The following is a 54,329-nucleotide window of genomic DNA, read 5'->3' as shown; positions in this document are numbered from 1 at the left end:
GACCCCGGCCGGTGTGACGGCTTCCCGGCGCAGCCGCAGGAAGAGGCCGAGCTCGTTGTCGCTCATCTCCCGAACGTAACACCGGCCGCCCCGGCGGATCGTGGCCCCGCCACTACCACCCTCCGCCCGGCCTCCCTCGTCCGTCGCCGGTCCGGCACCGTGGTGCGCACGCCCCGGTCCGGGGCGGCGTCCCCCAGGAGAGGTACGAGCATGTCCAGCGCACGATTGAACCTCGCAGTGATCGTCGGCAGTGTCCGGGAGGGTCGCTTCGGCCCGGTGGTGGCCGACTGGTTCGTCGAACAGGCCCAGCGCCACGGCGAGTTCACGGTCGACCTGATCGACCTGGCGGACGTCGACCTCCCGCTCGCGCTGCCGCCCACTCCGCCGGCCCTGGACCCCGACCTGCCGCGCCCCGAGGGCGTGGCCGAGCTGACCCGGCGGCTCGACGCCGCCGACGCGGTCGTCATCGTGACGCCCGACTACAACCGCAGCTTCCCGGCGTCCCTCAAGGCCGCCATCGACTGGCACTACACCCAGTGGAGGGCCAAGCCGATCGGCTTCGTCGGCTACAGCGGCCTCAGCGGCGGGCTGCTGGCGATCGAGCACCTGCGGCAGGTCTTCAACGAGTTGCACGCCCACACCGTGCGCGACTACGTCACCTTCCCCAGCTACTACCTGCTCTTCTCCCCCGACGGCACGCTCCACGACCCGGAGGGCCCCGAGAACGCCGCCGAGACCATGCTCGACCAGTTGCTCTGGTGGGGCACGGCCCTCCACGACGCCCGCCACACCCACCTGCGGCTCGCGAGCCGGTAGTGCTCCCGGGGCTCACGGGAGGAGGACAGGCGAATCGGGCCGGCCTCGCCGCCGGTACGGGTCCACGGCGACGGGCGCACCCGTGGAAGCGGAGAGGGGGCAGACGAGTCGGGCTGTACGCCGGGTTCTGTGCCCCGGGACCTCGCGGTCGTCGGGGTGACGGCCATCCATCTAGGGCCGGCGTTGCCGCCGGCCTCCTGCGGTCTACCCGCGGACTCGGGCGAGCAGCCCTCGAACATCCGCGCAGGGACACCGGGGTGTCCCCTCTTGACCTTGCTCCGAGTGGGGTTTACCTAGCCGCCTGAGTCACCTCAGGCGCTGGTGGTCTCTTACACCACCGTTTCACCCTTACCGGGGACCGAGGTCCCCGGCGGTCTGTTTTCTGTGGCACTGTCCCGCGGGTCACCCCGGGTGGCCGTTAGCCACCACCCTGCTCTGTGGAGCCCGGACGTTCCTCGGGAGGATCCGAGGATCCCCACGCGGCCGCCCGCCCGGCTCGTCTGCCGTGCCGACCATGCTACCCGCCCACCGGCCCGCGCTTGACCCTGCCGCAGCGTCAGGGTTTCTACTGGCCCCATGCGCATCGGCGAGATCGCCGCCCTGGTCGGGGTCACCCCCCGGGCCGTGCGGCACTACCACCAGTCCGGGCTGCTGCCCGAGCCCCCGCGGCGGGCCAACGGGTACCGGGAGTACGGCGTCCGGGACGCCGTCCTGCTCGCCCGGATCCGGCGGCTCACCGAGCTGGGACTCGGCCTCGACGAGGTGCGGGACGTGCTCGCGGGCGACGAGGGGCGCGGGCTCGTGGAGGTCCTCCAGGAACTGGCCGACGACCTCGCCCGGCAGGAGGCCGTCCTGCGGGAGCGGCGGGAGCGCCTCGCCGTCCTGCTCGCCGAGGCGCGGGCCGGGCACCTGCCCGCCGACGGGCCCGTCTCGCCGGAGTTCGCCGCGCTCCTGGCGGGCCTGGGCGAGCTGCCCGCCTCCCCCATGGCCGCGAAGGACCGGGAGGTCCTCGCCCTGCTCGACGCCGTCGTACCGGCGGAGGACCGGGCGCGCCTGATGGAGACCCTGCGCGGCACGGCCTCGTCCGCGCACGAGGTGTACGCGCTCTTCGACGCCCTGGAGGACGCCGCGCCGGACGATCCCCGTGTGGAGGGGGCCGCCCGGGTGCTCGCCGGCTGCCTGCCGGACGCGGCCGGAGCCGGACTGCCGGAGCGGGCCGTGGGCGGGCGCCTGCCCGGGGCCCTCCTCGCCGACGCCGTCTTCGCGGACCTCTTCCCCGCCCAGGAGGCGGCCCTGCGCCTCGCGATACGGATCGTCCAAGAGCGGCAGGAGGGAGCTTCGTGATGGTTCTCCTCCGGCGCCTCTCCTGGGTCCTCCTTCCCCTCGAAGTCGTCCTCGTCCTCTGTCTCGTCGGGGGCGTGCGGGTGCCCGGTGTCGTTCTCGGCGTCGCCGAGGCCCTCGTCGGCTCGCTCCTCCTCGCCGAAGGCCTCGTCTACCTGCGGTTGCGGCGGCGCGGGCTCTCGCGGCGGGAGGCCGTCGCGGAGCTGGTGCCCGGGCCCGTGCTGCGGCTCCTCGGGCACGAGCTGCGGCTGCTCGCGAGCCTGGGGCGGTGGGTCGCGCGCCGGCCGCACGGGACCGACGGCGCGGACGGGGTGTTCCCGCACGCCCGCGACCAGGCGGCGCTGATGTACGGCTTCGCCTTCGTCTGCGTGGTCGAGACCGTCGGCCTGTCGTACCTGCTCGCCCGCCGACCCCTCGTCCACGGGATCGTCCTCGTCCTGGACGTCTACACCGTGCTCTTCGTCCTCGGCCTGCACGCCGCCTCCGCGACCCGCCCGCACGTCCTCGCCGGGGGCGTCCTGCGGCTGCGGCAGGCCGCCCACGTCGACCTGCGGATCCCGCTCGACCGGATCGCGTCCGTGCGACGGGAGACGCTGTTCTCCCACGAGAGGGCCGACGGCGAGCTGAACCTCGCCGTCGGCGCGCAGACCTCCGTCACCGTCGAGCTGACCGATCCGGTCGACGCGCCCCGGCTGTTCGGCGCGCCCCGGCCCGTACGGGTCGTCAGGGTCCACGCCGACGACCCGCAAGCCCTGTACGGAGCCCTCACGCGGGCGCGAACAGCACCTTCGCCCGCCCCGGGTCCGCCTCCGCGAGCCTGACCCGCAGCCACTCCCCCAGCGGCAGCGCGGACTCGCCGCCCGCGATCCGGGCGACCACCGCCGGGTCGTCCAGGTGGACGGTGCCGGTGGACGGCTCGCGCTCCTTGACGTCGATCACGTACGCGTCGAAGAGCTCCCCGACCCGGTCCTTCAGGAGCGCCGCCTCGACGATGTCGACGCTCTCGCGCTCGACGGCGCCGGCGCGGCGCGAGCCCGTGGCCATCTCGTCGGGGAGGGCGGGCAGGGCGGCCCGTACCCACTCGGGCGGCTCGTCCCCGGCGACCGCCGCCACGCACAGCTCGCTCGCGTACCGGTCGACGAGCCGGCGCAGAGGAGCCGTGCAGTGGGTGTACTCGTCGGCGACGGCGGCGTGCACGGCCGGGACGGGGACGTGGCCGTCGGTGAAGACGGTGTACCCGGCGCCGCGCAGGAGGGTGGTGCACTCCTGGAGGAAGGCGGCGTGGCGCGGGTTCGAGGGGTCGGCGGAGCGGACGACGTCGGCGTACGGGACGTGGTGCGGCCATTCGACGCCGAGGGCCTGCGCGGAGCGGCGCAGCCGGGCCACGGCGCCGTCGGGCGCGGTGGGGAGGGTGCGCAGGATGCCGGTGCCGGCGGCGGTCATCAGGTCGGCGGCGGCCATGCCGGTGAGCAGGGAGATCTGCGCGTTCCAGCTCTCGGAGGGGAGCGGGGCCCGGTAGACGAGGTCGTAGCCGTGGTCGCGCTCGACGATCTCCTGCTCGGGGACGTCGAGGGAGATCCCGCCGCGCTCGATCTCGATGTTCTCGCGCAGGCGTCCGATCTCGCGGAGCAGGGCGACGGGCTCCTCGGCGGTGCCGGAGTCGATCTGCCGCTGCACGCCCGCGTAGTCGAGTTTGGCGCGGCTGCGGACGAGGGCGCGGCGGACGTCGGTGGCGACCCTGCGCCCCTCGGCGTCGAGGTCGATCCGCCACAGCACGGCCGGGCGTGGCTCGCCGGGGAGGAGGCTGGCGGCGCCCTCGGAGAGGACGGCGGGGTGGAGGGGGACCTTGCCGTCGGGGAAGTAGAGGGTGAGGACCCGGCGGTGCGCCTCCGCGTCGAGCGCGGAGCCGGGCGCGACGAAGGCGGCGACGTCGGCGATGGCGTAGTGGACGCGGTAGCCGCCGTCGGCCCTGCGGGCCAGGTGCACGGCCTGGTCGAGGTCGGTGGAGGCGGGCGGGTCGACGGTGAAGAAGGGCAGGTCGGTGGCGTCGTGCGCCGGGAGCCGGGGCGCCTTCGCGGCGGCCTCGGCCTCGGCGAGGACGGCGGGCGGGAACTCCTCGGGGACCGCGAGTTCGGTCCGGAGCGCGCGCAGGGCGGCCCGCAACGGAGCCTCGGCTGCGCCGGTCACGTGTATGGGGCGGCGGGGCATGGACCGAGCGTAGGGGGCGGGGGCGGGTACGTCATGTCGGGGCGGGTGCGTAGGGCGGGACGGGTGCGTAAGGGTGCGGGTGCGTAAGTCGGCGCGGGTACGCAGGGCGGGGCGGGTCCGTCATGTCGGGGGGGGCGGGTACGCAGGGCGGTGCGGGTCCCTCATGTCAGGGGCGGGCCCGTATGTCGGTGCGGGTCCCCCCATGCCGTGCGGGCCCCCATGCCGTGCGGGCCCCCCATGCCGTGCGGGCCCCCCATGCCGTGCGGGTCCCCCATGCCGACGCGGGCGCCTCACGCGCCGGCGGCTCCATGAACCGGCGGCGCCCTGCGCACCGGCCGCGCTTTGTAGGCTGGGCCGCCGGGGCCGCACCCCCACCCCCGTACGGACGAAGGAGAACCACCGTGCTCGTGCTGCTGCCGCCCTCCGAAGGCAAGGCTCCGTCGGGGAGCGGGGCGCCCCTCAAGCCGGAGTCGCTGTCCCTGCCGGGGCTCGCGGAGGCGCGGGCGGCGGTCCTGGACGAGCTGGTCGAGCTGTGCGCCGCCGACGAGGAGAAGGCCCGCGAGGTGCTCGGCCTGAGCGAGGGGCTGCGCGGCGAGGTCGCGAAGAACGTCGAGCTGCGGACGGCCGGCGCGCGTCCGGCCGGGGAGGTCTACACCGGCGTCCTGTACGACGCGCTCGGCCTGGCGACCCTGGACGCGGCGGCCCGGGAGCGGGCCGGGGACGCGCTCCTGGTCTTCTCCGGTCTGTGGGGCGCCGTGAAGGTGACCGACCGCATCCCGTCGTACCGCTGCTCGATGGGGATCAAGCTGCCGGGCCTCGGCGCGCTCGGCGCGTACTGGCGGGGCCCGATGGCCTCCGTCCTTCCCGAGGCGGCCGGGGACGGCCTGGTCCTGGACCTGCGCTCGTCGGCGTACGCGACGGCGTGGCGGCCGAAGGGGGAGGTGGCGGCGCGGACGGCGACGGTACGGGTGCTGCACGCGCCGACCCGGAAGGTGGTCAGCCACTTCAACAAGGCGACGAAGGGCCGGATCGTACGGAGCCTCCTGGAGGCGGGCGCGGATCCGGCGACCCCGGCGGAGCTGGTGGAGGCGCTGCGGGACCTGCAGTACGTGGTGGAGGAGGGCGGCAAGGCGGGGGCGCTCGACGTCCTGGTGGACGAGATCCACTGAGGCCTCGTTGCGTCCTGCGCAACGCTCGTTGCGGGTGACGCTCCACCTCGTCAGGATGAGGCCATGACGAGCGTGTTCGACCTTGCCCCGGAAGCCCCCGTCGTCCCCGTGGTGGTGATCGAGGACGCCGCCGACGCGGTCCCCCTGGCCCGCGCCCTGGTGGCCGGCGGGCTGCCGCTGATCGAGGTCACCCTGCGCACCCCGGCCGCGCTCGACGCCTTGCGGGCCGTCGCGGACGGGGTGCCGGAGGCGGTCGTCGGCGCCGGGACCGTCGTCTCGGCAGCCGGGGTCGCGGACGCGGTCGGCGCCGGGGCCCGGTTCCTGGTCAGCCCCGGCTGGACGGGGCGGCTGCTCGGCGCGATGCGGGAGTCGGGCGTGCCCTTCCTGCCGGGGGTCTCGACGGCCTCGGAGGTCGTGGCGCTGCTCGAACAGGGCGTGGACGCCATGAAGTTCTTCCCGGCGGAGGCGGCGGGCGGCGTCCCGTACCTGAAGTCCCTCGCGGGCCCGCTCCCGCAGGCCCGTTTCTGTCCGACCGGCGGCGTCTCCGCCGCCTCCGCCCCCGCCTACCTCGCCCTGCCGAACGTCGGCTGCGTCGGCGGTACGTGGATGCTGCCGCCCGACGCCCTCGCGGCCCGCGACTGGGCCCGGGTCGAGTCCCTCGCGCGCGAGGCGGCGGCGCTGCGGACGCCCGTCAGCGGCCGGTGAACGCGACGGTCAGGTGGTCGGTCACCGGGCGGTAGCCGAGCCGCCGGTACAGGGCGTTGCTGGTGGGGTTGGCCAGGTCCGTGAAGAGCAGGACCCGCGCGGCCCCGGCGTCCCGGGCGGCGCGGGTGGCGGCGGTGGTGACCCCGGCGGCGTATCCGCGTCCGCGGGCGGCGGGCGGGGTGTAGACGAGGTGGACGCGGGAGTGGCCCTCGGCCACGGGTGAGAAGGAGGCCATGGAGACGGGCCGCCCCTGGTTCTCTTCCCCTCCCGATTCCCAGAGGAGCATCCGGCCGTCGGAGATCCGCTCCGTGACGGGCCCGGTGTAGTCCTCCGCCGGCTCCTCGCCGAGGTCCCGGACGAACTCCCGTGCCCAGGCGGCGGCGAGGAGTACGTCGGCGGCGGTGGCGACGCGGGCGCGCCCGGCGGGGGCGGGGTCCGGCGGGGTGAGCGTCCCGAGCCGGAAGAGCCGCATCCGGAAGGTGGCGGTCCAGGGGCGTCCCGTGGCCTCCGCGAACGCCTCGACGGCCGTCGTCTCGCCTCGCAGGACGGCCACCCCCTCGTCCCCGAAGGGGTCCGGCAGGGAGGCGAGCGCGCGGGCCGCCTCCGGCGTCACCGTCCCGAAGGTCGGCTGCCCCGGCGCGGCCACCACGAGCACCCCGGTGACCCGCCCGCCGGGCTCGGTCCACCAGCCGAGCCGCCCGGCGGTGTCCATGAGCGTGAACACGCCGGTGTTGCGGGCGGGCTCGGCGGACAGGAGGGCGCCGGCGGCCGCGCGGAAGACGGCGGGGTCCTCGGTGAAGTGCCAGGTCATGGATGGTGATGGTGGTACGGGGGCGGGTCTCCCCGCCACCCGTTTTCCACCGTCCTACCTGAGGTGCGAGGTGTCGTTGAGGAGGCGTACGGAGGCGTTGCCGTCGGCGTAGTAGGCGACGGCCGAGATCGAGGCGGCCGACAGCTCCATGCGGAACAGGGACTCCGGCGGGGCGCCGAGGGCGAGCCGGACCAGGGTCTTGATCGGCGTGACGTGCGTGACGAGGAGGACCGTGCGGCCCGCATGGGCGGCGGTCAGCCGGTCCCGGGCCGCGCCGACGCGCCGGGCGACGGTCGCGAAGCTCTCGCCGCCGCCGGTCGGCGCGGCCTTCGGGGAGGCGAGCCAGGCGTCGAGGTCCTCGGAGTACCGCTCGCGGACCTCGCCGAAGGTCAGCCCCTCCCAGGCTCCGAAGTCGGTCTCCCGCAGGCCCTGTTCGATCTGCACGCCGAGTCCGAGGCGGGCGGCGACGGCGGCGGCGGTCTGGCGGCAGCGGGTCAGGGGCGAGCTGACGATCTCCTGGACGGTGCCGCGGGCGGCCAGCGCGGCGGCCACGGCCTCGGCCTGCCGCAGTCCGGCCGCCGACAGCTCGGGGTCGGTCCCGCCGCTCCCGGAGAACCGCTTCTCGGGGGTGAGCGCGGTCTCCCCGTGCCGCAGCAGCACGAAGGTCGCGGGCGCGCCCATGTCGGGGGCGGCCCAGCCCTGCGGGGAGGTGCCTCGCGGCTGTACGGAGGCGGGGGCGCCGGCCCGTGCGGTTCCGGTACCGGTGGTACCGGCCGCGGTGGTCGTGGCGACCGCGCGGCCCGCCGACGCCAGGGCACCGGCCTCGGCCTCGAAGTCGCCCGAGGCGACGGGGGTGGAGGAGGTCGCCGTGGCCTCTTCGGTGCCGGGCGAGGCCGCCGTGGCTTCCGCGGGGGCGGGTGAGGCCGCCGTGGCCTCTTCGGCGGCGGACGGGGTCGCCGTACCTTCCTCGCTGCCGGGCGGGGCCGCCGTGGCCTCTTCGGCGGCGAACAGGCCGTCGTCCACGGCCGGCCAGGCGCCCGCGCCTGCGCCCGTACCCACGCCCGCACCCGCAGACGTACCCGTACGCGTCCCCGCACTCGTACCGGCGGCAGTCGTCGACAGCGCCGCCCTCGCCCGCGCGGCCCCCGCCCGCGCGTCGCCCGGCGGGCCCGACGGCGGCGGGGCGGCGGCGTTGCGGGCGGCCGAGGCGTCGAGGGACGCCGTGGAGCCGGAGGGCTCCCACTGGCGGCCGAGCCGCCCCGCGTCCATCGCCTCGTTCGCCAGCCGGTCCGCGTGCTTGTTCCGCTCGCGCGGGATCCACTCGTAGCGGACGCGGCCCGCCGGGAAGACCCGGCCGGCCTCGGCCGCGAGCGGCTTCATGTCCGGGTGCTTGATCTTCCAGCGGCCGGACATCTGCTCGACGACCAGCTTGGAGTCCATGCGGACGTGGACCGTGGCGTCCGGGAAGAGCTCCCGGGCCACCTTGAGGCCCGCGACCAGGCCCTTGTACTCGGCGACGTTGTTCGTCGCCACACCGATGTACTCGGCGGCCTCGGCGAGCGTCTCGCCCGTCGCCGCGTCCAGGACCACCGCCCCGTACCCGGCGGGTCCCGGGTTGCCCCGGGAGCCCCCGTCCGCCTCGACGACGAGCTCGCGCGCGGAGGTCATTACAGGCCGGACTCCGAGGTGCGGACGAGGATCCGGCGGCAGTTCTCGCACCGGACGACCGCGTCCTTGGCGGCGGCGCGGACCTCGTTGAGCTCGGTGATGTTGAGCTCGATGTGGCAGCCCTCGCACTTGCGCTGGTACAGGCGGGCCGCGCCCACGCCGCCCTGCTGCTCGCGCAGCTTCTCGTACAGCTTGAGCAGGTCGGCCGGGACGGAGCCCGCGACGAGCTCGCGCTCCTTGGTGACGGAGGCGGCCTCGGCGTCCAGCTCGGCCTGGGCGGCGTCGCGGCGGGTGGTGGCGTCGTCGGTCTTGGCCTGGACGGCGGAGACGCGCTCGGTCAGCTCGGCGAGGCGCTCCTGGACCGACTCGCGGCGCTCCATGACCTCCAGGACGACCTCCTCCAGGTCGCCCTGGCGCTTGGCGAGGGAGACGATCTCGCGCTGGAGGTTCTCCAGGTCCTTCGGGGAGGAGACGGCGCCGGAGTCCAGGCGCTGCTGGTCGCGCGCGGCGCGCTGGCGGACCTGGTCGACGTCCTGCTCGGCCTTGGTCTGCTCGCGGCCGCAGTCGCTCTCCTCGGTCTGCGCGGCGACGAGCAGGTCGCGCAGTTGGGTGAGGTCCTTGGTGAGCGCCTCGATCTCGGCGTGCTCGGGCAGCGAGCGGCGCTTGTGGGCGAGCTGCTGGAGGCGGACGTCCAGGGCCTGGACGTCGAGGAGGCGGATCTGGTCGGCGGGCGCGGCGTTCAGTTGGGGGCTCCAGGAGAGGTGTGGTGGGAGGACCAGGGGTCGGTGACCGTCTTCGAGACGTGGACGCGGAGGTCCCAGCCGTGACGGTCGGAGATCGCGTCGAGCTGCGCGGCGGCCTGCTCGCACCAGGGCCACTCGGTGGCCCAGTGGGCGGCGTCGACCAGGCCCAGCGGGGTCCGCTGGGTGGCCTCGGAGACGGGGTGGTGGCGCAGGTCGGAGGTGAGGAAGGCGTCCACGCCCGCGGCCCGCACGGCGTCGAAGAGGCTGTCGCCGGAGCCGCCGCTGACGGCGACGCGGCGCACGGTCATGCCGGGGTCGCCGGCGACGCGGACGCCCTGCGCGGTGGCGGGCAGCCGCGCGGCGGCGCGGGCGGCGAACTCGGCGAGGGTCTCGGGGTGGTCGAGCTCGCAGATCCGGCCGAGGCCGTTCTCGGGGACGAGCGGACCGGTGACGCGCAGGTCGAGGGCGCCGGCGAGGGCGTCGGAGACGCCGGGGTCGGCGGTGTCGGCGTTGGTGTGCGCGACGTGGAGGGCGATGTCGTTCTTGATGAGGTCGTGCACGACGCGGCCCTTGAAGTGGCCGGCCGCGACCGTCGTCGTACCGCGCAGGTAGAGCGGGTGGTGGGCGACGATCAGGTCGGCGCCGAGGGAGACGGCCTCGTCGACGATCTCCTGGACGGGGTCGACGGCGAAGAGGACGCGGCCGACCCGGGCGTCGGGGTCGCCGCAGACGGTGCCGACGGCGTCCCACTGCTCGGCCCGGTCGGGCGGCCAGAGGGCGTCGAGCTCGGCGATGACTTCAGACAGACGGGGCACGGGGGAAAGGCTACCTGTCCCGCGCGCTCCACCGCCCTGGCCTGTGGATAACCCCGGCGCCCGCCCCTTCGGCTCCGCTCCGTCGCTGGATGACCCCGACTCCGCTCCCTCGGCTTCGCCTTGTCGACGGACGACCCCGACGTCCGCCCCTTCGGCTCCGCCCCGTCGCCGGACGACCCCGACGCCCACCCCTTCGACTTCGCCCCTTCGGCTTCATCCCATCGCCGGACGACCCCGACTCCGCCCCCTCGGCTCCGCCCCGCCACCGGAGCCGCCGACTCCACTTAGGCTCCCCTTACCCCGGGTCACCGCCGGTCACTCCAGCACACCCGCCCTCCCGCGCTCAGCAGAACCGCCGGACGGCCACCCTTATGTGTGAAGTGAGCGGGCTCGTGTTGTTCGGCTGGAAGTGCGAAAACTAGCTTCGTCGCCGGAGGTGACGAGTCGATGACAGCGTGTGCCATCGAGACGACGGCCGAGGACGACGACCGCGAAGGGAAGTACGGCGGGGGCACCGGCCGGCCGGCGGGGTTCACGGCCACGGCGAACGGCGCGTACGCGGCCAGGCTCGCGGGCGCCGGGGACGCCCTGTACGTGGAGAGGTGGACCCTCGACGGCCCGGAGCCGTACGCCGTGCCGCTCCCGCTCGACCAGCCGGAGGACCCGGGCGCCCAGCTCCTGCCCCTCGCGGACGGCCGGGTCCTCGTCTGCCGCCGCGTGGACGGGCGGCGGCACTCCTTCTCCCTGCTCTACCCCACAGGACCGGCCACCGGGGAGCTCCGGCTCGGCTCGGTGGAGGCGCCCGGATCCGAGGGGCTCGTCCTGCTCCCGCCCTCGCCGGACGGCATCTGCGCGTACGCGATGTGCGTCGGCCCCGAGACCACGACGCTGTGGCTGGTGGCGGGCGGGGCGTTCGGCCCCGAGCAGGTGGCGGAGGTCCGGGGCCGGTGTTCGGGCGGGGTGTGGCTCGACCGCACGGGCCGGATGCTCGCCCTGGACCGGCGGCTCGGCGACGGGCCCGTGAAGGCGGTCGCCGTCGACCTGGAGCGGGGCGGCGAGGTGACGCCGCTGCTCCAGATCACCGAGGAGAGCGACGACCGGCTGCTGCTCGCGGACCCGGACAGCGGGCTGCTCCTGATCCGCTCCGACGCGCCGTCGCCGGGCCACCACCGGCTCGGCTGGGGCGTCCTCGGCAGCCTGCTCCCGGTGCGCTTCCCGGACTGCCTGCGGCTGGACGACGCGGCGGTGACGCCGTTCGCCGTGCAGCCGGGGCAGGTGCTCGTGCCGGAGGGCTGCGCGGTGGCACTGCGGATCGACGCGGCGGCCGGGAGCTGGGTGGGGACCTGGCGGCCCTCGTCCCGCCGGATGGACCAGTTGGCGGCTCCCCAGGGCTGGCTGGCGGGCGCGGGCCTGTGGACCGCCGGGGGCGTGCTGCGGCTGCCGTACGCGACGCCGGGGACGCCGTGCGGGCTCGCGGCCCTGGAGCCGCCGCCCGAACCGGATCCCGTGCCGGAGCCGGAGCCGGTGACGGCCTCCGAGGAGCCCCGGGTGTGCCGTCCCGTACCGCTCCAGCAGGCTCCCCTCACGGACCGGCGGCCCGCTGGCTAGACTCTCGGGCCGCACGGCAGGAACGATTTATACGGGGTGAGTTGCAGCATGTCGGAAGCGAACACGGAGGGTACGGAGCCGCACGGCTCCGGGCGGCATCGTGGTGAGGCCTCGCCGGCGGAGGACTCCTCGTCCTCCCCGCACGGCCGCCACCGCCGCGAACCCGACGCCCAGTGACCGGGGCGTCCGGTCGACCGGGCGCGTGCGACGAGTCGGAGGGCCCCGGGGACACCCCGGGGCCCTCCCGCGTTCCCGGCCGCCCTGGGTCGTGACCTGCCGGACAGGTCCTACGCGTGTTCCACGAAGGTGTCGGCGAGTACGGGGGCGTCGTCGCGCTCCGCCGCCGCGACCGTCGCCTGGGTGCCGCCCTCCACGGTCCACATCCGGACGCGCAGGGTCTCGCCGGGGAAGACGACCCCGGCGAAGCGGGTGCGGTAGGCGCGGACGCGGGTGACGTCCCCGTCGAGCAGGGTGTCCACGACGGCCTTGAGGGTCATCCCGTAGGTGCAGAGCCCGTGCAGGATGGGCCGGTCGAATCCGGCGAGGGCCGCGAACTCCGGGTCGGCGTGCAGGGGGTTCCAGTCGCCGGAGAGGCGGTAGAGCAGGGCCTGCTCCTCGCGCACGTGCCGCTCCACGGTCCGGTCGGGCTCGCGGTCGGGCAGGGGGAGCCGGTCGGAGGGGCCCCGGTCGCCGCCCCAGCCGCCCTCGCCGCGCACGAAGATCTGGGCGTCGCTCGTCCACAGCGGGCCGTCGGCGTCGGCGGTCTCGGAGCGCAGGACGAGGACGGCGGCCTTGCCCTTGTCGTGGACGGCGGCGACGCGGGAGGTGGAGACGGCGCGCCCGCCGGCGGGGAGGGGACGGTGGAGGGTGATCGACTGGGCGCCGTGCAGGACGCTCATGAGGTCGACGTCGACGCCGGGGGCGGAGAGTCCGTCGACGATCCCCATGCCGCCGCCCGCGACGGTGGCGAAGCTGGGCAGGACGTGCAGCCGGGACTCCAGGGTGTAGCGGAGTTCGGCGGGGTCGGTGGCGGGCGTGCCCGCGCCGAGGCCGAGGTGGTAGAGCTGGACGTCCTTGTGGTCCCAGGCGATCTCGGTGCTGCGGGGTTCGGCGGCGACGGCCTTGGCTGCGTCGATGGGCATCGGGCTGCTGCTCCTCACGGGGTCGCCCCGGAACGCGGTCGGTCCGCACGCGGTCGGTCCGCACGGGATCGGTTCCCACGCGGTCGGTTCGCACGCGGTCGGTCCGCACGCGATCGACATAGAACGCGTTCCAGTTTGGTGGCCCTCCTGTATAGCCGAGGCGGCAGGGCTTGGGAACCCTCGCCGACGGCACGCCGGAACCCCTGCGGGATCGACCCCCAGGACATTTGTCACCGTCGGACGCGTACATAACGGCCTACCGGAACGCCCCTCACTCTCCGTAACGTCGTGGTCATGAAGCAGCAGGAGCAGGAGAAGAAGGATCCGACCGGAGCGCCCGCGATCGCCTTCCGGGCCGTGACCAGGGCATACGGCGCCGTCCGCGCCACCGACGGGCTCGACCTCGCTGTGCGGCAGGGCGAGACCGTGGCGCTGCTCGGGCGGAACGGCGCGGGCAAGTCCACCGCCATCGGCCTGCTCCTCGGCCTCGACGAGCCCGACGACGGCCGGGTCGAGCTCTTCGGCGGGCCGCCGGCCCGGGCCGTCGCGGCCGGCCGGGTGGGGGCGATGCTCCAGGAGGGCCGGCCGGTCCCCCGGGTCACGGTCCGCGAGCTGGTCGGCTTCGTCGCCCGCACCTACCCGGCCCCGATGCCGGTCGCGGAGGCCCTGGCGCTCGCCGGTCTGACCGGCCTCTCCGACCGCCGCGTGGACCGGCTCTCCGGCGGTCAGGTCCAGCGGGTCCGGTTCGCCGTCGCCCTCGCCGGGAACCCGGAGCTGATCGTCCTGGACGAGCCGACGGCCGCCCTCGACGTCGAGGCCCGGCAGGAGTTCTGGGACGCGATGCGCGGCTACGCCCGCCGGGGCAACACCGTCCTGTTCTCCACCCACTACCTGGAGGAGGCCGACGCGTACGCGGACCGGATCGTCGTCCTCGACGCCGGCCGGGTCGCCGCCGACGGCACCAGCGAGCAGCTCAAGCGGACGGTCGGCGGCGGCCTGGTCTCCTTCGACCTGGCCGGCGGCCCGACCGACTGGCTCGACGCGCTGCCGGGCGTGACCTCGTACGAGATACGGGGCGACCGCGCCCGGCTCCGCACCGCCGACCCCGACGCGACGGTCCGGGCGCTCGCGGAGCGGGACGCGATCCGGGGCCTGGAGGTAGCCCCGGCCTCCCTGAACGACACCTTCCTCGCCCTCACCCGCAGGACCTCCGCCCCGAAGCCGCTCACGCCCCTGGAGACGACCCGATGATCACCGCGTACGTAAGCCTCGAAGTGCGCCGCACCCTGCGCGACACCGGATTCGCGATCTCGACGGTCGGCGTCCCGGTGCTGATGTACCTCCTCTTCACCAACCTCGGCGGCGCGAACGACAGCGCGTACCGGACGGCCGCGATGGTCGGCATGGCGGCGTACGGGGCGCTGGGCGCCGCGCTCTCGCTCGGCACCGGGGTCGCCGAGGACAAGTCCACCGGCTGGCTGCGGCAGTTGAGGATCACCCCGATGACGCCCCGGCAGGTGGTGACGGGCCGGGCCCTGACCGGTTCGGTGGTCGTCCTTCCCGCCCTCACGGGGGTGCTGCTCGCGGGCGGTCTCGCCAACGGGGTGCGGATGGCGGCCTGGCAGTGGGCGGCGGTCGCCGTCACGCTGTGGCTCGGCTCGCTCCCCTTCACGCTGCTCGGCATCGGCAACGGCTACCGGCTCACGGCCCAGACCACCGGCGCCGTGAACGTCGCCTGCAACCTGGGGCTCGCGGTCGTCGGCGGCCTGTGGTTCCCGGTCGCGCTCTTCCCCGACTGGCTCCGGACGCTCTCGGAGTACACGCCGACGAACCGGTTCGCGGAGCTGGGCGTGGCGGTGACGGACGGGCGGGCGCCGGGGGCGGCGGCCCTGGCGGTGCTCGCCGGGTGGGCGGCGCTGTTCGGCGCGTACGCGGCGGTCTCGTACCGTCGTTCGGCACGGACGGCGTGACGGACGCGGAAGCACGAGAGGACACGGGGGCATCCATGGAGATCTGGCGGCGGCGGAGGGAGAGGCTGCGCGAGCGGGGGCCGAGCGGGCTCAGTCTGCTCCCCTGGCTCCTCATGGGCCTGGGCGCGCTCTCGCACCTGCTCGGCGGCGAGGCCCCGAACCCGTGGATCGGCGGCCTGGGCCTGCTCGCCTTCAACTCCCTGTACATCGCGATCGTCCTGCGCGCCTTCGACCCGCGCGTCCGGGAGGCGCCGCTGACCTGGTGGCTGCTCGGCGCGCTCGCGGCGCTCACCTTCGGGCTCGCGATCGGCTACGGCCGGGAGTGGCTGCTGCTCTTCCCGCTCCTGGGCCTGGCGGTGGGGGCGGTGGTGCGGCGCGGGAGGCTGCTGTCCCGGATCACCTTCCCGCTGGTCGCCGGGGTGGCGGCGGTGACGTTCTGGCGGGACGGCTGGGACTCGTTCGGGGTCGTGTACGGGACGTTCATCTCGGTGATGGTGACGGCGGCGATCCTCGCCCTGAACGAGACGGTCCGCGAGCTCCGGGCGACCCGGGAGGAGTTGGCGCGGACGGCGGTGGAGAAGGAGCGGCTGCGGTTCTCGCGCGACCTCCACGACCTCCTGGGCCACACGCTCTCGGTGATCGTGGTGAAGTCGGAGGCCGCCAGGCGGCTCGCCCCGCGCGACCTGGACGCGGCCCTGGCGCAGGTCGCGGACATCGAGTCGGTGGGCAGACAGGCACTGACCGAGATCCGCGAGGCGGTGACCGGCTACCGGGAGGGCAGTCTGGCGGCCGAGCTGGACCGGGCGCGCGACGCGCTCTCCTCGGCGGGCATCGAGCCGGTCGTGCGCCGCTCGGGGCCGCTCCTGGAACCGGCGGCGGAGGCGCTGTTCGGCTGGGTGGTGCGGGAGTCGGTGACGAACGCGGTGCGGCACAGCGGGGCGTCCCGCTGCGTCGTCGAGGTCTCCGGCCCGGCGGCCGGCCGGGCCCGTCTGACGGTCACCGACGACGGCCGGGGCGACGGGCCCCCGGGGCCGGGGGCCGCAGCGCCGGGGCCGGACGGCCCCGGCAGCGGGCTGCGCGGCCTGCGCGAGCGGCTCGCGGCGGCGGGCGGCACGCTGGAGTCGGGACCGGCCCCGGGCGGCGGGTTCAGGGTCGTGGCGGAACTCCCCGTGGAGGCCACCGGACCGGGAACCGGACCCGTATCGGGGGCCGGCCCCGGAGAGGTGCGGACCGGCCGCTGCTGACGGGCCGGTCAGCCGACGATGGCGACCGGGGCGTCCCAGGCGTTGCGGTCGACGTTGATGGTGTGACCGCCGCGGGTCTCCTTGCTGTTGGCCTTGTACTGGTGGCCGCGGCTGTGGTCGGTGTACAGCTTCGGGTCCCAGGGCCAGTCCTTGGTGGTGGTCTCCTGGTCGTTCCACAGGGCGTACCAGAGGTTGCCCGGCAGGTCGGTGCGGTCCTTGGCGGTGGCGATCGCCTTGGCGCCGGAGGTGCTGAAGCCGTAGAGGCCGGCGCGGTAGGTCTTGGCGCGCAGGGTCTTGGTGAAGGAGCGCACGTAGGCGAGGGTGGCGTCGTTGCAGGCCTTGTCGGCGATGTCGTACGACTCCATGTTGAGGTAGATCGGGCTGCCGGGCTTCATGCCGAGCGCCGCGGCCCTGGCGATCGCGTCGTTGGCGTTGGCGGCCCCGACCGAGGCGGCGGTGGCCGCGGTGAACCGCTCCTTGTTGAGGCTCTTCTGGCAGGGCGGCTGGGCGCCGACGTACAGGGGGATGATCCGCCAGCCGAGCGTGTCGACCGACTTCACCCAGGGCTTGGTGAGGTTGGGCTGGGCGCAGCCGCGGTTCTTGCCGCCGATGTAGACGGCGACGCCGCCGTAGTAGGCGTCCTTCTTCCAGGCCGTCATCGCGGCGAGCGAGGGCGCGGTGCAGGCGTCGAACGCCCGGCCGGTGTAGGTCTTCTGCGCGGGCCACGCGGGCGCGGCCATCGAGGTCTGCGCCGCGATCCCGGCACCGGCGACGACGGCGGCGCCGGTCGTCGCCAGGGCGATGTAGCGGCCTCTTCTGGACAACCGGTGCTTCGGCATTTCCCCACCCCACACGTACGAAGTTCCACGGATTCCGGCCCCGTCCCCCCGGGGCGCGATCACCTTATCCCGGCCCGTCCGCCCTACCCTGTTCCCCGTGACCGAGATGCCGCGGGACCACCGCCCGGGAAAGTCCGTGAGAGTCCTGCTCGCCGAGGACCAGGGGATGATGCGCGGGGCGCTGGCCCTGCTGCTCGGCATGGAGCCGGACATCGAGGTGGTCGCGCAGGTCGGGCGCGGGGACGAGATCGTGGACGCGGCGCTCGGGGCGCGGCCGGACGTGGCGCTGCTCGACATCGAGCTGCCGGGGCGCTCGGGGCTCGACGCGGCGGCGGACCTGCGGGACGAGGTGCCGGACTGCCGGGTCCTCATCCTGACGACGTTCGGCCGGCCGGGCTATCTGCGGCGGGCGATGGAGGCGGGGGCGGCCGGGTTCCTGGTGAAGGACGGACCGGTGGAGGAGCTGGCCGAGGCGGTCCGCAAGGTCCTGCGGGGCGAGACGGTCGTCGACCCGGCGCTCGCGGCGGCGGCCCTCGGCGCGGGCCCGAACCCCCTGACGGCCCGCGAACGGGACGCCCTGGCGGCCTCGGTGGACGGCGCGACGATCGCGGACATCGCGGCCGCCCTGCACCTCTCGGAGTCCACGGTCCGCAACTACCTGTCCTCCGCGATCGGCAAGACGGGCACCCGCAACCGCATGGAGGCGGTGCGGGCGGCGCGCCGGCAGGGCTGGCTCTGAACCCGCGCGGTGCGACGACCGCCACGCCGGGGGTCGTACGAGCGGCGGCGGCTCCGCGCGGACACATGTGCAAGTCCGGCGGGCGGCGGTCCGCGCCTGAACGGTACGGCTCGCGGGCGGGGCCTGGACCGTACGGCTCGCGGGCCGCGCCTGAACCGTACGTACGGCTCGCAGGCCGCGGCGGCCGATACGGCCGGCTCGCGGCCCGTCTCTAGCCGACGAGGCGGCGGCGCCAGTCCAGGGGCGTGACGGTGACGGCCCGGCCGGGGTCGCCGTCCCACTCGGTGGGGAGGCCGACCGCGGCGAGGGCGGCCGGTTACCCGGCGGACACGCGGACGTGCCGCTCCCCGTTCTCCGTACGCACCACGATGTCGAGCATGCGCAGACTCTGCCACGCCCCTCTGACAGGCACCCTCAGGGATGTTCGGCGTCCCGGCGCCCGGACCTCGGCAGCCAGAGCAGCATCAGGACGGTCGCGCCGAGCAGGATCGACGCGGAGACGCGGAAGGCGGCCGCGTAGCCGGAGGTGAGGGCGGCCGGGTCGGGGGTGCCGTGGGCCGGGCCGGTGACGGCGGCGGCGACGGTGGAGAGGGTCGCGAGGCCGAGGGCGCCGCCCATGGTGCGGGAGGTGTTGACGAGGCCGGAGACGAGGCCCGCGTCGCCGGGGGCGACGCTGGAGGTGGCGAGGGTGGCCAGCGGGGTGGTGGCCAGGCCGATGCCGCCCATCATGAGGATGCCGGGGCCCAGGATCGTCGTCAGGAAGGTGCCGTCGACGCCCATCGTGGACTGCCAGGCGAAGCCGGAGGCGGCGACGAGGGCGCCGATGACGGCGAGGGTGCGGGCGCCGAGGGCGGGCATCAGGCGGGGCGCGAGCTTGGAGCCCAGGACGACGGCGAGGGAGCTGGGGACGAGGGCGAGGCCGGCCTGGAGCGGGGTGTAGCCGAGGACGTTCTGCGCGTACACCGTCATGAAGAACCACATGCCGAAGGAGCTCGAACCGAAGAGCAGGATGGCGGTGTTGGCCGCGGACACCGTGCGCGTGCGGAAGATCTTCAGGGGCATCAGCGGGGCCGCCGCGCGGGCTTCGACCAGGACGAACAGGGCGAGCAGGACGAGCGCGCCGAGGAGCGTGAGCAGGGTCCTGGGGTCGCCCCAGCCCGCCTCCTCGGTCTGGACGATGCCGTACGCGAGGGTGGCGAGCCCGCCGGTGACGAGGACCGCGCCCGGCAGGTCGAGGCGGCGGCCGGTGCCGGGGCGGCTCTCGCGGAGCCAGAGGAGGGCGCCGGTGAGGACGAGGGCGCCGATGGGGACGTTGACGAGGAGGACCCAGCGCCAGGAGAGCAGGTCGACGAGGACGCCGCCGACGAAGCCGCCCGCCGCGCCGCCGGCCGCGCCGACCGCCGTCCAGGTGCCGATGGCCCGGGTCCTGGCGGGCCCGGGGGTGACCGCGCCGGTGACCAGGGTCAGGGTGGCGGGTGACAGGACGGCGGCGCCGAGCCCCTGCACGGCCCGCCCGGCGACGAGCTGCCAGCCCTCCTGCGCGAGCCCGCCCGCGACGGACCCGGCGGTGAACACGGCGAGCCCGAGCAGGAACATCGCCTTGCGCCCGTAGAGGTCGGCGGCCCGCCCGCCGAGCAGCATGAACCCGGCGAAGGCGATCGAGTACGCGTTGAGCACCCACTGCAGACCGAGCGCCGAGAGCCCGAGGTCGGCCCGCAGCGACGGCAGCGCGACGTTCACGACGGAGACGTCGAGCACGACGAGGAACTGCCCGGCACAAGCGACCAGAACGACCGCCCAGGCGCGGGCCGCGGGAACGGGAGGGGCGGGGGACGTACGGGAGACGGAGTCGGTCTGCGACATGACGGTCATGGTCGCAGAGGCCTCCGGCCCCGTACATATGCCGGAAGCCCTACGACCGGGGACCGACGGCGCCGGGGCGTTGTGGGAGGGAGACGGCCGTCTCGGCGTCCCGGTCGCGGCGCGGCGTTCCGGCGGGGACGTCCCGAAGACGTGGAGAAGCCCCTCCGGGGCCGCCCGACGGGGCTTTCCGTGTCGCTTCTGCCCCGGCTCGGCCCCTCGGGCACCCACGAGGACCTGCTCCACCGCGTCGGGCTCATGGGCCTGACCCGCCCCGCCCGCTGGGAGGACCCGCACTGGCCCGGCTCCTACGCCTGAGCCGGCCCGCCGCGCCCCGGACGCCCGGGCCCACTCGTGACAGCATCGTCGCGGGGACCGGGCCGTACGCGGGAGGGAACATGGGCGCGAACTGGTCGGCACTGTTGATCGCGGTGGTCGGCGTGGCGGGAACGCTGGGAGCCGCGCTCCTGACGCAGGTCCGCGCGGACCGCACCAAACGCATGGAGCTCCGGGCCGCCGCCGACCAGCGGCGTGAGGAACGCGACCACGCCGAGGAACTGCTCCGGGCGGAGCGGGCCCTGCAGAAACAGCGCGAGAACCTGGAGCTCCGTCGCACCTGCTACATCAGGCTGAACACCGCCGCGCGCCAGTACCTGACGGAGATGACCAACCACCTCCACGCACTGGCGCGCGGCGAGGACGTCGTCGCGTCCCTGGAGAACCTGGAGGCGGCCAGACTGGCCTACCGGGACAGCTACGCGGAGGCCCAGATGATCGTCCCGGACGTGGTGTCGCGCCCCTCCGGCGCGGCCAAGTCGCGCTTGAACGAGGCCTACGGAAAGCTCAGGAAGTACGCGGCGGACCCCACCGCGTACGCGGCCGAACTGCGGACGACGGAGGCCGAACTCCATCAGGACGTCTGGCCCTGCGTGAGCGCGATGAAGAAGGCCATACGCGCCGACCTGGGCGTCGAGGACTGAGCGGACCACCCGTTGTCAGTGGGGCCTGCCACGATCTCCACGAGTCCGGACGACGACGGAGAGCGAGTACGCCATGGGTACCTGGGACATCGGCCCCTTCGACAACGACACCGCCGCCGACTTCTCCTACCGGGTGGACGGGGCCCCGGTGGAGAAGAAGGCGGAGGTGCTGCGCGGGACCTTCCGGGAGGTGGTAGGCACCGGCGGTGCGTACCTCGACGCGGACCTGGCGGTGGAGGCGATCGCCTCGGCGGCCCTCCTCGCGGCGCAGTGCCCCGGCGGGGAGCCGGTCACCACGTCGTACGGCCCGAAGGAGCCGCTGCCCGTGTTTCCGGCCGCACTCCGTCCGGAGGCCGTGGCGGCCCTGGACCGCGTGCTCGTCGAGCCGTCCGAGCTGCTGGAGTTGTGGGAGGAGTCGGACGGGGAGGAGTGGAAGGCGGGGACGCGGAGGCTGCGGGCGGTCCTGGCGGGAGCGTGAGAGCCGCCCGGAACGCCTCCCGACCGCGCGAAGGCGGCCCGCCGTGCCGGCCCGGAAGCGCGGCTCAGTGGTGCCGGAGCAGTTCGACCCCTTCGGAGACGTGCTCCGCGCCGTAGCCGAAGTGCTCGCACAGGGACAGGTGGCGTGCGTAGCGCTCCTCGGTGAGGTGGACCCGCCGCGTGCCGAGCAGGCGCAGGAGCAGCCGGTAGCCCAGGTCGGGGTCGACCCGTGAGACCACCTCCTCCACCGCCGCCAGCGCGGCCGTGGCGTCCGGCACGCCGGTGAGCAGTGCGGCCGCGTCCCGTACTTCGCTCAGCACCGCGTCCCGCTGCGCGGTGTCGGCCGGCGGGACGGTGTGCCGGTGATCGGGAGCGGCCTCGGCCAGGCGTGCGCGGCACGCGTCGGCGATCGTCCGGAGCCATTCCCGGGGACCGAGACGGAGGTACGCGATGTCGTGGCCCCCTCCGGTGGCCCCGCGCCACAGGGCGGCGATCGTGTCGTCGGACAGCGGCGACTCCAGGAGGCGGAGGGCGTCCACCAGCAGGACCGCTGCCGCGGACCCGGGGGTCTGGGCCGTGTCGTCGGCGGCCGCCGCCCCGCGCAGGCAGTCGTGGGCGGTGGTTCCCGGCCCGTCCCAGGGGAACCACGAGGTGAGCGCGGAGAGGCCGAAGTCGCCCTCCCCGTCCCGCCGGGCCGGGTCGACGGGCGGCCACCGCACCTTCAGACCGTCGTGGACGAGGGGACCGGGCCAACCGAGTCGTGCGCCGATCGCCGTCAGGCGGTCGTACTGGTCCTTCGCCACGGCGACGCGTCGGGTCTTGAGGACGCGCAGCAGGAGACGCAGGCCGAGTTCGGCATCGGCGTGGCGGGCGACCGCGCTCACGGCCTCCGCCAGCGTGGTGGACGCGCCCGCGCTGCTCTCCGGCTCCGTCGCGGGGTCTCCGAGGTCCGGTCTCGAGGCAACCGCCTCCGCGACCACGACCGCCGGGAGTTCCGTCTCCCGCGCCCGCGCGCGTGACCGCTCGGAGGGCGGTGGCGGGTAGGACTCGGCGAGCCGGCTCAGCAGGGCGCGCGTGCCCGCACCGGTGGCGGGCGGGCGGGGGTCGTTCGCGGTGGCGGCCGTCCAGACGGCGTCCAAGGTCTCGTCGGGCAGGCCGGACTCCAGCAGACGGGCCAGGTCCAGGCCGAGTTCCGCCGCGCCCTCGCCGTTGCCCGCCACCTCCGCCGCCAGCCGGAGGACGCGGTCCTCGTCGGGGGGTGCGGGAGAGGACGCGACCCTGCCCGCGAGTGCGCTCAGACCGAAATCGCCCTCGAACAGGAGGCCGTGGTCCTCTTGGTGTCGTGCCATGGCCGGTCTCGTCTCCTCGGTCCGTCGGAAGGGGATGAAGAAGTGGGTCCGCCCGTCGTGAGGACGGGCGGACCCACAGGGAAGTGACCGGGTGCCTCCGCTCGCGGAAGCACCCGGAGGAAACCCGTCGCGGCCGGTCAGGCTACGGCAGCGGGTACGAGGTGAAGACGATGTACCCCTTGTGCCCGCTCTTGCCCGGCAGCCTCTTCAGGACCACGCGGACCTTGTTGCCGGCCGCCGCCGAGGATCCGGACGCGTGGTACACCGTGCCGAGCGAGGCGTACTCGGTCCAGGAACCGTCGATCGGGAACGTGTCCTTGTTGCGCCACTGACCTCGCTTGTTGAGGAAGTTGTCCAGGGCGTCGAAGCTGGCACCCCGCTTCTTGCCGCGCGGGAAGAAGTACTCCGCGAGGACGCGTTCGACGGCCTGCTGCGCGATGTCCCTGTCGGTCCACACCGTGCTGATCGGGGCCAGGCCCTTCCGTTCGTTCTCCTTGGCGAAGTCGACGGCCTGCTGCGGCGTCGGGTTGACGTGCCGGCTCAGGGTGTGCGCTTCGCTGTCGGGGAAGAGCAGCTCGTCGGCGAGGTTCGCGCAGTTGTGCACCAGCAGGTCGCTTGCCCGCGCTCCCTCGGATCGCACGTAGAACGTGTGCGGTCCGTCGACCGTGAGGTCGTACACCCTCTGGCCGACCAGGCCGCCGCGGGTGCGCAGCGCGCCGACGGCGTGCAGCGCACCGTCCGGGGAGCGCAGCCGGTCCCCGGCGCGCAGCTCCGACACGAGCACCCATCCGCGTCCGGCGGTGTGGACACGGTGTCCGGCGGTGCTGGTCAGACGCTGGCCGTCCGCGAAGGAGACGTCCACGAGGCGGTCGGTGTCGTGGGCGTAGGTCGACGTGACCGTCTGCGGGCCGCGGTCGCCGCTGTCCGGGTCCTCGGCCAGGACGCGGTCGCCGCGCCGCACCTCGCTGATCGCCTTGCGGCTGCCGTCCGCCATCAGCACCCGGGTGGTGCCCGGGAAGCTGTTGAGCCTGCAGGACGTGACCATGTCCTCGTAGAGGTTGACCGTGTTCTCGATGCGGGCGAGGGTCGCCGGATCCACGTCCAGCTTCCGCAGCGCGTTGTAGGCGTCGAGGACCCCGACGCCGGTGTTCAGCGCGGCGTCCAGGACCCGGACGGCCTCGGCGACCTTGGCGAACGCCTTGCCGGGGATGAAGTTGCTCGCGGCCCACGCGCAGCCGCCGGCGCTGCCGTGCCAGCAGTCCACGAAGTCCTGGAGCAGGACCGCCTTGAGGATCTGGTACGTGAGGGTCTGCTGGATCAGGTCCCACTTGCTGAAGTAGTGGGTGACCTCCTTCGTCATGCCCTTGAAGCGCTCGGTGGTCAGCAGCAGCGTCTCCGACGACGGGCAGCCGGTGGCGGTGGCCGGGACGTCGGGGTTGAGACACAGGAAGAAGTCGACGTCCACGTCGAACGTCACCTTGAAGGTGACGGTGCAGCCCGTGAAGCCCGGCTCGATGACGCAGTCGTTCTTCTGGTCGGCCTTGGTGACCGTGACGCTCTTCTCGTCGACCACGTAGAACGTGCCGCCGATGCCGGTTCCCGCGCCGGTGGACACCTGCTGGTTGGACTGGGCGCGCTCGGCGGCCTCGGCCGCCGCCTGTGCCTCCTGCGCGTACTTCAGGGCGTCCTCGGCGGCCTTCTCCGCCTCGGCCGCGGCGGTGCCGGCGCGGTCGGCGGCGGCGCGCGCGTCCTTGGCGGACTGCTCGGCCCGGGAGGCGGCCTGGCGGGCGCCCTCGGCGTCGAGGGCGGCCTGGTCGGCGGAGTCGCGGGCCGCGCGGGCGTGGCCCTCGGCGCGGCCGGCGGCCCGGTCGGCGGCGGCCGCGTCCTCGGCGGCCCTGCGGTCGTACTCGACGGTGCGGGCCAGTGACTGCGACGCCTTCAGCGCCGCGTCGGCGGCCTCGGCGGCGTAGCCGAGGGCCTCCTTGGCGTAGCCACGGGCGTCCGCCGCGTATCCGGCGGCGTTGGCCGCGTGCACGTACGCCTGCTTGGCGTCGCCCGTGGCCTTGTCCGCGAGGCTCTTGGCGGCCACCGCCTCGGCCTGCGCGTTCTTGGCGTGGGCGTCGGCGACGGCCTTCTGCTGGTCGGCGATCGTCTTCGACGCCTGACCCGTCAGGACCACCAGGCTCGCGGCGGTGTCCGTCTCGGCGTACGGGGAACCGAGCTGGATCGCGTCGTTGGCGGGCTTGGCGACCTGGGAGGCCGCCGCACCGGCTTCCGCCGCCGCGCGGGCGGTGACGTAGGCGAACCCGGCGGCCTTCACCGACGCGGCCCGCGCGGTCGCGGCTTCCTTCGAGGCCGCGTCCGCGTGGGACTTGGCCTCCTTCGCCTTGCGCTGGGCCTCGTCGGCCAGCGCGACCGCCGTACGGGCCTCGGCGGCGGCGTGGTCGGACGCCTTGATGGCGTCGGCGGCGGCGCTGGTCGCGGTCCACACCGCGGCGTCGGCCTTCAGCTTCGCGGCCTGGGCGGCGTCCGCGTTCGCGCGGGACCGCTTGGCGGCGGCCTCGGCGCGGGTGGCCGCGGCGTCCGCCTCGGACGCCGCCCGCGTCGCCGCGTCGGCCTCGCCGCGTGCCCGTCCGGCCGCCGCCTCCGCGTCGTCGGCGTGTGCCGAAGCGGCGTCGGCCGCCTCCCTGGACGCCTTGGCCTGCTCGTCGGACTCGTGGGCCTGGGCGTAGGCCTCCTTCGCGTCGGCCTTGGCACGGGCCGCGTCGGCCTTCTGCTCGGCGTCCCAGGCGTCGTCCCGCTTGGCCTTCGCGTTGTCACGCGCCTTGACCGCGTCGTCCTTGCGCGCGACCGCGGTGGCCTCGGAGGCCTCGGCCGCCTTCCTGGCGTCCTCCGCCTTCACCGCTTCCGCGTCGGCGTTCTTCTTGTGCTGGGCCGCCTCGGACTGCTTGGCGGCGGCGGTGTCCTTCTCCGCCTTCGCCTTGGCCTCCTCGGCCTCGGCCGCGAGCCGTTTGGCGTGCGCGTCGGCCGCGGCGGCCTTGGCGTCGCCCTCGGCCTTCAGGGCGAGGCCGAGCTTGGCCTCGGCCGTCTCCTTGTCCTTCTTGGCGTTGTCCCGGTGCAGCTTGGCCCCGTCGGCCGCCGCCTTCGCCTGCAGTTCGGCGGTGTACGCGGCCTCCTTGCGGAACTCGGCGTTGGCCTGGGCGGTCTGGGCGACGGCCCGCTGGGTGATGGTGGCGCTGTCGGCCGCGGCGGCCCGGGTGGCGGCCTCGGCGGTCTCGCCGGCCTTCACCAGCGCGGTCAGTGCCGCGACGGCTCCCTTGGTGACCTGTGCCTTCTGCCGGCCGACCAGGAGACCGCGGCCGCGCGGGGCACCCGCGGCGTCCGCGATGCCGTACGCGGCCTGCAGGGCCGTGTCGGAGGCGGCGGCCGCCTTCTTGGCCTTCTCCAACTGGGCCTTGACCGCGGCCAGGTGCGTCTTCGCCGCCGCCTGGGCGTCGGTGAGGCCCTTCTTGGCCGCGTCGAACTGCGCCTTGGCCGGCTGGGTGGTGCTGCCGGGGCCCTTCTTCCCGGTCGGCTTGATCAGGTACTTCTGCGCGCTGGTGTCCTTGCAGTCCCACAGCCGCAGGTCCGTGCTCTTGGTGAAGGCGCTCAGGTCCAGGCACTTGCCCGTGGTCAGGCTCTTGAGGACGGACGGGGCGCGGACGTCGGCCTTCCACGACTGGCCCTTGGTGCTGTAGCAGTCCGTGATCTGGATCTTCGTGCCGTTGGCCGAGGCGTTCCCCGCCACGTCCAGGCACTTGAACGAGCCGGTGTTGCGGAGGTGGAGGTCCTCCTCGCTGCCCTCCAGCGTCCACTCCTGCGCGGCGCCGCCGTTGCAGGTGTAGATCTGGACCGGCGTGCCGTTGGTCTTCCCGCCGCCCTGGACGTCCAGGCACATGCCCTTCGCGCCCGGCACCTCGATCACCGTGTAGTCGTCACCGAGCCAGCCCACGCCGCCGGGAGACCAGTGGTCCTGCCAGCGGGTGTAGTAGTCGGCGAGCCAGGACTGGCCGAGGAGCATGCTGAGGGCGTGGGTGCCGTCCTGGAGCGCCTTCGCGGCGTCCTTGCCGGCGGTGAGGATCTGCTGCCGCTGGGCGGTCTGGCCGGCGATCTCCTGCTGCCATTCGGTCGCGGCCTGCGCGACCTGCTTGCCCAGGACCCGGTTCGGGTCGATCGGGTCGTGCCAGCCGCACGCGCTGAAGCGCGCCTTCAGGTCCTCGACCGCGATCCGGAACTCCGGGGTGTCCGGCTCCGGGGCCGTACGGGGGAAGCCGCCGGAGGCGAGGAAGATGCGGGCGTCGTCCGCGAAGACGCGCGGGATGAAGAAGTTGTTCTCCTCGACCTTCCCGGAGTTCTTCTTCCACAGCGCCCACGCCTCCTGCTCCTTCGGCGTCCCGGCGCTGGTGTAGAGCGGGTTGCCGACCGCGAGCGCGGCGGCCTTCGTCTTGTCGTCGGCGAGGGGCGAGGAGTCGTACCAGGGGTTGACCACGTCGATCGACGCCCAGTACCCCTGGGAGAGCCACGGGCTCAGCCCGGTCCGGTCGAAGATCCCGCCCGGGTCCTTCGGCGCGTTGGGGTAGGACTCCAGGTTCGCGGCGCTCGACCACGCGTACCCCTGCTTGCGGACCTTCTCGAGCGCCTCGTCCGTGAGCGTGACGTCGGCGTTGCGGGCCGCGTGCAGCGGGGTCTTGTCGTTGAACAGGTCCCGTTCGAACTGCTTGTGCATCTGGTCGGGCGGCAGGAGCAGGGCATTCTGCGCGAGGGCGAACATGTTGGGGCCGCCCGTGCGCAGGGCGTCCACACCCACGCACTGGTCCTCGCGCAGTTGCTGGGCCGCTTTGGCGTCGTAGCCGTCGTACGAGTCCCCCGTCGCGGCCGCCGGCAGGGCGTCCGGCAGGGCCGGACCCGGCCGGACGCCGAGGCCGGCGAGGACGGCCAGCGCCGCGGTGGTCGTGACGGCGGTGGTGAGGGCGCCGGCGAGGGTGCCGGACGAGCGTGAGCGGGGGCTGAACAACCCCGGTTCGAATCGCAAGGGGGGTTTCCTTCACAGGGAACGAAGGCGGGCAGGAGTGACCCGGGCGACGTTCACAGTGAGCCGGCACCAGGGCATGGCGATGCCGTTCTCCCCCGTGGCGGCGCTGTCCCCCGGCCGCCGATGATGATGTGCGTGCGTCACGACGGGGGTGGTCGGTCCCCGGCGCGCGGCGTTACTTAACCCCGAGTCAACAAAGCTCGGCAAGGGCCGACCGGAGGGTCCGGAACGCGGAACGGAAAACCGTTTGCCGGACACCCCGCGGTCGGCGCCCGCAATCCCCGAGGTCACGTCCGGTGCAACCTGTGTGAAGCCTGTGAAGAAGAGGCGCACGGGATGGGATAATCAAGCCATAACTTGGCTGGAAAACTACCCTGTGGGGCGCCGTCGGGAACCAGGGGCACGGCATCCGGCCCCTCCCGCGCACTCCGCCCTCTCAGCCCGGCGGAATCACCCCCGCCCCCTCGCCGCGCCGGAGCCCGTAGCGGTGGCGGTACTCCGTCGGCGTGAGGCCCGTCTCTCGGCGCATCAGGGTGCGCAGGTGGGCCGCCGTGCCCAGGCCGCTGCCCCGGGCGACCGCGTCGAGACGGGCCTCGCCCCGTTCGATCAACCGGCAGGCCAGGGCGACCCGTTCGCCCGTCAGCCACGCCAGCGGGGTCGTGCCCAGTTCCGCCCGGAAGCGGCGATGGAGGGTCGCCGGGCTGACGGCGGCCCGGTCCGCCAGGTCCGCGACGGTCAGCGGCCGGTCGAGCCGCTCCTGCGCCCACGCGAGGACCGGCGCGAGCGACGCGTCGGGGACGTCCGGTACGGGGCGCTCGACGAACTGCTTCTGTCCGCCGTCCCGGTGGGCCGCGAAGACCAGGCGCCGGCTGACCGCGTTCGCGGTCTCCGCCCCGTGGTCGCGCCGCACGACGTGCAGCCCGAGGTCGAGCGCCGCCGAACTGCCCGCCGCCGTCAGGACGTCCCCGTCGTCCACGAACAGTACGTCCTCCTCGAACCGCACCGCCGGGAACCGCCGCCGGAAGGAGTCCGCCCACTGCCAGTGCGCCGTGGCCCGCCGCCCGTCCAGCACCCCCGCCTCCGCCAGCGTGAAGGCCCCGCTGCAGAAGCCGACCAGCCGGGCCCCGCGCGCGTGCGCCCGCCGCACCGCGTCGAGCACGTACGGGCGGCGCGGCTCCTCCACGTCCGGCCGGTTCGGCACGATCACCGTGTCCGCCCCGTCCGCCGCCTCGAGCCCGGCGACCCCGGTGAGGGTGAAGAAGCCGTCCCGCATGAGGGTGTCCGGGTCCGGCGAGCAGAGCCGGAAGTCGTACAGCAGCTCCCGCCCCTCCCCCAGCTCCGGCCTGCGCAGGCCGAAGACCTCCGTGGCACAGCCGAGCTCGAAGGGGTTGGAGTGCGCGTCGACGATCACGACAACCCGGTGGAGCGGCGTCGCCGGACGCGGCTGCGAGGATCCTTGCGGCATGTGCGATTCCTAGCACTCGCGCCGGGTCCGCGCCACGGCCGAGGATCGGCCCATGCGCAACGAACCCCTTTCCCTCGCCACCGCCCTCTCCTCCTTCGACGACCTCTGGAGCCCCCGCATCGCGGCCCGCGTCAACGACTACGACGTCCGCGTCACGAAGGTCCGGGGCGAGCACGTCTGGCACGTCCACGACGACACCGACGAGTTCTTCCTCGTCCTCGACGGCGAGCTGTCCATCGCCCTACGCGAGCCCGCCGGCGAGCGTACGGTCCACCTCCCCCGCGGCTCCGTCTTCACCGTCCCGCGCGGCACCGAGCACCGCCCGTCCTCCCCCGGCGGCGCCTCGATCCTCCTGTTCGAGCCCACGGGCACGTCCACGGTCGGTGACCGCCACGACGAGGTCCCGTCCCACGTCGACGCGACGACGGGCCATGCCCTGGACCTCTGAGGCCCCTCTCAGCGGGACGCGCGCCGCCGGCGCCCGACCGCGAGCACGACGCTCGTGACGGTCGCGGCGACGGCGGTCCCCCCGAGGACCAGGAGCCCCGGGTTCACCCACCACGGGACGATCTCCGTCCCCCGGCACACCAGGCTCACCGGGAGCGCGCTGCTGTGGTCCGGGTAGGTCTTCGTCCCCGCCTTGAAGTAGCAGGCGTCCTCGGGGAAGAGGAACGGCATGTAGGAGAGGCCGTAGAGGTGCAGCGCGCCGCCCGCGAGGTACGCGAACGCGGCAATCCAGGCGGCCTTCTTGGCGGCGGTACGAGGGGGGCGGGGCGCCCGGGGCCAGGGCGGTTCGTCGCCCCTGCGGGCCCGGACGAGGCCCGCGTACGTGATCCCCGCCCAGGCGGGTAGCGCCAGGGCGAGGATCACCATTCCTATGAGGGTCGCCACGGTCAGCGGCCGAGACGCCCCTCGGCGGCGGCGCTCACGAAGACCGCGAAGGCGGCCGGGGCGGCGAGGAAGGCGGGGCCTTCGGGGTTCTTGGAGTCCCGCACGGCGACGTGCGCGGTGAGGTCGGCGACCTCGACACACTCGCCGCCGGTGTCGCTGCTGTGCGAGGACTTGCGCCAGGCGGCGTTGCCGAGCGGGGCGCACTCGATGCAGTCGCCGCCGTTGTCTCCGCTGTACGAGGACTTACGCCAGCGCACGTCCGTCAGGTTCCGGTCGGTCCCCATATCGTTCCTCCATGACGCGGGCGATCAGTTCGGCCGACTTCTCCACCGAGAGAGCAGCGGCCCGCAAGTGATCGTAACGGAGCGACCCTTCCCGGAAAGCGGCTGGATCGGCCGTCATGTGTCCTCGGAGGAAGTCCTCGGTGTAGACGAGATCCGGGTCGTCCTCGAAACGCAGCATCGTGAAGGAGCCCGGCAGCCCCGCGTGTGCCCCGGCCGTGAACGGGAGGATCTGGATCTTCACCCACTCCCGTTCCTGGATGCGCAACAGGTGGGCGAGTTGATCTCGCATCACCGCGCGTCCGCCAATCTCCTGATGCAGTACCGCCTCGCTCAGGATGACCCAGATCAGTGGTGGGGTCTCGCGGTCCAGGATCCGTTGCCGGTCGATTCGGGCGGCGACCTTGGCATCGAGATCGTCCTCCGTCCTGACCCCCAGGACGGCTCGGGCGTACGCATCCGTCTGGAGCAGGCCATATACCAACTGCGCCTGGAAGGTTGAGATGTACGTCGCCCGCGCCTCCAGGTCCGCGTACGGCTGGAACCACGTCGGCAACTGGCTCTTCAGCACCAGCCCCACCAGCCTCGTGAACGTCCCGCCCGTCATCAACGCGGCGTCGAGTTGTTCCGAGAACCGCCTCGTCGGGACCTTCTTCGCCGTCTCTATCTGGCCGATCAGCGAGCCCGTGCAGTAGACGACGTCACCGAGTTGCGACTGGTTCAGTCCGGCCGCCTCCCTCAGACGGCGTAATTCCGCCCCGTAATAGTCCAGCGGCGAGGCGCTGGGATCGAGGTTGCGGATGTTGACCACGGCGAGGTCACCCCCCAGATCGACGCATCAAGGCGTTGTGTTCGGGCCGTAGCCGAGCGTAACGAAACGGGACCATCCTGGGGGCATGAATCAGGCAACGGACCTCTACCCTGCGGAACTTGCCACGAGTTACCGGATGGGGTTCACGGTGGGTGAGCACTCGGCCGGTCACATGCGCCGCATCCTGCACATGTTCCTCACGCGGTGGGAACTCGTCCGATTGTCGGACCCCGCGACCCTCGCGCTCACCGAGCTGATCGCGAACGTCGTCCGGCACGTGCCGGGCCGCAGGTGTTCCGTGCTGATCCTGCGCGAGCCGCACGGGCTGCGGGTGGAGGTGGCGGACGGAGCGCCCGGGACCCCGGCCGCGAAGGCGGGCGGGCCGCTGGACGAGGGCGGGCGGGGACTCGTGCTCGTGGAGGCCGTGACGGACCGGTGGGGGGTCGAGGAGCAGGCCGGCGGCAAGACGGTGTGGTTCGAGTGCGACGCGTAGGGCACGATGGGCGCCCGTACCGCCGTACCCGTCAGTAGGAGCCACCATGTCCGAGCCCAGCCCCGAGATCCTTGCCGCCTTCGAGGCCGCGAAGGGCTTCATGCCCGCCGGGGAGGGGCTCGCGCTGTACGGGGCGGCCGCCGAGGCCGCGAAGCTGGGCCTGCCGCTCCTGGAGGTCGGGACGTACTGCGGGCGGTCCACGATCCTGCTCGCGGACGCGGCACGGCAGGCGGGGACCGTCGCGGTCACCGTGGACCACCACCGGGGCAGCGAGGAGCAGCAGCCCGGGTGGGAGTACCACGACCCGACCGTGGTCGACCCCGAGGTGGGCCTCATGGACACCCTGCCGACCTTCCGGCGGACCCTGCGCAAGGCGGGCCTGGAGGAGCACGTGATCGCGGTCGTCGGGCGCTCGCCGCAGGTGGCGAAGGTGTGGGCCGGGCAGCTCGGCCTCGTGTTCGTCGACGGCGGGCACACCGACGAACACGCCGTGAACGACTACGAGGGCTGGGCCCCCAAGGTCGCCCCCGGCGGGCTGCTCGTCATCCACGACGTCTTCCCGGACCCGGCGGACGGCGGCCAGGCCCCGTACCGCATCTACCTCCGCGCCCTGGAGTCGGGCGACTTCGAGGAGGTCTCGGTCACCGACTCGCTGCGGGTGCTGCGCCGCCGCTGAGGCGGGAACGGGCGACGGCCGCCCCCCTCGTGAGGGAGGGGCGGCCGCCGGGCGGGGCTCCGCGTCTCAGAACCCCGACGTCACGTACAGGCAGTTCGTGTAGCTGTAGCCCGGTTCGATCTTCGCCTTGCTCGACTTGGTGTCCCCGGCCGACGACGTGCCGGTGCCGGCCCGCTTCTGGAGGAAGTGGTAACTGCCGGCGGGCAGCAGCAGGGTCGCCTTCGGGTACTTCGAGGCCGGGCCGGTGCACGCCTTGATCTTCTTCGGGTCCAGGAAGACCGAGCCCGGGTACTTGGTGCAGGTCGCGCACGCGTTCAGCGTGATCTTCCCGGTCGTCGGGCCCGTGTAGAGCAGGTCGACCGAGCCGGGGCCGTCGTTGCTCACGACCATGACCATGCGGGCGCCGCCGGGGGCCTTCGCCGGGGGCAGGCTCTTGCCGGCCTCGGGCTCCTCGTCCGCGATCTCGGCGGCGATGGCGATCGAGCGCGCGTGCGCGGCCTTCGGGCTGCCCGGGTGGTCCTTGGCGAACCGGGTCATCGTCGTGGCCGCGTCGTCGAAGTCCTTGTTCTTGAACTGCGAGGTGCCGCAGGCGAAGTCGCCCTTCTCGACGGCCGCCTCCGCCTGCCCCGAGGCGCCCCCGAGGGCGGAGTCCGGCATGGCGGCCACGGTGGTGCTGATCGTGCGCAGCTCGACGACCGTGTCGCAGGGGGCGGTGCCGCCGTCGATCGCGGTGGACCGCGTCTTGATCGCCTCGCGGACGGCCGGTCCGACGCGGGTCGCCCGGTCCGACTTCGGGAAGGTCTCCAGGAGCGCGTTCAGGCTCTTGTCGGCGGACGGGTCGGCGGCCTGCACGCCGAGCGCGGCCGTCCCGCACTCGTACAGCGACTCGGCCAGCGGCTCGTCCGCCTTCGCCGGGCGGGAGCCGAGGAGGTCCTTGTCGAGCGTGCCGGACAGGCCCCGCAGGTGCGTGAGCGGCGCGACCGCCTTGCAGTAGTCCTTCTTCCCGTACGGGGCGGAGAGCTGCGCGTAGTACGCGTCGAGGCGCGCGGGGACCAGCTTCCCGGCCCGCGATCCCGCGTGCTTGGTGCCGAGGTCCTGGTAGGTGTCGAGCGCCAGGCGGTAGAGGGGCTCGGCCCGCTCGAAGAGGAGGCCCTCGCCGGACTTCACCCGCTCGTCGGCGACGGTGAGGCGGGCGAGCAGGGCCTCCTCCTTCGCCTCGTCGCGGGCCGCCCCGTACGCGAGGGTGCCCCCGGCGGGCACGGCGAGCAGCACCAGGGCGAGCGGCAGCGCCAGGCGCCGGAAGCCGGTGCCGATCCGGAGGGTGGCGCGCAGTCCGCGCCGGAAGCCGTCGGCCGCGGCGGCGAGCAGGACGACGCCGTACCCGACGAGGAAGCCGACGGGCACGCCGTCGACGTCGGCGGGGAGCGCGACCACGAGCAGGGCGATCGTGGCGAGCCAGCAGAGCGCGGCGCCGATCCAGTGGCGCAGGAGCACGTACCCCAGGCCGAGGCCGGAGAGGTTGAGCAGGCCGATCGCGACGGCCTGCGCCGGGTTCGCCGGGCCGGGGGGCCGCGCGGGCGGCGGGGTCCCGGGACCGGGCGGCGGGCCGTAGCCGGGAGGTCCGTACCCCGGCGGTCCGTATCCCGGCGGGGGCCCGTAGCCGGGCGCGGTCGCGGGGCCGGACTGCGGATAGCCGTATCCGGGCGCGGCGGCGCCCGCGCCGACGGGGACCGAGCCGGAGGGCTCGCCCGCGGGCTGCCCGGGGGCCTGGCGGGAGTCCTGACCGGACGGCTGCCCGGAGGCCTGCGACGGCGTGCCGAAGGCGAGCGTGGGCGCGGCGGGCGGCTGGGCCGGCGGGGGCGGGGCCGCCGGTGTCCCCGGGGCCGCCGCCGGGCGCGCCGGGGCCCAGGGCGGCGCCTCGGGCGCCGGACCCACGCGCGGGTCGGGAGCCGAGGGGCCCTGCCCGCCCCCACCCCGACTCCGGTTCCGGTTCGGATGGTTCGCAGCGTCCTCGCCCGGGACTCCGTCCACCGGCTCGGGACGTGCATCGTTCGGTTCTTCCCCCACCACGGTCCCCCTCGTGGGTCCATGCGCGGTGGCACTCCACCGTCGCCTCTTGCTGGATACCCTTCACCGTCTCCGCACACGCGTCCACCGTTCTTCGGGAGCGGTGACCAACCTGCGACGCACCCCTGCGCGTTTTCGCCCTTCTCACGGCCTAAAGTCGCGGGGTGCCGAACGACCAGTGGAAGACCGCCCGCCGTCCCCTCGCCCTCGTCCTCGCCGCCACGGGCTGCTGCGTCGCGCTCGCCGGGTGCGGGACCGCCCCGGACCCGGCCGGCCCGCCGTCGGACAAGGCCCCGGGCTCCCGGGAGCCGTCCACGTCCGCTCCCGCCTCCCCCTCCTCCGCTTCCGCCTCCACCCCCACCGCGCCGGAGAACCGTTCCCTCACCGGGAGGACCGTCGTCGTCGACCCCGGTCACAACCCCGGCAATTTCCAGCATTCCCAGGAGATCAACCAGAAGGTGAACATCGGGACGAACCGCAAGGAGTGCGACACCACGGGCACGTCGACCGATGCCGGGTACACCGAGGCCTCCTTCACCCTCGACGTCTCCCACCGGCTGCGGGACCTCCTCGTCGCGCGCGGGGCGAAGGTGGTGCTCACCCACGACGCCGACCGCCCCTGGGGCCCCTGCATCGACGAGCGGGCCCGGATCGGCAACGAGGCCCGCGCCGACGCCGTCGTCTCCGTCCACGCGGACGGTTCGGCCGCCGGGAACCGCGGTTTCCACGTGATCCTCCCCGCCCGCGTGCGGGAGGGCGCCGCCGACACCGCGGAGATCGTCGGGCCCTCCCGTGAACTGGGCGAACGGATCGCGGACCGGTTCGCCCGCGCCACCGGCACCGAGCCCTCCAACTACCTCGGCGGAGGTACCGGGTTGGACGTGCGGGACGATCTCGGCGGACTCAATCTCTCAACCGTCCCCAAGGTGTTCGTCGAATGCGGCAATATGCGTGATCCCAAGGACGCGCGACTGCTCACCTCGGCGGCGTGGCGACAGAAGGCGGCGCAGGGGATCGCGGACGGCATCGGCACCTACCTCGAGGGGTAGAACCGGCGGGCGATAGATTCTCCGTACGATGGGGCCACCCCCCTGCCACGAACTCGAGCGCCACTCCGACGCAACGGCGACCGACGCGACGACGACCCGACGAAGGACTTCTCACGTGAATATCCGCTCCCTCACCCGAGGCGATGGCGTGCTGATCGGTGCAGCGGTGGTGCTGTTCATCGCCTCGTTCCTGGACTACATCTCCTACAAGGGCCTCACGATCGACGCCCCGAACGCCTGGGACTCGCTGGGGAACGCCATCGGCGTCTACCTGGTGGGAGTGATCGGCGCGGCCCTGGTCGTCCTGAACCGCGCGCTGCCCCAGCCCCGCAAGGTCCTCGGGCTCGACCTCGGCCAGGTCGGGGTCGCGGCGACGCTCTTCACCGCCTGGTCCCTCTTCTGGACCGTCCTCGACCTCGGTGAGGTCGACGCGGGCGCCGGTCTGATCCTCGGCCTGATCGCCGCGCTCGTCCTCGCCGCCGCCGCGGTCGCCGGTCCGCTCGTCCCGGCCCTCCAGGCCCCGCTGGTGGGCGCGCCGCGTCCGCAGACCCCGCAGCCGTACGGCATGCAGCCGGGCCAGCCCGGTCCGCAGGGCGTCCCCGGCGGCTACGGCTACCCGGGCGCGCAGCAGCAGCCGTACGGCGGCGCGCACGACGCCTCGCACGGCACGGGCCACCCGTTCGGCGCGCAGGCCCCCGCCCCGCAGCCCCAGCCCCAGCCCCAGGCCGCCAAGCAGCCCGAGCCGCAGCCGGCCCCCGCGCAGCCCGCCTCGGACTTCGCCCCGTTCTGGTTCGCGGTCCCGGTCGCCCGTCCGCTGTACGCGGAGGACGGCGGACAGGCCCCGATCGCGGAGCTGGCGCCCGGCACCTGGTACCTGGCGGTCGAGCAGCGCGGCCAGGCCCTGGTGGCGCAGACGCAGGACGGGCGCCGCGGCGTCCTCCAGGACACCACCGGCATCCAGCGCGGCTGACGGTTCCGTACGTGAAGAAGGCCCCCCGTCCGGACGGGGGGCCTTCGTCGTTCCCGGGGCTCAGCCGCCGAGCTGGGACGTGCTGGGCACCTGGTCCTTGACCTCCGCGCCGGCGCTCTTCCCCGCGTCCTTCACGCTGTTGATCACGCTCTCGAAGGCGCCGACGTCCCCCTCGCCGACCTCGCCCTTGCGGAACTTGGTGCCGAGGTCCTTGAGCGAGTCGATGCCGGCGGTGAGCGGCGCGACCGCCTTGGAGAGCAGCGGGTCGCCCTGGGCGTTGTTCAGCGCCGCCTTGAGCCGGTTGTACGTGAAGGCGCCCGCGAGACCGGCCTTCACCACGGCGAAGGTGCGCCCGTCCGCGCCCTTCTTGAACTTGCCGGCGCGGTACGGCTTCACGATCCACTGGTACGTGGCGCCCGCGGCGAGACCGGCGTTGGCCACGAACCGGGTCTTGGCCAGTTTCTGCCGCTCGGCGCTGCTCGACGGGGACGGGGTCCCCGACGGGTTCGCGGAGGCGCTCGCGCTCCGCGCGTCGTCGTCACCGCCGCAGGCGGCGGTGGTCAGGAGCAGGGCGCAGCACAGCGGCAGCGCCACGGCTCCGCGCGAAAGGGTTCCGGGCACGGCGGGGACCTCCCTGGGGGCTGTGGCGCCAGCCTCGCCCCGGGGCCGTACGGGCGCCACCGGGGCGACTCCGTACGGGGGTGTGCCCCGGCCCCGCTCAGGTCCCGCAGCAGTCCGGTTCGAGGCCCACCGGGAGGCGCTCGCCGCCGAAGACGGCGACCGTGGCCTCCTCGCCGCCGAGCGCGGCCACCGCGAGCAGCAGGGACCCGGCGGTCCAGCTCGTCTGCTCCTCGGGCCACATCGCCTTGTCGGCCTCCGTGGCGCCCTCGAAGACGTACCCCGTCCAGTACATGCCGTTCGCGGCCCGCAGGTGCTGGATGTCCTGGAGGATGGTGAGGGCCCGGTCGGACTCCCCCACCGCCCAGAGGGCGAGGGCGAGTTCGCAGCTCTCGCCGCCGGTGACCCACGGGTTGGGGACCACGCAGCGCACGCCGAGGCCGGGCACGACGAACGCGTCCCAGGACGCGTCGATCCGGGCCCTCGCCTCCTCGCCGGTGACCGCGCCGCCGAGGACCGGGTAGTACCAGTCCATCGAGTAGCGGGACTTGTCGAGGAAGCGCTCGGGGTGGCGGCGGATCGCGTGGCCGAGGGCCCCGGCCGCCAGCTCCCAGTCCGGCTGCGGCTCCTCGCGGGCCTCGGCGATGGCGAGGGCGCAGCGCAGGGCCTGGTGGATCGAGGAGCTGCCGGTGAGGAGGGCGTCGGTGACGGGCTCGCCGGAGGGCTCGCGCTTCCAGCCGATCTGGCCGCCGGGCCGCTGGAGCCCGAGGACGAACTCGACGGCGGCGTAGACGACGGGCCACATCCGGTCGAGGAAGGCGTCGTCGCCGGTGGACAGGTGGTGGTGCCAGACGCCGACCGCTATGTACGCGACGAAGTTGGACTCCCGGCTGCGGTCGGTGACCCGCTCCGGGTCGCCGTCGTGGTAGGCCGCGTACCAGGAGCCGTCGGCGTTCTGGTGGCGGGCGAGCCACTCGTAGGCGCGGGCGGCGGCGGCGTGCTCGCCGGCCGCGTCCAGGGCCATGGCGGCCTCGACGTGGTCCCAGGGGTCGAGGTGGTGGCCGCGGAACCAGGGGATCGCGCCGTCCTCGCGCTGGACGGCGAGGATCCCGGCGACGGTCTCGGCGGCCTGCTCGGCGGTGAGCACGCCGGGCAGGACGAGGTGCTCGGCGATCCGCTCGGGACTCGTCACTCGGCATCGGCCTTCGGGAGGTGGGGCTTGGTCGCGTACGCCACGAAGCTCTTGCCGACGACCGGGTTGAGGAGCTGCTCGGCGACCCGGGTCAGGGCGGGCTTCTTCATGATGTCCCAGACCAGGAGCTTGTGGTAGGCCCGGACCGGCAGCGCCTTGTCGTTGTCGACGCCGAAGGCGCACTTGAGCCACCAGTACGGCGAGTGCAGCGCGTGCGCGTGGTGGGTGCCGTACGGCTTGAGGCCGGCCTGGCGGATCTTGCCGAGGAGCTCGTCGGCCTTGTAGATGCGGATGTGGCCGCCCTCGACCTCGTGGTACTCGTCGGAGAGCGTCCAGCAGACCTTCTCGGGGCCGTAGCGCGGGACGGTGATCGCGATCCGGCCGCCCGGCTTGAGGACGCGGACCATCTCGGCGAGGACGCCCTTGTCGTCCGGGATGTGCTCCATGACCTCGGAGATGATGACGACGTCGAAGGACGCGTCGGGGAAGGGCAGGTTGAGGGCGTCGCCCTCCATCGCGGTCGCGGTCGCGCCGGCGGGGGCCTCCCCGGCCTCCTTCATGGCCGCGAACCACTTGGCGACCTCGCGGATCTCCTCGCCGTTCTGGTCGAGGGCCACGACCTGGGCGCCGCGCCGGTAGCACTCGAAGGCGTGCCGGCCCGCACCGCAGCCCAGGTCGAGCACGCGGTCGCCGGGGGCGAGCGGGAAGCGGGTGAAGTCGACGGTCAGCACGAGGGCCTGCTTTCGCGGTGGAGGGAAGGTTGTGGGCAGGCGTTCCGCCGCGCGGAACGGGTGGGCACAACCGGCCCACCGGGCCGCACCCGGCGAACAGGACGAGGTGTCACCGGGCGCCCCCGCGCGCGCCGGCGCCGCGGCGGGCGATCGCCTCGCGGTACAGCTCCGCGGTGCCCCGGGCCGCGCGGGCCCAGGTGAAGCGGTCGAGGACCCGGTCCCGTCCGGCGGCGCCGAGCCGGGCGCGCAGCTCCGGGTCGCCGAGGACCCGGCCGAGGGCGGCGGCGAGGGCGTCCGCGTCGCCCGGCGGCACCGCGAGGCAGGTCTCGCCGTCGGGGCCCGCGACCTCGGGGATGGCGCCGCCGGTGGTGGCGACGAGCGGGGTGCCGGTGGCCATGGCCTCGGCGGCGGGCAGCGAGAACCCCTCGTAGAGCGAGGGCACGCAGGAGACCTGGGCGGAGCGGACGAGGTCGACGAGCTCGGCGTCGCTGATGCCCTTGACGAACTCGACGGCGCCTTCGAGGCCGTACCGCTCGATGGCCCGGGCGACCGGGCCGTCCTCGGCGCGCTTGCCGACGACGACGAGGTGCGCGTCGGGGTTCTCGGTGCGGAGCTTGGCGAGCGCCTCGATCAGGTGGATCAGGCCCTTGAGGGGGACGTCGGCGCTGGAGGTGGTGACGATCCGGCCGGGGACCTCGGCGACCGAGGGGTCCGGGGACCAGAGGTCGGTGTCGGCGCCGATGTGCACGACCCGGACGCGGTCCTCGCGTACGCCGAGGTGCTCGACGATCTCCCGGCGGGAGGTGCCGGAGACGGTGAGCACGGACGGCAGGCGGCGGGCGACCCGCTTCTGCATGGTGGTGAAGGCATACCAGCGGCGGACCGAGAGGCGGCGCTTCCAGGTGTCGGCGGCGGCGAGGTCGAGGCCGCGGTCGACGGTGATGGGGTGGTGGATCGTGGTGACGAGGGGCGCGCCGAGCGCGCGCGGGCCGCCGAGGAGTCCGTACCCGAGGGTCTGGTTGTCGTGGACGACGTCGAAGTCGCCGCGGCGGGCGGCGAGCATGCGCCGGGCCCGCAGGGAGAAGGTGAGCGGCTCGGGGAAGCCGCCGGTCCACATGGTGGCGACTTCGAGGGCGTCGATCCAGTCGCGGTACTCGTCGCGCTTCGGGGTCCGGAAGGGGTCCGGGGAGCGGTAGAGGTCGAGGCTGGCGATCTCGGTGAGCGGCACGCCCTCGTCGAGGGTCGGGTACGGCTGGGAGCCGATGACCTCGACGGTGTGGCCGAGGCGGGCGAGCTCGCGGGAGAGGTGCCGGACGTAGACGCCCTGGCCCCCGCAGAAGGGGTTCCCCTTGTACGTGAGGAGAGCGATCCGCAACGTGGGGGTCCCCCCTGTTCGAGCACGGCCGAGAACTTGGGGGACGTCACCGGGGTCGGTGACGCCCTGTCGGGGGCCTGCCTCTACGGCCTCGGCGGTCATGCGCGGCCCCCTTCGAGCGTGCGTTTCGCCGGAGCGTAACCGCTGGCGTTAATCTAGAACAAGTTACAGACTCGGCCGTCGCCCGGCCGTCCGGGAAGGACAGAATCTACCGGCAGGTAGCGCCGCGGTGAGATCCGGAGCGGGTGATTCGCGCCACGGCCCCGCCGCCGCCATACTGTCGCTCCCCACCGCACGGAATCGGGACCCCATGACCGCAGAGAACAGAGCGGAGCACGGCACCGCCGTCCCCCTGACACAGCGCCAGGAGGCGCGGCGGCGGCGCATCCTGGACGCCAGCACGCGGCTCGCGTCACGGGGCGGGTTCGACGCCGTGCAGATGCGGGAGGTCGCCGAGGAGGCGGGCGTGGCCCTGGGCACGCTGTACCGCTACTTCCCGTCGAAGGTCCATCTGCTGGTCGCGGTGATGCAGGACCAGCTCCGGCACCTGCACACCACCCTGCGCAAGCGGCCCCCGGCGGGCGCGGACCCGGCGGAGCGGGTCGCGGAGACGCTGATGCGGGCCTTCCGGGCGCTCCAGCGGGAACCGCAGCTCGCCGACGCGATGGTGCGGGCGCTGATCTTCGCGGACCGGGGGGCGAGCGCCGAGGTCGACGAGGTCTCGCGGCTGACGACCGCGATCGTCCTGGACGCGATGGGGACCGGGCACCCGACGCCGGAACAGCGCTCGGCGGTCCGGGTCATCGAGCACACCTGGCACTCGGCCCTGATCACGTGGCTGTCGGGACGCTCCTCGATCGCCCAGGTGAAGATCGACATCGAGACGGTGTGCCGGCTGATCGGGACGCCGGCGCCCACCGGGTGACGGAGCGCCGCCCGCCCGCGCGCACGGGCCGGTGCGAGGCCGCTCACACCCTCGGTGAGCAGCGCGTACGGGCCGGTAGAGTGAGCGGGTCGTCATCATGCCCGTACGGGGGGAAACCGGTGGAAATCCGGTACTGACCCGCAGCCGTGATGCCGCCCCTTCACGGAGGGCGGCGAGTCGGAATGCCCCGGACGGGACGTGACCGCCGGCACCGTCGAGGAACACGGAGCCGAGCCCGGTGCCCGAGGCGTGCCGTGCCCGGCCGCAGGAGAGGGCCCCATGAACACCGTCCGCCGCGCAGCCGCCGCCGCGCTCGCCGCCGTCGCCGCACTCGGCACCGGAGCAGCCGGGCAGGCCTCCGCCGCCCCCTCCCCGACCCCCACCACCGGGAAGCTCCCGGCCGGCCTGTACGGCACGAAGGACCCGGCCTACGACGGCGTCTGGCGCCAGTCGCTCGCCTTCCTCGCCCAGCGCGCCACCGGCTACCAGCCCTCCGACCAGGCCGTGGAGTGGCTCCTCGGCCAGCAGTGCGACGACGGCTCCTTCCCCTCCTACCGCGCGGACGCCGCGAAGCCCTGCGACGCGAAGACGATGCGGGACACCAACGCCACCGCCGTCGCCGTCCAGGCGCTCGGCGCCGTCCGCCGCCAGAGCGCGACCCCCGAGAAGGCCGACCAGGCGGTCAAGGAGGGCACCGCCTGGCTGAAGACCGTGCAGAACAAGGACGGCGGCTGGGGCTACAGCCCCGGCGGCGCCAGCGACGCCAACTCCACCTCCGTCATCGTCGGCGCGCTCGCCGCGACCGGCACGCGCCCCACCGCGTTCACCTCCGCAGAGGGCCGCACCCCCTACGACGCGCTCCTCGCCTTCGCCCTGCCCTGCACGGACAAGGAGGGCCCCGGCGCCTTCGCGTACCAGCCCGACAAGGCCGGGAAGCTGTTCGCCAACGCCGACGCCACCGCCGCCGCCACCCTCGCGGGGCTCGGCAAGAGCGTCGTCGCCACCAAGGCCTCCCCCGAGCAGGCGCCCGCCTGCGCCGACCTGTCGAAGCCGACCCCCGAGCGGGCCGCCCTCAACGGCGCCTCCTACCTGGCGAAGGCCCTCGCGAAGACCCACCACCTCGTCCAGCCGCCGATGCCGGGCGCCGCCGACACCGCCGAGCAGCCCGACTTCGGCAACACCGCCGACGCCGTCGTCGCCCTCTCCGCCGCCGGCGCCGCCAAGGCGGCCATGCCCGCCCTGGAGTGGCTGGAGGAGAACTCCGCCGCCTGGGCGAAGGAGAACGGCCCGGCCGCCTACGCCCAGCTCGTCCTGGCCGCCCGCGCGACGGAGACCGACCCGCGCAAGTTCGGCTCGGTCGACCTGGTCGAGCAGCTCAACGCCGCCGGGCCCGCGCCCAAGAGCCCCGACACCTCCGCCTCCTCCACCACCAGCGACGACGAGGACTCCGGCTTCGACCTCTGGTGGATCATCGGCATCGGCACGGTCGTCGGCGTCGGCATCGGCTTCCTCCTGAGCGGCCGCAAGAAGTGACCTCCGCCCCCGTCAGGACCCCTGCGGCCGGGACCACCACGGTCAGGACGACCGCGGCCAGGACCACCGCCAGGGTCGCGGGCGCCGCGGCCGGGGCGCTGCTGACCCTGGCCGGGGTCGCGGCCGCCCCGGCGCACGCCGCCGGCTACCGCTACTGGTCGTACTGGGAGAGCGACGGCGGCAAGCCCTGGGCGTACGCCACGCAGGGCCCGGCGACCGCCCGGCCCGCCGACGGCGACGCGGTCGGCTTCCGCTTCGCGGTCAGCCAGGAGGCCGACGACACCGCCAAACCCACCGCAGCCCCGGACTTCGCCCGGATCTGCGGGGACGTGGCGGCGAAGGACGGCACGAAGCGGGTCGCGGTCGTCGTCGACTTCGGCGGCCCGGCCGACGCCCCGCCCGGCGAGGCCCCGCCGCCGCGGCGGATCACCACCGGCTGCGCACAGCTCCGCCCCGACGCGACCGGCGCGGAGGCGCTCGCCGCCGTGGCGAAGCCGCTGCGGTACGACAGCGGGGCCATGCTGTGCGGGATCGCCGGCTACCCGGCACGGGGCTGCGGCGAGGAGGTGGGCGGGGAGCCGACCGCCGCGCCCACCCCCGGGAAGAAGCACGACGGCGGTGGCGGTCCGTCCGCCGGCGTGCTCGTCGGCGGGGCGGCCGTCCTGGCGCTCGGCGGGGCAGCGATCTGGAAGGCCCGCCGCCGCGGATGAGCACCGCCCCCGCCCGCGGCGCGCTCCGGAGCGCGCTCACGGCTCCCGTCGCGACCCGGGCCAACGCCCTGCACGCGGGCGCGTGGTGGCTGTGGGCGCTCGGCCTGGCCGTCGCCGCCTCCCGCACCACCAACCCGCTGCTGCTCGGCCTGATCGTCGGCGTCGCCGGCTACGTCGTCGCGGCCCGCCGCACGGACGCGCCCTGGGCCCGCTCGTACGGCGCGTTCGTGAAGCTGGGCCTGTTCGTGGTGGCCCTCCGCGTCGTCTTCTCCCTCCTCCTCGGCTCCCCGATCCCGGGCACGCACCTCCTCTTCACGCTGCCCGGGGTGCCGCTGCCCGACTGGGCGCAGGGGGTGCGGATCGGCGGCCGGGTGACGGCCGAGCAACTGCTCTTCGCGGTGTACGACGGCGCGAAGCTGGCGACCCTGCTGATCTGCGTGGGCGCCGCGAACGCGCTCGCCAACCCGGCGCGGCTGCTCAAGTCGCTGCCGGGGGCGCTCTACGAGGCGGGGGTCGCCGTCGTCGTGGCGATGACCTTCGCGCCGAACATGGTCGCCGACGTGGTCCGGCTGCGGACCGCCCGCCGACTGCGGGGCCGCCCCACGGGCGGGGTCCGGGCGGTCCTCCAGATCGGCCTGCCGGTCCTGGAGGGCGCCCTCGAACGCTCGATCGCGGTGGCGGCGTCGATGGACGCGCGGGGCTACGGGCGGACGGCCCACGTCCCGGCGTCCGTGCGCCGCACCACCAACGTCCTGACCCTCGGCGGGCTCCTCGGCATCTGCGCCGGCTCGTACGGGCTGCTCGCGGCGGAGGGCGCGGGCTACGGGCTCCCGCTGCTCGGCGCCGGGCTCCTCGCCTCCGTGGCCGGGCTCCGGCTCGGCGGGCGCCGGACCGTACGCACCCGGTACCGGCCCGACCGCTGGGGCACCCGGTCCTGGCTGGTGGCGGGCTCCGGGGTGGCGGTCGCGGTCCTGATGATCCGGGCGAACGCGTACGCCCCGGAGGCGCTGCACCCCGGGGTCGTCCCCCTGGCGGCCCCGGAGCTGCCGCTGCTGCCCGCGCTGTCGGTCCTGGTGGGCCTGGTGCCGGCGTTCGTGGCCCCCGTACCCGAGGAGAACCCGTGATCCGCTTCGAGAACGTCTCGGTGAGGTACGAGGAGGACGCCGAGCCGACGCTCCGGAACCTCGACCTCACCGTCCCGGAGGGAGAACTGGTCCTCCTCGTGGGCCCCTCGGGCGTGGGCAAGTCGACCCTCCTCAACGCGGTCTCGGGCCTGGTCCCCCACTTCACCGGCGGCACGCTGACGGGCCGGGTGACGGTCGACGGCCGGGACACCCGCACGCACCCGCCGCGCGAACTGGCCGACGTGGTCGGCACGGTGGGGCAGGACCCGTCGGCCCACTTCGTCACCGACACGGTCGAGGACGAGCTCGCGTACGGGATGGAGTCCCTGGGGCTCGCGCCCGGCGCCATGCGGCGCCGGGTCGAGGAGACCCTCGACCTCCTCGGCCTCGCCGAACTCCGCGACCGCCCGATCGCGACGCTCTCCGGCGGGCAGCGCCAGCGGGTCGCGATCGGCTCCGTCCTCACCCCGCACCCCAAGGTCCTCGTCCTCGACGAGCCGACCTCCGCGCTCGACCCGTCGGCGGCGGAGGACGTCCTCGCGGTCCTCCAGCGCCTGGTCCACGACCTCGGCACGACGGTCCTCCTCGCGGAACACCGCCTCGAACGCGTCGTCCAGTACGCCGACCAGGTCCTCCTCCTCCCGGAGGCGGTCATGGGCCCCCCGTCCACCGTCATGTCCCTCTCCCCGATCCACCCCCCGGTGGTCTCCCTGGGCCGCCTGGCGGGCTGGACACCACTGCCGCTGACGGTGCGGGACGCGAGGAGGAGGGCGGAGGGCTTGAAGGAGCGGCTGGAGCCGTTGATCGGGACGGGGGCCCTTGCGGGGGTTCCTGCGGGCGTCCCTGCGGGGCCTCTCCCCCACCCCTTCGGGCGTGGGGGGAGGGGTGGGGGCTTCTCCCTCTTTCCGCGACGGCGAGCGCAGGCACGGCCCCAGGACGAGGCACGCCCCGCCCCCCTCGTCCTCACCGACTCCCTCCACGTCCGCCGCGCCCGCGTAGAAGCCCTCCGCAAGATCGACCTCCGCGTCGACCCCGGCGAGACCGTCGCCCTCATGGGACGGAACGGCGCGGGAAAGTCGACCCTCCTGGCCACCCTCGTCGGCATGATCGCCCCCACCTCCGGCACCGTCCGGATCGCGGGCCGGGCCCCGCACGCCACCGACCCGCGCGAGCTGATCCGCCAGGTCGGCCTGGTGCCGCAGGAGCCGAGGGACCTGCTGTACGCGGACACCGTCGCCGCCGAGTGCGCGGCGGCCGACGCGGACGCGGACGCGGAGGACGGCACCTGCCGGGCCCTGGTGTCCGAGCTGCTGCCGGGCGTCGCGGACGACACGCACCCCCGGGACCTCTCCGAGGGCCAGCGCCTCGCCCTCGCCCTGGCCGTCGTCCTGACCGGCCGCCCGCCCCTGCTCCTCCTGGACGAGCCGACCCGCGGCCTGGACTACGCGGCCAAGGCCCGCCTCGTCGAGCACCTGCGCGCCCTCGCGGCGGACGGGCACGCGATCGTGCTCGCCACGCACGACGTGGAGCTGGCGGCCGAGCTGGCCCACCGGGTGGTGATCGTCGCGGACGGCGAGGTGGTCGCGGACGGCCCGACGGCCGAGGTCGTGGTCTCCTCGCCCGCGTTCTCGCCGCAGGTGGCCAAGATCCTGGCCCCGCAGCCGTGGCTCACGGTCGAACAGGTGGAGCGGGCGCTGGACGGCCCGGAGGGAGCGGAATGAGCGCCCGCCCCCTCCGCCTCGGTCCCCGCTCCGTCGCCGCCCTCGCCCTCGTCTCCCTGATCGGGATCGCCGCCTTCTGCTGGCCCCTGTTCGCGGACGCCGACTCGGCCGTGACGTCACACGCCGGTGACGCTCCGTGGCTGTTCGCGGCCCTGCTGCCGCTGCTCGTCGCGGTCGTGGTGGCGACGATCGCGGACTCCGGCACGGACGCGAAGGCGGTCGCGATGCTGGGGGTGCTCGCCGCCGTGGGCGCGGCGCTGCGCCCGCTGGGGGCGGGGACGGCCGGCCTGGAGCCGATGTTCTTCCTGATGGTGCTGAGCGGCCGGGTCCTGGGCCCGGGCTTCGGCTTCGTCCTCGGCGCGGTGACGATGTTCGCGTCCGCGCTGCTCACGGGCGGCGTGGGCCCCTGGATGCCGTTCCAGATGCTGTCGATGGGCTGGTTCACGATGGGGGCGGGGCTGCTGCCGGGGCAGCGGACGCTGCGGGGCCGGGGCGAGCTCCTGATGCTCTCGGCGTACGGCTTCGCGGCGGCGTTCGCGTACGGCACGGTCATGAACCTCCAGGGCTGGGTCCTGCTCCAGGGCCTGAGCAGCGGGATCTCCTTCCAGCCGGGCGCCCCGCTCCACGAGAACCTGGTCCGCTTCCTCGCCTACGTCACCGCCACCTCCCTCGGCTGGGACCTCGGCCGGGCCGTGCTCACCGTCGTCCTCACGCTCACGGTCGGCGGCACGCTCCTGAGGGCGCTGCGGCGGGCGACGCGGCGGGCGAACTTCGAGGCCCAGGTCACGTTCGAGGGCCCGGAAGGGGCCCCCGCGAGTGAGCCGCCCCACAGGACCCAGGTCACGTACGATCCGGAATAGTAGGCGTACGGAACCACCCAAAGTCCCGCCTTCACCCCCATAGCCTGCGGAAACGCACTCCACCCGCGCCCCGGGACGTTCCTCCCGGGTCCGAACCTTCCTCGTACAGGGGGTCGTTGCATCGCCGTTCCGGCCCTGCTTCTCTGGTGGACGTCGCCAGGCAGCCGGTGCTCGTCGCAGCGCCTCAGGCGGGCCGGTTCCCCCAGTTCCCGGGTCTCCCGGGCCCTGGTTCCGGCTTGCCGAAAACGCCCGGCGCGGCCTTTGTCCCCGAAGTTAGGTAGAAACCTTGATCCGCTCGCTCACCACTCGTGTCGCCGCCCGCAAGAAGACCTTCGCCGCCTCCGCAGCCGTGCTGCTGAGCGCGTCGGGCGCGGTGCTCGGCACGACGGGCTCGGCCTCGGCCGCCAGCCCGCAGGATGTCGCGCGACAGATCGTTCCCGCCTCGCAGTACGCGTCCTTCAGCAAGATCGTGGCCCACGAGTCCGGCTGGAACCACAAGGCCACCAACTCCTCCAGCGGCGCCTACGGCCTGGTCCAGGCCCTCCCGGCCTCGAAGATGTCCTCGGCCGGCTCCGACTGGAAGACGAACCCCGCCACCCAGATCAAGTGGGGTCTCACCTACATGAACGAGCGCTACGGCTCCCCGAACGCCGCCTGGGCGTTCTGGCAGGCCCACGGCTGGTACTGAGAAACCGGTCCGGCACCGCACAGCGCTCACGCAAGGCCCCGCCCTCCTCACGGAGGGGCGGGGCCTGCGGCGTTCCCGGGGCCCCTGCCGGGGAACCGGATCTCCCCCGCGCGCGTCCACACCGCCATGCGGGGGACACACGACATCCTGATCAGAAGAACGATCCTGATCAGAAGGACCAGCCTGATCAGAAGAATCCTGACGGCCTTCGTCGCGCTGCTCGCGCTCCAGGCCGGCTCGCTCGTCGCCCCGGCGTACGCCTGCGGCTGCGGCGCGATGGTCCCGGACGGGACGCGGCGGATCGGCGTCGACCGCGAGGAGTCCGCCGTCCGCTGGGACGGGCGCACCGAGACGATCGTGATGCGCTTCAGCGTCCACGGGGACGCCGAGCGGGCGGCCTGGATCATGCCGGTGCCGAGCCGGGCCGACGTCTCCCTCGGCGACCCGGAGCTGTTCGACGAGATCGACCGGCTGACCGCGCCCGAGCGGCGCGACCGCTTCCACTTCTGGCCGCGCGGGGACGACTGGCCGTTCGACGCCGGCCACGGCGACGGGGCCGGGGCGCCGCCCGGCGCGGGCAGCGGCGTCGGCGTCGTCGGCCGGGAGCGGCTCGGCCCCTTCGACGTGGCCCGGCTGACCGCCACCGACCCGGACGCGCTCGGCGACTGGCTCCGTACGAACGGCTTCGACCTGCCCGACCGGCTCACCGGCGCGCTCGGGCCGTACGTCGAGCGGGCGTGGGAGTACGTGGCGGTCCGCCTCGCGCCCGAGGAGAAGGGCTCCGTCCTGCGGGGCGAGCTGACCCCGCTGCGGATCGCCTTCGCCTCGCCCGAGCTGGTCTATCCGATGCGGCTCTCGCGGCTCGCGACGACCCCGCAGACCCTCGGCCTGTCCGTCCTGGCCGACCACCGGATGGAGCCCCGCTCCCCCATCGGCGGCGACCGGCCCGAGGTGACCTTCGCGGGGCGGATCGAGCGGCCCGAGGGGGCCGTGGCCGCGCTCGCGGGCGACCGGCCGGTCCATCTGACGGTCCTGGAGCAGGAGTTCCCGCACCCGGAGCGGATCGACGACGACCACCGCCTGCAGCGGGTCGCCGACGCCCCGTACCGCGAAGTCGTGTACACGGACCGGCTGCTGACCGTCGCCGGCGGCGTGCCCGTCTGGCTCCTGGCGGTGGGCGGCGGCCCGCTGCTCGTGGCGGCGGTGACGCTCCTGGCCGTACGGGCGTCGCAACGCCGAAGGGCGCCGGGGGCAGGTGTACGTTCGACCGCATGACGAACCCTCAATGGACCGATGTCGACCACTACTTCACCGAGCTGCTCGCCCCGGACGACGAGGCGCTGTCCGCCGCGCTCGCCGCCTCGACGGCGGCCGGTCTGCCGGAGATCGCCGTCGCCCCGAACCAGGGCAAGCTGCTCCACCTCCTCGCCCGGGTGCAGGGGGCGCGGACCATCCTGGAGATCGGCACCCTCGGCGGCTACAGCACGATCTGGCTGGCCCGCGCGCTGCCCGCCGACGGGCGCCTGATCACCCTGGAGTACGACCCGGCCCACGCGGACGTCGCCCGCTCCAACATCGCCCGCGCCGGCCTCGACAAGCTCGTCGAGGTCCGCACGGGCGCGGCCCTGGACAGCCTGCCGCAGCTCCAGGCGGAGGGCGCGGGCCCGTTCGACCTGGTCTTCATCGACGCGGACAAGGTCAACAACCCGCACTACGTGGAGTGGGCCCTGAAGCTCTCCCGGCCGGGCACGGTGATCGTCGTCGACAACGTGGTGCGGGGCGGCAAGGTCGCCACCGCCCACCCGGACGACCCGTCCGTCACCGGCACCCGCGAGATGTTCGACCTGGTCGCCCGCGAACCGCGCCTGGACGCGACGGCGTTCCAGACGGTCGGCTCGAAGGGCCACGACGGGCTGCTGCTGGCCCGCGTGGTCGACTAGAGCCCGTCCGCCTCGCTTCCGCCGGCCGGGATCGTCGTCGACGATGTCCGTGTGACCCACCGCATCAGCGCTCTGATCTCGGCCCTCGGCGTCCTCACCGCCATGGTGCTGCTCGTCGCCTCCGTCCGTGACCACCTTTCCGGGGCGTCGGTCCTCTGGCCCGTGGCCGGCGCGGTGCTCTTCCTCAGCGCCTCGTACACGCTCGTGCGGGACGTGCGGCGGCTCCGCGCCGGACCGACCGACTGACAGCGACGCCGTTCCGAGAACCGCCGGACAGGCCCTAGTCCTCGGCGGACGGCGCGCTCCGCCGCCACCCCGCGAAGAGCGGCAACTCCCCTTCGGCGTCGAGGACGACGACGCCGAAGGGACGGTCGAAGGCGATCCGCTCCACCGCCTCGCGGCGGGGCGGGGCCGCGCTCCGGGCCATCCTGACCTGGGTGACGGCCGCCGCCTCGACGCCCTCCTCGGCGACCTCGATCACCGCCTCCTGCACCACCTCGTCGATGAAGAGGGGGTCGGGGGAGAGGCCGGAGAAGTCGGCTCCGGGGCGCAGGGCCAGGTCGAGGCCGAGCGTCGCCAGGTGCGCGTGCGCCTCGGTCCTCGTACGGAGGGTGAAGCGCGGCAGGAGGAGGTCGGCCGAGTCGGCGGCGAGCCGTTTCCGTGCCCCGGGTGCGGCCCAGGCGGCGGGCAGCACCGCGCCGGGCCCGGCCCCTTCCGCGCCGAGCGCGAACCGCACCGGGGCGGCCCCCTCCCCCGCGCAGGGCAGCTCCACGACGGTGACCCCGTCGACGTACCAGACCCGGGCGGACGGGATCCGCAGCCGCATGGTCGGCACGGGCCGGATGCGGCCGTCCCCGTCGGTGAAGGGCTCGTCGCGGGTGAGGTGCCGGGGGAAGGCCACGGCCCAGGAGGCCTTCAGGGCCAGGGCGTTGAGCAGGACGAGCTCCTCGGAACCGTCGAGCCCGAGCGGCAGCCCCTCCACCCGCCCGCCGGTGGCCTCCCGCACCCACGCGTCGAGCACGCCCTGCGCGCCCTCGCCCAGCTCCCCGAACCGCACGTCGGGCAGCCCCCTCCGGAACTCCTCGCGGACCGGCACCCCGGCCCACACGCCGGTGGCCACCGCGAGCCCCTCCGCCCCCGCGAGCCGCCGCCCGACCCCGGTCACGGCCCCGGCGGCCGCCTCCCCCTCGACCCCGAGCAGCCCGTACAACTCCCCGGCGGTCCGCCCCCGCGCCCCGGCCGCGACGGCCCCGAGCGCCAGCCACAACCCGACCGGCGACACGACGAAGTCCCCGTCCCCGAGCCGGGGCAGCCAGCGCGCGGCCAGGGTCCGTACCGTGTCCGCCGGGAGGGCGGAGGGAGTGCCGGTCATATCCTGCCTCCTATGAGCATCGTGAAGATCAACGTCCTGACCGTGCCGGCCGAGCAGCGCGAGGTGCTGGAGCGGCGGTTCGCCTCGCGGGCCGGGGCCGTGGAGGGGTCCGACGGGTTCGAGTGGTTCGAGCTGCTGCGGCCCCTGGAGGGGACCGACCAGTACCTGGTGTACACCCGCTGGCGCAGCGAGGAGGACTTCCAGAACTGGATGAACGGTTCCATGCGGGCCGCCCACCAGGGTGGCGGGGAGGGCGGGGGCGAGCGACCGAAGCCCGCCGCGTCCGGGTCGGCCCTGTGGTCGTTCGAGGTCGTGCAGCAGGCGGCGCCGAAGGGCTGAGCCCGGAAAACCCGGGTGCGCCGCCGGTCGCGCGCGTCCCACAATGGCGCGCGTGACCTGGACCCTCTCCCCCGAGCGCGTCGACACTCCCGACGCCACCGCCCTGCGCCGTGACTACTACGACGAGGTCGCGAGCCGGTACTGGAAGCGGCCCGCGACGGCGGCCGAGATCGACGAGGGGCTGACGGACGACGGGGCCGGGCTGCTCGCCCCGCCGACCGGGGACTTCCGGGTCGCCCGGTTCGGGGGCGAGCCGGCCGGATGCGGCGGGGTGCTCCTCCTCGACGCCGAAGCCGACGCCGACGACGGGGTCCGGGCCGAGCTGACCCGGATCTACCTCCGGCCCGCCTTCCGGGGCCGGGGCGGGGCCGGGCTCCTCCTGGACGCCCTGGAGGACGCGGCCCGCGCGCTCGGCGCCCGCCGGATGGTCCTCAACACGCGCCTGGACCTGATCGAGGCGCGGACCCTGTACGCGCGGTACGGGTACGCGGAGATACCGGCGTACTGCACCGGTCCGTACATGGACGTCTGGTACGGCAAGGAGCTGTGAGCGGTACCCGGGCGCTCACGCGTGGTGGTCGCGGGGCGGTTCCGACGTGCGAGGGCGTTCCGCGTCCGAGCCGCTCAGTTCGGCCGTCAGTTCCTCCACGAGTTTCACCAGGTCGGTGGGCCGTTCGGGGCCCCACCAGTCGCCGAGGAGTTCGGCGAGCGACTCCTCCCGCGCCTTGGCGAGCCGGGTGGAGACCCGTACGCCCTCCTCGGTGAGGATGAGCTGCACGCCCTCGCGGGCGACCAGGCGCCGTTCCTCCACCTGCCGGGAGGCCTCCGTGATCGCCCGCAGCGGTACGGGGGTGGTCTCGGCGAGCCGGGCGGGCTCCACGGTGCCGTGCCGGCGGATGCGCAGCAGCAGCCAGCTCGCGGCGGGCAGCAGGTCGAGCCCGGCACGCTCGGTGATCTTCACGTAGACCGCCTTGCGCCCCTCGCGGGAGCCGAGGACGGACAGCGCGCGGGCGCACTCGTCGTACGAGGAGCGCTCGACCGGGTTGGAGGCGAGGGTCTGCGTGGTGTCGGGCGCGGTGACCGAGGTGCGGAGCCGGTCCTCCTTGAGGAACCAGGCGATGACGAAGGCGACGAGGACGACGGGCGACGCGTACAGGAAGACGTCGGTGATGGACGTGGAGTACGCGTGGAGGACGGCGGGCCGCAGCTCGGGCGGGAGCTGGGCGACGGCGCGCGGGTCGGCGGCGACCTGTCCGGGGCCGGTGCCGGGCGGCAGGCCCGGTCCGGCGGCGGCGAAGACGTCCTCCAGTTTGGAGGTGAGCCGGTTGGTGAAGATCGTGCCGAAGACGGCGACGCCGAAGGACGCGCCGATGGAGCGGAAGAAGGTGGCCCCGGAGGTGGCGACGCCGAGGTCCTCGTAGGAGACGGCGTTCTGCACGACGAGGACGAGGACCTGCATGACGAGGCCGAGTCCGGCGCCGAAGACGAAGAAGTAGGCGCTCATCTCCCAGGTGGAGCTGGTCTCCGTCAGGCGGTGGAGGAGGAGCAGGCCGATCGCGGTGAGGGCGGTGCCGGCGACGGGGAAGACCTTCCAGCGGCCGGTGCGGCTGACGACCTGGCCGGAGGCGGTGGAGGTGAGCAGCAGGCCGAGGACCATCGGCAGCATGTGGACGCCGGACATGGTCGGGGTGACGCCCTGCACCACCTGGAGGAAGGTCGGCAGGTAGGTCATCGCGCCGAACATCGCGAAGCCGACGACGAAGCTGATGACCGAGACGAGGGTGAAGGTCCGGATCCGGAACAGCTTGAGCGGCAGCACGGGCTCGGCCGCCCGCCCCTCGACGTACACGAACCAGACGAGGAGTACGGCTCCGAGCACGGCGAGGCCGATGATCTGCGGCGATCCCCAGTCCCAGGTGGTGCCGCCGAGGGAGGCGACGAGGACCAGGCAGGTGGCGACCGAGGCGATGAGGAAGGTGCCGAGGTAGTCGATGGTGTGCCGCGTGGAGCGGACCGGGATGTGCAGGACGGCGGCGATCACGAAGAGGGCGACGACCCCGATCGGCAGGTTGATGTAGAAGACCCAGCGCCAGGAGAGGTGCTCGGTGAAGAGGCCGCCGAGGAGGGGGCCGAGGACGCTGGTGGCGCCGAAGACGGCGCCGAAGAGGCCCTGGTACTTGCCGCGCTCCCGGGGCGGGACGAGGTCGCCGACGATCGCCATGGACAGGACCATGAGCCCGCCGCCGCCGAGGCCCTGGAGGGCGCGGAAGCCGATGAGCTGCGGCATGTTCTGGGCGATGCCGCAGAGGGCGGAGCCGATGAGGAAGATGACGATGGCGGCCTGGAAGAGCTTCTTGCGTCCGTACTGGTCGCCGAGCTTGCCCCAGAGGGGGGTGGCGGCGGTGGACGCCAGCATGTAGGCGGTGACCACCCAGGAGAGGTGTTCCATGCCGCCGAGCTCGCTGACGATGGTCGGCAGGGCGGTGGAGACGATGGTCTGGTCGAGCGCGGCGAGCAGCATGCCGAGCAGCAGCGCGCCGATCGCGACGAGGACGGTGCTGTGGCGCTGCCCCTCCCCCGGTGCGGAGGCGCCTCCGCCGGGCGGGGACGGGCGTAGGTCCTGGGCCATGGGCGTCTCCTCGGCGGCTCGTGGACTTTCTGGGCGGTTCGCGAGTCTTCTCGGGGGCTCTCGGGGGTTCGTAGGGGCCCTCGGGGGCTCGCGAGGGTCGTGGGGATCTCTCGGCGGCCCGTAAGGGCTTTTCGGCGGCCCGTAGCGGCTCGTGGCGGCTCGTGGCGGCTTTTCGGCGTTCGCGAGAGCTTCCCGGGTGGTTCCTCTCCTCGGACGGCTTCTCCATCCTGGTCCGAATGTCCCGTTATGGCCTGCTGAAGGGCACGTCTGTTCCCCCACCGGGAGGGGGCGGGCTGCATAATCGCTCGCAGTTG

Annotated in this window: 52 protein-coding genes, 1 other RNA gene, 1 pseudogene and 1 riboswitch (1 of these 55 cut by a window edge); of the genes and pseudogenes, 30 read left to right on the top strand and 24 right to left on the bottom strand. The window is 74.2% G+C overall.

The window, feature by feature from the left end; genetic code table 11:
• Window positions 1-66: the 5' portion of a helix-turn-helix domain-containing protein gene (locus tag ACFYNX_RS08260; RefSeq protein WP_388658962.1), read on the bottom strand. Its footprint begins 783 nt before the window's first position; the window shows 66 of its 849 coding nt (coding positions 1-66); the start codon lies at window positions 64-66; its stop codon lies beyond the left edge, outside the window.
• Between the two features lie 144 nt (window positions 67-210).
• Between ACFYNX_RS08260 and ACFYNX_RS08255 the strand changes: the two genes are divergently transcribed.
• The gene (locus tag ACFYNX_RS08255; protein ID WP_388658960.1) at window positions 211-816 is read left to right on the top strand and encodes an NADPH-dependent FMN reductase; all 606 of its coding nucleotides are present in this window, start codon (window positions 211-213) and stop codon (window positions 814-816) included.
• Window positions 817-916: 100 nt separating this feature from the next.
• On the opposite strand, the gene rnpB is transcribed toward ACFYNX_RS08255, so the two are convergent.
• Window positions 917-1,315: RNase P RNA component class A (rnpB, locus tag ACFYNX_RS08250), an RNA gene on the bottom strand.
• 77 nt (window positions 1,316-1,392) lie between these two features.
• On the opposite strand from rnpB, the gene ACFYNX_RS08245 reads away from it, so the two are divergent.
• Window positions 1,393-2,160 carry a MerR family transcriptional regulator gene (locus tag ACFYNX_RS08245; RefSeq protein WP_388658956.1) on the top strand — a complete coding sequence of 256 codons (768 nt, stop codon included), beginning with the start codon at window positions 1,393-1,395 and terminating at the stop codon, window positions 2,158-2,160.
• Window positions 2,160-2,978, top strand: coding sequence for a hypothetical protein (locus tag ACFYNX_RS08240; RefSeq protein WP_388659770.1), 819 nt, complete (start codon window positions 2,160-2,162; stop codon window positions 2,976-2,978). Before ACFYNX_RS08245 ends, ACFYNX_RS08240 begins: the two co-directional genes overlap by 1 nt.
• Here ACFYNX_RS08240 and ACFYNX_RS08235 read toward each other — a convergent pair.
• Window positions 2,923-4,365, bottom strand: coding sequence for an RNB domain-containing ribonuclease (locus tag ACFYNX_RS08235; RefSeq protein WP_388658953.1), 1,443 nt, complete (start codon window positions 4,363-4,365; stop codon window positions 2,923-2,925). The two genes, ACFYNX_RS08240 and ACFYNX_RS08235, sit on opposite strands and share 56 nt — an antisense overlap.
• A 401-nt stretch (window positions 4,366-4,766) precedes the next feature.
• Here ACFYNX_RS08235 and yaaA point away from each other — a divergent pair, with 401 nt between their 5' ends.
• On the top strand, window positions 4,767-5,534 hold the full coding sequence (yaaA, locus tag ACFYNX_RS08230) for a peroxide stress protein YaaA (RefSeq protein ID WP_388658950.1): 768 nt from the start codon (window positions 4,767-4,769) through the stop codon (window positions 5,532-5,534).
• A gap of 63 nt (window positions 5,535-5,597) precedes the next feature.
• Window positions 5,598-6,239 (top strand): bifunctional 4-hydroxy-2-oxoglutarate aldolase/2-dehydro-3-deoxy-phosphogluconate aldolase, encoded by a 642-nt coding sequence (eda, locus tag ACFYNX_RS08225; RefSeq protein ID WP_388658948.1) that lies wholly within the window; start codon window positions 5,598-5,600, stop codon window positions 6,237-6,239.
• Here the strand turns inward: eda and ACFYNX_RS08220 are convergent.
• Genes ACFYNX_RS08220 through ACFYNX_RS08205 form a run of 4 tightly spaced genes read right to left on the bottom strand, consistent with a single transcriptional unit; the run spans window position 6,226 to window position 10,276 of the window.
• Window positions 6,226-7,050 carry a GNAT family N-acetyltransferase gene (locus ACFYNX_RS08220; protein WP_388658945.1) on the bottom strand — a complete coding sequence of 275 codons (825 nt, stop codon included), beginning with the start codon at window positions 7,048-7,050 and terminating at the stop codon, window positions 6,226-6,228. The genes eda and ACFYNX_RS08220 overlap by 14 nt on opposite strands.
• Before the next feature lie 54 nt (window positions 7,051-7,104).
• Window positions 7,105-8,718 carry a bifunctional RNase H/acid phosphatase gene (locus ACFYNX_RS08215; RefSeq protein WP_388658942.1) on the bottom strand — a complete coding sequence of 538 codons (1,614 nt, stop codon included), beginning with the start codon at window positions 8,716-8,718 and terminating at the stop codon, window positions 7,105-7,107.
• On the bottom strand, window positions 8,718-9,461 hold the full coding sequence (locus ACFYNX_RS08210; protein ID WP_388659767.1) for a zinc ribbon domain-containing protein: 744 nt from the start codon (window positions 9,459-9,461) through the stop codon (window positions 8,718-8,720). Before ACFYNX_RS08210 ends, ACFYNX_RS08215 begins: the two co-directional genes overlap by 1 nt.
• A complete protein-coding gene (locus ACFYNX_RS08205) occupies window positions 9,458-10,276 on the bottom strand; it encodes a Nif3-like dinuclear metal center hexameric protein (protein WP_388658939.1) in 819 nt (272 codons plus the stop codon). The genes ACFYNX_RS08210 and ACFYNX_RS08205 overlap by 4 nt, the downstream gene beginning before the upstream one ends.
• A 447-nt stretch (window positions 10,277-10,723) precedes the next feature.
• Here ACFYNX_RS08205 and ACFYNX_RS08200 point away from each other — a divergent pair, with 447 nt between their 5' ends.
• On the top strand, window positions 10,724-11,884 hold the full coding sequence (locus tag ACFYNX_RS08200) for a hypothetical protein (protein WP_388658936.1): 1,161 nt from the start codon (window positions 10,724-10,726) through the stop codon (window positions 11,882-11,884).
• 287 nt (window positions 11,885-12,171) lie between these two features.
• Here ACFYNX_RS08200 and ACFYNX_RS08195 read toward each other — a convergent pair whose 3' ends face one another.
• Complete coding sequence (locus ACFYNX_RS08195) at window positions 12,172-13,026, bottom strand: MaoC/PaaZ C-terminal domain-containing protein (protein ID WP_388658933.1); 855 nt, start codon at window positions 13,024-13,026, stop codon at window positions 12,172-12,174.
• A 294-nt stretch (window positions 13,027-13,320) separates the two neighbouring features.
• Here ACFYNX_RS08195 and ACFYNX_RS08190 point away from each other — a divergent pair, with 294 nt between their 5' ends.
• Genes ACFYNX_RS08190 through ACFYNX_RS08180 form a run of 3 tightly spaced genes read left to right on the top strand, consistent with a single transcriptional unit; the run spans window position 13,321 to window position 16,240 of the window.
• Window positions 13,321-14,277 carry an ATP-binding cassette domain-containing protein gene (locus ACFYNX_RS08190; RefSeq protein WP_388658931.1) on the top strand — a complete coding sequence of 319 codons (957 nt, stop codon included), beginning with the start codon at window positions 13,321-13,323 and terminating at the stop codon, window positions 14,275-14,277.
• A complete protein-coding gene (locus ACFYNX_RS08185) occupies window positions 14,274-14,996 on the top strand; it encodes an ABC transporter permease (protein WP_388658928.1) in 723 nt (240 codons plus the stop codon). The genes ACFYNX_RS08190 and ACFYNX_RS08185 overlap by 4 nt, the downstream gene beginning before the upstream one ends.
• A gap of 35 nt (window positions 14,997-15,031) precedes the next feature.
• Complete coding sequence (locus tag ACFYNX_RS08180; RefSeq protein WP_388658925.1) at window positions 15,032-16,240, top strand: sensor histidine kinase; 1,209 nt, start codon at window positions 15,032-15,034, stop codon at window positions 16,238-16,240.
• An 8-nt stretch (window positions 16,241-16,248) separates the two neighbouring features.
• On the opposite strand, the gene ACFYNX_RS08175 is transcribed toward ACFYNX_RS08180, so the two are convergent.
• Window positions 16,249-17,079: a glycoside hydrolase domain-containing protein gene (locus tag ACFYNX_RS08175; protein WP_125663531.1), complete on the bottom strand. Its 831-nt coding sequence runs from the start codon at window positions 17,077-17,079 to the stop codon at window positions 16,249-16,251.
• 106 nt (window positions 17,080-17,185) lie between these two features.
• Here ACFYNX_RS08175 and ACFYNX_RS08170 point away from each other — a divergent pair, with 106 nt between their 5' ends.
• Window positions 17,186-17,818, top strand: a complete 633-nt coding sequence (locus tag ACFYNX_RS08170) for a response regulator transcription factor (protein ID WP_365538942.1) — start codon at window positions 17,186-17,188, stop codon at window positions 17,816-17,818.
• A gap of 211 nt (window positions 17,819-18,029) precedes the next feature.
• On the opposite strand, the pseudogene ACFYNX_RS08165 reads toward ACFYNX_RS08170, so the two are convergent.
• A pseudogene (locus tag ACFYNX_RS08165) lies at window positions 18,030-18,131 on the bottom strand (DUF6891 domain-containing protein); the annotation flags it as partial.
• A 101-nt stretch (window positions 18,132-18,232) separates the two neighbouring features.
• Window positions 18,233-19,681 carry an MFS transporter gene (locus tag ACFYNX_RS08160; RefSeq protein WP_388658922.1) on the bottom strand — a complete coding sequence of 483 codons (1,449 nt, stop codon included), beginning with the start codon at window positions 19,679-19,681 and terminating at the stop codon, window positions 18,233-18,235.
• A 189-nt stretch (window positions 19,682-19,870) separates the two neighbouring features.
• Here ACFYNX_RS08160 and ACFYNX_RS08155 point away from each other — a divergent pair, with 189 nt between their 5' ends.
• The 3 genes from ACFYNX_RS08155 to ACFYNX_RS08145 all read left to right on the top strand — a co-directional run bounded on the left by ACFYNX_RS08155 (window position 19,871) and on the right by ACFYNX_RS08145 (window position 21,136).
• Window positions 19,871-19,996, top strand: coding sequence for a hypothetical protein (locus ACFYNX_RS08155; RefSeq protein WP_388658919.1), 126 nt, complete (start codon window positions 19,871-19,873; stop codon window positions 19,994-19,996).
• A gap of 80 nt (window positions 19,997-20,076) precedes the next feature.
• Window positions 20,077-20,658, top strand: a complete 582-nt coding sequence (locus ACFYNX_RS08150) for a hypothetical protein (RefSeq protein ID WP_388658916.1) — start codon at window positions 20,077-20,079, stop codon at window positions 20,656-20,658.
• Window positions 20,659-20,731: 73 nt separating this feature from the next.
• Window positions 20,732-21,136: a DUF4259 domain-containing protein gene (locus ACFYNX_RS08145; protein WP_388658913.1), complete on the top strand. Its 405-nt coding sequence runs from the start codon at window positions 20,732-20,734 to the stop codon at window positions 21,134-21,136.
• Between the two features lie 64 nt (window positions 21,137-21,200).
• Here the strand turns inward: ACFYNX_RS08145 and ACFYNX_RS08140 are convergent, their stop codons facing one another.
• The 3 genes from ACFYNX_RS08140 to ACFYNX_RS08130 all read right to left on the bottom strand — a co-directional run bounded on the left by ACFYNX_RS08140 (window position 21,201) and on the right by ACFYNX_RS08130 (window position 29,020).
• Window positions 21,201-22,484, bottom strand: a complete 1,284-nt coding sequence (locus tag ACFYNX_RS08140) for a hypothetical protein (RefSeq protein ID WP_388658911.1) — start codon at window positions 22,482-22,484, stop codon at window positions 21,201-21,203.
• A gap of 142 nt (window positions 22,485-22,626) precedes the next feature.
• Window positions 22,627-27,555: a ricin-type beta-trefoil lectin domain protein gene (locus tag ACFYNX_RS08135; RefSeq protein ID WP_388658908.1), complete on the bottom strand. Its 4,929-nt coding sequence runs from the start codon at window positions 27,553-27,555 to the stop codon at window positions 22,627-22,629.
• A 436-nt stretch (window positions 27,556-27,991) separates the two neighbouring features.
• Window positions 27,992-29,020 carry a GlxA family transcriptional regulator gene (locus tag ACFYNX_RS08130; protein ID WP_388658905.1) on the bottom strand — a complete coding sequence of 343 codons (1,029 nt, stop codon included), beginning with the start codon at window positions 29,018-29,020 and terminating at the stop codon, window positions 27,992-27,994.
• Window positions 29,021-29,072: 52 nt separating this feature from the next.
• Between ACFYNX_RS08130 and ACFYNX_RS08125 the strand changes: the two genes are divergently transcribed.
• A complete protein-coding gene (locus ACFYNX_RS08125; protein ID WP_388658902.1) occupies window positions 29,073-29,468 on the top strand; it encodes a cupin domain-containing protein in 396 nt (131 codons plus the stop codon).
• An 8-nt stretch (window positions 29,469-29,476) separates the two neighbouring features.
• Here the strand turns inward: ACFYNX_RS08125 and ACFYNX_RS08120 are convergent, their stop codons facing one another.
• From ACFYNX_RS08120 to ACFYNX_RS08110, 3 genes are read right to left on the bottom strand one after another with little or no spacing between them, the layout of a single operon-like run.
• Window positions 29,477-29,893: a hypothetical protein gene (locus ACFYNX_RS08120; RefSeq protein WP_125663555.1), complete on the bottom strand. Its 417-nt coding sequence runs from the start codon at window positions 29,891-29,893 to the stop codon at window positions 29,477-29,479.
• A gap of 20 nt (window positions 29,894-29,913) precedes the next feature.
• Window positions 29,914-30,195 (bottom strand): DUF397 domain-containing protein, encoded by a 282-nt coding sequence (locus ACFYNX_RS08115; RefSeq protein ID WP_388658899.1) that lies wholly within the window; start codon window positions 30,193-30,195, stop codon window positions 29,914-29,916.
• Window positions 30,155-31,003, bottom strand: a complete 849-nt coding sequence (locus ACFYNX_RS08110; RefSeq protein ID WP_388658896.1) for a Scr1 family TA system antitoxin-like transcriptional regulator — start codon at window positions 31,001-31,003, stop codon at window positions 30,155-30,157. Before ACFYNX_RS08110 ends, ACFYNX_RS08115 begins: the two co-directional genes overlap by 41 nt.
• 85 nt (window positions 31,004-31,088) lie before the next feature.
• Here ACFYNX_RS08110 and ACFYNX_RS08105 point away from each other — a divergent pair, with 85 nt between their 5' ends.
• Both ACFYNX_RS08105 and ACFYNX_RS08100 read left to right on the top strand, forming a co-directional pair.
• Window positions 31,089-31,496, top strand: a complete 408-nt coding sequence (locus ACFYNX_RS08105) for an ATP-binding protein (RefSeq protein WP_365537757.1) — start codon at window positions 31,089-31,091, stop codon at window positions 31,494-31,496.
• Window positions 31,497-31,542: 46 nt separating this feature from the next.
• Window positions 31,543-32,172 (top strand): class I SAM-dependent methyltransferase, encoded by a 630-nt coding sequence (locus tag ACFYNX_RS08100; protein WP_388658893.1) that lies wholly within the window; start codon window positions 31,543-31,545, stop codon window positions 32,170-32,172.
• Between the two features lie 66 nt (window positions 32,173-32,238).
• Here ACFYNX_RS08100 and ACFYNX_RS08095 read toward each other — a convergent pair whose 3' ends face one another.
• Complete coding sequence (locus tag ACFYNX_RS08095) at window positions 32,239-34,107, bottom strand: hypothetical protein (RefSeq protein WP_388658891.1); 1,869 nt, start codon at window positions 34,105-34,107, stop codon at window positions 32,239-32,241.
• 296 nt (window positions 34,108-34,403) lie between these two features.
• Between ACFYNX_RS08095 and ACFYNX_RS08090 the strand changes: the two genes are divergently transcribed.
• Both ACFYNX_RS08090 and ACFYNX_RS08085 read left to right on the top strand, forming a co-directional pair.
• Window positions 34,404-35,288 carry an N-acetylmuramoyl-L-alanine amidase gene (locus ACFYNX_RS08090; RefSeq protein WP_388658889.1) on the top strand — a complete coding sequence of 295 codons (885 nt, stop codon included), beginning with the start codon at window positions 34,404-34,406 and terminating at the stop codon, window positions 35,286-35,288.
• Between the two features lie 115 nt (window positions 35,289-35,403).
• Window positions 35,404-36,258, top strand: coding sequence for a hypothetical protein (locus ACFYNX_RS08085; protein ID WP_388658887.1), 855 nt, complete (start codon window positions 35,404-35,406; stop codon window positions 36,256-36,258).
• Window positions 36,259-36,318: 60 nt separating this feature from the next.
• Here ACFYNX_RS08085 and ACFYNX_RS08080 read toward each other — a convergent pair whose 3' ends face one another.
• The 4 genes from ACFYNX_RS08080 to ACFYNX_RS08065 all read right to left on the bottom strand — a co-directional run bounded on the left by ACFYNX_RS08080 (window position 36,319) and on the right by ACFYNX_RS08065 (window position 40,276).
• Complete coding sequence (locus ACFYNX_RS08080) at window positions 36,319-36,879, bottom strand: hypothetical protein (RefSeq protein WP_388658885.1); 561 nt, start codon at window positions 36,877-36,879, stop codon at window positions 36,319-36,321.
• Window positions 36,880-36,976: 97 nt separating this feature from the next.
• Window positions 36,977-38,068: a prenyltransferase gene (locus tag ACFYNX_RS08075; protein WP_388658882.1), complete on the bottom strand. Its 1,092-nt coding sequence runs from the start codon at window positions 38,066-38,068 to the stop codon at window positions 36,977-36,979.
• Window positions 38,065-38,799 (bottom strand): class I SAM-dependent methyltransferase, encoded by a 735-nt coding sequence (locus ACFYNX_RS08070; protein ID WP_365537773.1) that lies wholly within the window; start codon window positions 38,797-38,799, stop codon window positions 38,065-38,067. Before ACFYNX_RS08070 ends, ACFYNX_RS08075 begins: the two co-directional genes overlap by 4 nt.
• A gap of 109 nt (window positions 38,800-38,908) precedes the next feature.
• A complete protein-coding gene (locus tag ACFYNX_RS08065) occupies window positions 38,909-40,276 on the bottom strand; it encodes a glycosyltransferase family 4 protein (RefSeq protein ID WP_388658879.1) in 1,368 nt (455 codons plus the stop codon).
• A gap of 208 nt (window positions 40,277-40,484) precedes the next feature.
• Here ACFYNX_RS08065 and ACFYNX_RS08060 point away from each other — a divergent pair, with 208 nt between their 5' ends.
• The 10 genes from ACFYNX_RS08060 to ACFYNX_RS08015 all read left to right on the top strand — a co-directional run bounded on the left by ACFYNX_RS08060 (window position 40,485) and on the right by ACFYNX_RS08015 (window position 49,921).
• Entirely contained in the window at window positions 40,485-41,099 is a 615-nt protein-coding gene (locus ACFYNX_RS08060; protein WP_365537778.1) for a TetR family transcriptional regulator, read from the top strand.
• A 109-nt stretch (window positions 41,100-41,208) separates the two neighbouring features.
• Window positions 41,209-41,287: riboswitch (cobalamin riboswitch) on the top strand.
• A 91-nt stretch (window positions 41,288-41,378) separates the two neighbouring features.
• Entirely contained in the window at window positions 41,379-42,632 is a 1,254-nt protein-coding gene (locus ACFYNX_RS08055) for a prenyltransferase/squalene oxidase repeat-containing protein (RefSeq protein ID WP_388658876.1), read from the top strand.
• On the top strand, window positions 42,629-43,342 hold the full coding sequence (locus tag ACFYNX_RS08050; RefSeq protein WP_388658874.1) for an SCO2322 family protein: 714 nt from the start codon (window positions 42,629-42,631) through the stop codon (window positions 43,340-43,342). Before ACFYNX_RS08055 ends, ACFYNX_RS08050 begins: the two co-directional genes overlap by 4 nt.
• Window positions 43,339-44,466 (top strand): energy-coupling factor transporter transmembrane component T, encoded by a 1,128-nt coding sequence (locus ACFYNX_RS08045; protein ID WP_388658871.1) that lies wholly within the window; start codon window positions 43,339-43,341, stop codon window positions 44,464-44,466. Before ACFYNX_RS08050 ends, ACFYNX_RS08045 begins: the two co-directional genes overlap by 4 nt.
• Entirely contained in the window at window positions 44,463-46,187 is a 1,725-nt protein-coding gene (locus tag ACFYNX_RS08040; RefSeq protein WP_388658868.1) for an ABC transporter ATP-binding protein, read from the top strand. The genes ACFYNX_RS08045 and ACFYNX_RS08040 overlap by 4 nt, the downstream gene beginning before the upstream one ends.
• A complete protein-coding gene (locus tag ACFYNX_RS08035; protein WP_388658866.1) occupies window positions 46,184-47,047 on the top strand; it encodes an ECF transporter S component in 864 nt (287 codons plus the stop codon). Before ACFYNX_RS08040 ends, ACFYNX_RS08035 begins: the two co-directional genes overlap by 4 nt.
• Before the next feature lie 286 nt (window positions 47,048-47,333).
• Window positions 47,334-47,735: a transglycosylase SLT domain-containing protein gene (locus ACFYNX_RS08030; RefSeq protein WP_388658863.1), complete on the top strand. Its 402-nt coding sequence runs from the start codon at window positions 47,334-47,336 to the stop codon at window positions 47,733-47,735.
• 126 nt (window positions 47,736-47,861) lie between these two features.
• A complete protein-coding gene (locus ACFYNX_RS08025) occupies window positions 47,862-49,010 on the top strand; it encodes a DUF2330 domain-containing protein (protein ID WP_388658860.1) in 1,149 nt (382 codons plus the stop codon).
• Entirely contained in the window at window positions 49,007-49,675 is a 669-nt protein-coding gene (locus ACFYNX_RS08020; RefSeq protein ID WP_388658857.1) for an O-methyltransferase, read from the top strand. The genes ACFYNX_RS08025 and ACFYNX_RS08020 overlap by 4 nt, the downstream gene beginning before the upstream one ends.
• A gap of 51 nt (window positions 49,676-49,726) precedes the next feature.
• Window positions 49,727-49,921 (top strand): hypothetical protein, encoded by a 195-nt coding sequence (locus ACFYNX_RS08015; protein WP_388658855.1) that lies wholly within the window; start codon window positions 49,727-49,729, stop codon window positions 49,919-49,921.
• 34 nt (window positions 49,922-49,955) lie between these two features.
• Here the strand turns inward: ACFYNX_RS08015 and ACFYNX_RS08010 are convergent, their stop codons facing one another.
• Entirely contained in the window at window positions 49,956-51,047 is a 1,092-nt protein-coding gene (locus tag ACFYNX_RS08010) for a serpin family protein (protein WP_388658852.1), read from the bottom strand.
• 12 nt (window positions 51,048-51,059) lie between these two features.
• On the opposite strand from ACFYNX_RS08010, the gene ACFYNX_RS08005 reads away from it, so the two are divergent.
• Together ACFYNX_RS08005 and ACFYNX_RS08000 are read left to right on the top strand one after the other, a co-directional pair.
• On the top strand, window positions 51,060-51,386 hold the full coding sequence (locus tag ACFYNX_RS08005) for an antibiotic biosynthesis monooxygenase family protein (RefSeq protein ID WP_388658849.1): 327 nt from the start codon (window positions 51,060-51,062) through the stop codon (window positions 51,384-51,386).
• A gap of 43 nt (window positions 51,387-51,429) precedes the next feature.
• Window positions 51,430-51,936, top strand: a complete 507-nt coding sequence (locus ACFYNX_RS08000; protein ID WP_388658846.1) for a GNAT family N-acetyltransferase — start codon at window positions 51,430-51,432, stop codon at window positions 51,934-51,936.
• A 15-nt stretch (window positions 51,937-51,951) separates the two neighbouring features.
• On the opposite strand, the gene ACFYNX_RS07995 is transcribed toward ACFYNX_RS08000, so the two are convergent.
• Window positions 51,952-54,015, bottom strand: a complete 2,064-nt coding sequence (locus ACFYNX_RS07995; protein WP_388658843.1) for a DHA2 family efflux MFS transporter permease subunit — start codon at window positions 54,013-54,015, stop codon at window positions 51,952-51,954.
• Window positions 54,016-54,329: the final 314 nt, after the last annotated feature.

Source organism: Streptomyces sp. NPDC007872 (assembly GCF_042868165.1).
Lineage (GTDB): Bacteria > Actinomycetota > Actinomycetes > Streptomycetales > Streptomycetaceae > Streptomyces.
Note: the sequence above shows the minus strand (reverse complement) of the source record. Positions and strands in the feature narration are given on the sequence as shown.

What these genes read in the sequence shown, in the direction of transcription:
- ACFYNX_RS08255 (WP_388658960.1), top strand. Translation starts at nt 211, where the DNA reads ATGTCCAGCGCACGATTGAACCTCGCAGTGATCGTCGGCAGTGTCCGG.
- ACFYNX_RS08125 (WP_388658902.1), top strand. Translation starts at nt 29,073, where the DNA reads ATGCGCAACGAACCCCTTTCCCTCGCCACCGCCCTCTCCTCCTTCGAC.
- ACFYNX_RS08175 (WP_125663531.1), bottom strand. Translation starts at nt 17,079, where the DNA reads ATGCCGAAGCACCGGTTGTCCAGAAGAGGCCGCTACATCGCCCTGGCG.
- ACFYNX_RS08130 (WP_388658905.1), bottom strand. Translation starts at nt 29,020, where the DNA reads ATGCCGCAAGGATCCTCGCAGCCGCGTCCGGCGACGCCGCTCCACCGG.
- ACFYNX_RS08010 (WP_388658852.1), bottom strand. Translation starts at nt 51,047, where the DNA reads ATGACCGGCACTCCCTCCGCCCTCCCGGCGGACACGGTACGGACCCTG.
- ACFYNX_RS08120 (WP_125663555.1), bottom strand. Translation starts at nt 29,893, where the DNA reads ATGGTGATCCTCGCCCTGGCGCTACCCGCCTGGGCGGGGATCACGTAC.
- ACFYNX_RS08060 (WP_365537778.1), top strand. Translation starts at nt 40,485, where the DNA reads ATGACCGCAGAGAACAGAGCGGAGCACGGCACCGCCGTCCCCCTGACA.
- ACFYNX_RS08115 (WP_388658899.1), bottom strand. Translation starts at nt 30,195, where the DNA reads ATGGGGACCGACCGGAACCTGACGGACGTGCGCTGGCGTAAGTCCTCG.
- ACFYNX_RS08200 (WP_388658936.1), top strand. Translation starts at nt 10,724, where the DNA reads ATGACAGCGTGTGCCATCGAGACGACGGCCGAGGACGACGACCGCGAA.
- ACFYNX_RS08065 (WP_388658879.1), bottom strand. Translation starts at nt 40,276, where the DNA reads ATGACCGCCGAGGCCGTAGAGGCAGGCCCCCGACAGGGCGTCACCGAC.
- eda (WP_388658948.1), top strand. Translation starts at nt 5,598, where the DNA reads ATGACGAGCGTGTTCGACCTTGCCCCGGAAGCCCCCGTCGTCCCCGTG.
- ACFYNX_RS08105 (WP_365537757.1), top strand. Translation starts at nt 31,089, where the DNA reads ATGAATCAGGCAACGGACCTCTACCCTGCGGAACTTGCCACGAGTTAC.
- ACFYNX_RS08145 (WP_388658913.1), top strand. Translation starts at nt 20,732, where the DNA reads ATGGGTACCTGGGACATCGGCCCCTTCGACAACGACACCGCCGCCGAC.
- ACFYNX_RS08190 (WP_388658931.1), top strand. Translation starts at nt 13,321, where the DNA reads ATGAAGCAGCAGGAGCAGGAGAAGAAGGATCCGACCGGAGCGCCCGCG.
- ACFYNX_RS08220 (WP_388658945.1), bottom strand. Translation starts at nt 7,050, where the DNA reads ATGACCTGGCACTTCACCGAGGACCCCGCCGTCTTCCGCGCGGCCGCC.
- ACFYNX_RS08215 (WP_388658942.1), bottom strand. Translation starts at nt 8,718, where the DNA reads ATGACCTCCGCGCGCGAGCTCGTCGTCGAGGCGGACGGGGGCTCCCGG.
- ACFYNX_RS08000 (WP_388658846.1), top strand. Translation starts at nt 51,430, where the DNA reads ATGGCGCGCGTGACCTGGACCCTCTCCCCCGAGCGCGTCGACACTCCC.
- ACFYNX_RS08150 (WP_388658916.1), top strand. Translation starts at nt 20,077, where the DNA reads ATGGGCGCGAACTGGTCGGCACTGTTGATCGCGGTGGTCGGCGTGGCG.
- ACFYNX_RS08045 (WP_388658871.1), top strand. Translation starts at nt 43,339, where the DNA reads ATGAGCACCGCCCCCGCCCGCGGCGCGCTCCGGAGCGCGCTCACGGCT.
- ACFYNX_RS08025 (WP_388658860.1), top strand. Translation starts at nt 47,862, where the DNA reads ATGCGGGGGACACACGACATCCTGATCAGAAGAACGATCCTGATCAGA.
- ACFYNX_RS08240 (WP_388659770.1), top strand. Translation starts at nt 2,160, where the DNA reads ATGGTTCTCCTCCGGCGCCTCTCCTGGGTCCTCCTTCCCCTCGAAGTC.
- ACFYNX_RS08035 (WP_388658866.1), top strand. Translation starts at nt 46,184, where the DNA reads ATGAGCGCCCGCCCCCTCCGCCTCGGTCCCCGCTCCGTCGCCGCCCTC.
- ACFYNX_RS08100 (WP_388658893.1), top strand. Translation starts at nt 31,543, where the DNA reads ATGTCCGAGCCCAGCCCCGAGATCCTTGCCGCCTTCGAGGCCGCGAAG.
- ACFYNX_RS08180 (WP_388658925.1), top strand. Translation starts at nt 15,032, where the DNA reads ATGGAGATCTGGCGGCGGCGGAGGGAGAGGCTGCGCGAGCGGGGGCCG.
- ACFYNX_RS08055 (WP_388658876.1), top strand. Translation starts at nt 41,379, where the DNA reads ATGAACACCGTCCGCCGCGCAGCCGCCGCCGCGCTCGCCGCCGTCGCC.
- ACFYNX_RS08170 (WP_365538942.1), top strand. Translation starts at nt 17,186, where the DNA reads ATGCCGCGGGACCACCGCCCGGGAAAGTCCGTGAGAGTCCTGCTCGCC.
- ACFYNX_RS08245 (WP_388658956.1), top strand. Translation starts at nt 1,393, where the DNA reads ATGCGCATCGGCGAGATCGCCGCCCTGGTCGGGGTCACCCCCCGGGCC.
- ACFYNX_RS08235 (WP_388658953.1), bottom strand. Translation starts at nt 4,365, where the DNA reads ATGCCCCGCCGCCCCATACACGTGACCGGCGCAGCCGAGGCTCCGTTG.
- ACFYNX_RS08140 (WP_388658911.1), bottom strand. Translation starts at nt 22,484, where the DNA reads ATGGCACGACACCAAGAGGACCACGGCCTCCTGTTCGAGGGCGATTTC.
- ACFYNX_RS08195 (WP_388658933.1), bottom strand. Translation starts at nt 13,026, where the DNA reads ATGCCCATCGACGCAGCCAAGGCCGTCGCCGCCGAACCCCGCAGCACC.
- ACFYNX_RS08005 (WP_388658849.1), top strand. Translation starts at nt 51,060, where the DNA reads ATGAGCATCGTGAAGATCAACGTCCTGACCGTGCCGGCCGAGCAGCGC.
- ACFYNX_RS08020 (WP_388658857.1), top strand. Translation starts at nt 49,007, where the DNA reads ATGACGAACCCTCAATGGACCGATGTCGACCACTACTTCACCGAGCTG.
- ACFYNX_RS08185 (WP_388658928.1), top strand. Translation starts at nt 14,274, where the DNA reads ATGATCACCGCGTACGTAAGCCTCGAAGTGCGCCGCACCCTGCGCGAC.
- ACFYNX_RS08160 (WP_388658922.1), bottom strand. Translation starts at nt 19,681, where the DNA reads ATGTCGCAGACCGACTCCGTCTCCCGTACGTCCCCCGCCCCTCCCGTT.
- ACFYNX_RS07995 (WP_388658843.1), bottom strand. Translation starts at nt 54,015, where the DNA reads ATGGCCCAGGACCTACGCCCGTCCCCGCCCGGCGGAGGCGCCTCCGCA.